We start from the raw sequence: 56,638 nt of genomic DNA on the forward strand, positions 1-56,638 counted from the left end.
CGGCCTCGAACGCGAGCTCACCGGCCCGGTCGGCGAGCGCAATCTCTATGCACTCCACCCGCGCGGACGTATTCTTGTCGTGCCGCAGACGGAAAGCGGCCTTCATCGCCAGATCGCCGCTGCCCTTTCGACCGGCAACCACATCGTCGTGGATGCTGGCTCGATATCGAAATCGGTGCTGGCGGATCTTCCCGCGACCGTTGCGAGCCGCGTCTCCTGGACCTCGGATTGGGAAAAAGACGGACCCTTCTCGGGTGCGCTCATCGAAGGAGACCGCGACAGGGTTCTTTCGGTCAACCGTAAGATCGCCGCGTTGCCTGGTCCGCTTCTGCTGGTCCAGGCTGCGACCAGCGAGGAACTGGTGAGCGATCCCGAGGCCTATTGTCTGAACTGGCTGCTGGAAGAGGTCTCGACCTCGATCAACACCGCCGCTGCCGGCGGCAATGCGAGCCTTATGGCGATTGGCTGAGCAACAAGTTTGCACACCCGAGAAATGGCGGTCTTGCATCGGCAGCACGACCGTCGATATTCCTCGGGCAGCTCGGCCGCGTTTGCGGCATCCCGTGCGGTGCAGCGCGGTCTGGATCGAAACTAGGCAGGTTGCTTGGTGGCCGCGGCTTGCCATCCGTCGCGGATATGGCGGTAGCCTTCGCGATAGACTGATTCCGGTGTCTCGAAAAAGTCGCGCCAGACCTTTGTCGCGGCGGCGAGCTCCTTGAGCGCCCGACCAAACGCTTCGATTGTCAGCCACCCGTCGTAGCCACTCGCGCGCAGTGCCCTGAACGTCTCCGCCCAGGGAATGTTGCCGCGCCCCGGTACGCCGCGATCGTTCTCCGAAATGTGGACATGCACGATGCGGTCACGATTGCGCGTGAAAGCGCCGATAGGATCGGTTTCTTCGATATTGCTGTGGAAGGTGTCGTACATGGCGCGGATATTCGGATGTCCGACCGCGTCGATATGGGCAGCAAGGTCGTCCATCGTGTTGAACAGGTAACATTCGAAACGGTTGAGCGCCTCAAGTCCGATCGTGACGCCGTGCTTTGCTGCATGATCGCCGATCGCCAACTGCGAGGAAATCGAGCGCTTGAGTTCCGCCGCGCTCGGCCCGCTTCCAGAAAATTTGCCGAGCGTCGAATGCAGCGGCCCGCTCAGCATTGTCGCGCCGAGCGCATCGCTGCAGTCGATTGCCCATTTCATGAAGTCAATGCCGCGTCTGCGGGTCGCCGCGTCGGAAGCGATCAGGTTCATCTGGGGGTCGCCCATGGCGGAAACGGCGGTCCGTTCCAGGCCGATCCGGTCAAGCAAGGCCCCCAGCCGCCGGTAGTCGTCGGGTGTGCCCGAAAAGATCGGGATCTCGACGCCGTCAAAACCTGTGTCCTTGATATCGCGTAACAATCCCTCGTGTTTCCGGCCGACAGCTGTCGTCCAGAGGAACATGCACATGCCGATCTTCATCTCTCCCCCCTTGATACTTCGCCACAGCGCTGCGGCTCCAGGGTCCATGATTTCCCAAATCTGGTCATACCAAAATGCCGGCTGTGGTCAAGCTGCTTCGCTTGCGATTGGGAGCGGACATTCCCCACATGAGCGATGGAAAACGGCGACAAACAGCCGATTACAGCGGCTGTGAGGACCTTTCGAAGTCGTCTTGCAGAGGCTCTGGATTTGGGTTAGACCTTTTCGATAATAAGAATTGGCCAAACCAGATTGCCGCAAAAGCGAAATTGGCCAGCGACAAGGTGACGTTTCGATGCCAAGCGGCTGTCGAGCGTGGCCGCAACAATCTAGGAGGAACCTCATGCATCTTTCGACACACAACTGGATGCGGGCCGAACCGCTCGCCGTCACGCTGAAACGCATCAAGAAATATGGCTACGAGAGCATCGAGATATCCGGCGAGCCGGCACAGTACGACGTGAAGGAGACGCGTGCGCTGCTGAGGGAGCATGGCATCCGCTGCTGGGGCGCTGTTACGCTGACGCTCGGGGAGCGAAATCTCGCCGCCAGGGATGAAGGCCAGCGGGCCAGGTCGGTGGATTATGTCAAGAGCGTCATCACCATGGTCAGCGAACTTGAGGGCGAGATCCTCACGCTCGTACCGGCGACGGTCGGCAAGGTGGTGCCGGATGGGACTGAGGAGGAAGAGTGGACATGGGTGGTGGACGCCACCAGGGAGTGTTTTGCCTACGCTCAGAAGAGGGGCGTACGCATTGCCGTCGAGCCGCTCAACCGTTTCGAGACCTATTTCTTCAACCGTGCCGCCCAGGCATTGGCGCTCGCCGATGCTGTCAGCCCCGAGTGCGGGGTCTGCCTCGATGCCTTCCACCTGAACATTGAGGAGGAAGACATATATGAGGCGATCCGGCTCGCTGGAAAGCGCCTGTTCGATTTCCACATCGCCGATAACAATCGTTTTGCCGCCGGTCTCGGCCACCTCGACTGGCCGAAGATCATCGGTACGCTGAAGGAGATCGGTTACGACGGGGCCGTCACCAACGAATTCGTCGCTCCGGTCGACCGGACGCCCGCCACCAAATATCCGGACATGGTCGAGCGCAATCCTGTCGACATTCCCCCGGAGCAGCTGAAATTTATCCAGGACCACGGCTCGAGCCTTCTCACCGAGAAATTCTACGACGATCAGATGCGGATCACCGCCGAGACAATCCTGCCGCTGATCAAGCAATGAACGGAAAGACATATGCCGCGCGGCCCGCGGGCGGCCGGGAGGAGCGGGGATCCGAGACATGCGTATCAAGACCGTAGAAGCCTGGTGGGTTAAGATTCCCATCGAGGCGAGCCGTCAGCACCGCAGCGACTTCGGCCGGCTGACGACCTTCGATGCTGCGATCCTGCGCATCGAAACCAACGATGGCATCGTGGGCTGGGGAGAGGGCAAGAATGCCGCAGGCAGTGCCGGCACCTATGGTACGCTGGTACACATGATCAATCACGAATTGGGGCCGAAACTCATCGGCCGCGATCCTGCCGACATCTCCACCATATGGGAAATGCTCTACAACGGCGTACGCCACCAGACGGCGGCGAGTTCCGGTCACGCGATGCCCGAGATCGCGCGGCGCGGCCTTTCCGTCGCGGCGATCAGCGCAGTCGATATCGCACTCTGGGACATTCTCGGCAAATCGCTCGGCGTCCCGGTCTGGAAGCTGCTGGGTGGCCGCAAGGCGGACCGGTTGCCCGCCTATGCCTCGGGCGGCTGGGAGAGCACGGAGCGGATCGGCGATCAGCTCCGGTCCTATATCGCGGCCGGCGGTTTCAAGTCAGTCAAGATGCGCGTCGGCGCGATGGATGGTGCGCCGCATGTCTCCGCATCGCGGGTGCGGGCGGCTCGCAAAGCGGTCGGCCCCAACGTCGACTTGATGGTCGATGCGCACGGCACCTATACTGTTGCCGACGCGAAGCGCTTCATCCAGATGGTTGCCGATTGCGACCTCGCCTGGTTCGAGGAGCCGGTGATAGCCGATGACAAGCCTGGCATGGCGGAGGTGCGTGCGGCTGGGAACGTGCCGATCGCTGCCGGCGAGAGCGAGGCGACGCGTTTTGCCTTCCGAGATCTTGCGATGCTTCGGGCCGCCGACATATTCCAGCCGGATCCGGCCTTCTGCGGCGGCATTACCGAGGCGATGCGCATCAGTTCACTCGCCAGCGCCTTCAACCTGCGTTTCGCACCGCATCTTTGGGCCGGTGCGCCCTGCTTCTTCTCCGGCCTGCACTTGTGCGCGGCTTCCCCGGCGAGCTTCGTCATCGAATATTCCCTCGGCGCAAATCCGATGATTCATGATCTTGTCGAGGACACTGTGTCGGTGAAGGACGGTATGATAGAGATCCCGGACAGGCCTGGCCTGGGCTTCACGATCAATCAGCGGGTCCTGGAGACTCATGCGCAAAGACAGTGACGATGAAAGAAAATTCCCTCCTCTCGGATCTCGCCGCACACCTTTTTTCGAACTCGAGCGGCAATGGCCGTACGCCATCGGAGCGCGAACTTGCGGAACATTTCACCGTCAGCAGGGGCCAGATCCGCGAGGCACTGGCGATCCTGGAGGCAATGCGCATCGTCGAGCGTCGAGCCAAGTCGGGCATCTACCTGACGACGACGGAGGCGAGCGTGGAGGCAATGGCGCTTTTTGCCCGCGCCGGCGTTCCGCTTGATCCCATCCTGATCTACGAGACGGTGGAGCTTCGCAAGATCCACGAGATCAAGGCCGCCGAACTCGCCTGCGACCGGGCGACGGAGGAGAATTACCAGCGCCTGCGCGATATCCTTGCCGCGTCCGAGGGGAAGCTAGCCGCGGGCGAGGGGCTGGCGCGCGAGGATCGGGATTTCCATCTGGAGATCGTGCGAGCCACCAAGAATAGCGTCTTCTATCGGGTTTGCAGCGTCTATTACGTCATGGGCGAGCACCGCCTGCCGATCTATTTTGCCGATGCCGCCCGCAGCCGGCGCTCGCATGAGGAGCATATCCGCATCTACGAGGCGCTGCTTGCCCGGGACGGTAATCTCGCCCAGGCGCTGATGAGCGCGCATCTTCAGGGTGCAGAAAGCTATTGGAAGGGTCTCATCGGCGGTCCAGCGACGGCGGCCGGATAGGCGTAACCAGCGGGAGGGCCGATGAGCTTCATCTTTTCGACACATCCATTGCACCCCGCGGCCACGGCCATGCTTGAGGCTGCAGGTGATCTGCGCGTGGCTTCCGCACCCGATCCCGAAACGCTGCTGCGAGAAGGCCGCGGCGCGGGCATTATTGTCGTGCGCGCGCCGATCCCCCCGGCCTTCTTCGAGGATGCGCCGGCGCTTCGCGCGGCGATCCGCCATGGTGCCGGCCTCGACATGGTGCCGATGGAGGCGGCGACCCGAGCCGGCGTGCTGGTCGCCAACGTGCCGGCTGTCAATGCGTCGACCGTCGCCGAGCACGTCTTGCTGGTGACATTGGCTCTGCTGAGGCGTTTCCGCCAAATGGACCGGGACCTGCGTCAGAACGGCTGGGCAGCAGGCCGCGCCCAGTCGGATGCGGCCGTCGACCTCGGCGGCCGCACTATGGGCATCGTCGGTATGGGCAATGTCGGCAAGGCGATCTTCAAGATCGCGAAGTTCGGTTTCGGCCTGGAGGTGGTCGCCACGAGCCGGTCGCCGGAAAACATGCCGGAGGGCGCGCGTTTCCTGGCAATCGATGAGCTTGTCGCGAGTGCCGACGTCCTCGTGCTCTGCTGCCCACTGACGCCGGAGACGACTGGCTTGCTCAATGCCAGGCGCATCGGCCGCATGAAGCCCGGTGCCATTCTGGTCAACGTCTCGCGCGGACCGGTGGTCGATGACGCCGCGCTGATCGAGGCGCTGCGGGACGGCCGCATCGGCGGGGCGGCGCTCGATGTCTTTGCAACGCAACCGTTGCCGCTCGATCATCCCTATTTCGGCTTTGCCAACGTCATCGTCACCCCGCATCTGGCTGGTCTGACGGAAGAGAGCATGATGCGTATGGGAACAGGCGCGGCCGCCGAAGCGCTGCGGGTCATCAAGGGCGACTTGCCGGTGAATTTACGCAATCCCGAAGTGACAGACCACTACCGTCGGCGCTTTCCGGCACAACGCGGCATCCGAGTGGGAAGGCCGGCTGTCCTGCCGCGGCCAGAGCCGTAGGCATCTTTTGCACCGATCAGGTCAGCCCGCATGCCGCAGGCTTACGCCGCTTCCCGCATCAAACAGCACGACCTTTTCCGGATTCCACGAAAAACGAACCGTATCCTCGATGCGAAGCGCCGTCTGCGTCGGCACGGTCGCGTGGATGAACCTCTCTCCGGTGCGTAGCGTCACGATCTTTTCGACACCATGGTTTTCCACGTCGTGCACCCGTGCTTCCCCCGGCGCACCGCTGTCGAGGAAGATGTCCTCTGGGCGGATGCCGAAGGTGAGCGGGCGACCGTCTGTCGCGAACCCGTGGCCGTTGCCAAGCGGCAGCCGGTACCCCTCGTTGGCTACTGCCTCGCCGCCGGCAAGCGTGCCGGCGATCAGGTTCATGGGCGGTGAACCGACGGCGCGCGCTACGAACGTGTTGACCGGGTTCCGGTAGATCTCCTGCGGTGTCCCTGTCTGCACCAACTGGCCGTTGTTCAGAACGCCGATCTTGTCGCCCATCGACATGGCTTCTATCTGGTCGTGGGTGACGAAGAGAAAGGTCGCGCCGAGGTTCATCTGCAGGTTCTTCAACTCCGTGCGGAGTGCTTCGCGAAGTTTTGCGTCGAGAGCCGAAAGCGGTTCGTCCATCAGGAAGACCCGGGGCTTGCGCACGATGGCACGGCCGATCGATACGCGCTGCATCTCGCCTCCCGACAGCCGGTCAGTCTTGCGGTCGAGGAGATGCTCGATGCGCAGGGTCTTCGCAACCCGAGCGACGCGCTCCTTGATTTCCTGGGGCTCAATGCGGCGGATACGGGATTTTAATGGAAACTCCAGGTTCTCCCGCACCGTATAGCGCGGGTAGAGCGAGTACTGCTGGAGCACCAGGGCTACGTCTCGCTCGGCGGCGCCCCAGTCGGCGACGTCGTGCCCGTCGATATAGATCTGGCCTGCCGTCGGCTTTTCGAGGCCGGCGATCAGGCGAAGCGTCGTTGTCTTGCCGGCCCCGGTCTGCCCGAGCAACACGAAAAACTCGCCGTCAGCGATATCGATGTTCAGGTTTTTCAGTGCCGTGTGGTTGCCGAAAGTCTTGGTAATGCCCTTGAGTTCGATATGCGCCATCAGAGTCTGATCCCAAGCGATGAACCGGTTGCCGTGTTGAAGAAATGCGCCTGGGCGGGGTCAATGCGTGCCCAGACGGCTTGGCCCGGTCCGGGCACGAAACCGCTTTTGGTTCGTGCCCTGATCATCTGCTGGCCGACCTTCAGGTCTACGATGTCGTGCGAGCCGAGCGGCTCGATAATATGCGCCTCGACCGGCACGAAGCCCTCACGTGCCTCTCGTGAAACGATCACCCCCTCCGGCCGAACTCCGAGTGTCAGCTGGCCGTTCTCGGCCCTCGCGTCAGAGAGGCGATTGGTCAGTACGGCGGGGAACTCGAAGCCCGTTGTCCCGGCGCTGACCTGCACGCTCGTGCGGTCGCCCGTTTGGCTGACGGTCGCCGGCGCCATGTTCATGACCGGGCTTCCGACAAACTGTGCGACGAACATGTTGGCGGGTTGCCCGTAAACCTCTTCCGGCGTGCCGACCTGCTGGAGGATGCCCTCGTGCATGATGACGATGCGGTCTGCCAGCGACATGGCCTCCACCTGGTCATGCGTCACGTAGATGGTGGTTGAACCCTGCTTGATATGCAGACGCTTGATTTCTGCCCGCATCTCCTCTCGCAGCTTCGCGTCCAGCGCACCAATCGGCTCGTCCATCAGCATGGCCTTTGGGCGTCGCACCAGCGCGCGGCCGATTGCCACGCGCTGCATGTCGCCCCCTGACAGCGCTGAAGGCTTGCGGGCCAGCAGACCGGTGATGCGCAGCACCGCGGCGATCTCGCGGACCGCCTTATCAACATCCGCGCGGCTCATCCGGGTGGCGCGGAGCGGGAAGGCGATGTTTTCGTAGACCGTCATGTGCGGGTAGAGCGAGAAGGATTGGAACACCATGGCGATGTCCCGGCCGGATGCCTTGATATGCTGCACCGGCTGCCCGTCGATCAGGATGTCGCCTTCGTCGATCGTCTCCAGGCCCGCGACGGCGCGCAGCGTCGTCGTCTTGCCGCAGCCCGATTGTCCGAGCAGCACGATGAATTCGTTGTCGGCGATGGCGAGATTAAGGTCTTTGATGACCTGGACGGCACCGAAATATTTCTGGATGGCGCGTAATTCAATCTGAGTCATGATTGGCCCCCTTCGTCTGGTTGCGCGTCCCGGGGGATTTTGGTCGTCACCATGAAGGCGATCAGTCCTACGAGCGTCATCGTCATGCCGTAGCGGTGCAGGAACAGGTTCCAGGGCTGGCAGAGCGCGATAATGCCCAGGATCATCAGATACTGCGAACCGGGTTCGAGGTATTTCTGGTTGAAGGCGCGCAAGGTCATTTGCGGATCGCTCCGAAGCTCATACCGCGCAGGAGATGGTTCCTGAGCAGGAAGGTGAATATGGCAACCGGCAGCAGGAACAGGAACGTACCGGCCGCAATGACCGTCCAATCCGGCAGGCCGGAGCCGACCTGGCTCGGAATGAAGGGTGGGGCGGTTTGCGCGCGCCGGTTCGTCATGATCAACGCAAACGCATATTCGTTCCAGGCCGTGATGAAGCAGAAGACCGCGGTCGCGGCGATGCCGGTCGCCGCTTCCGGGATGACGATCTTGAAAAAGGCCTCCATCCGCGTGTAGCCGTCGACGAGCGCGGCCTCCTCATATTCCTTCGGAATTTCGTCGATGAAACCCTTCATCAGCCAAACTGAGAAGGAAAGGTTGAAGGCGGTGTAGAGGATGATGAGTCCCCAATGCGTGTCGTTGAGGCCGACGGCGCGGTACATGAGGAACATCGGGATCGCCACGACGACGGGCGGCAGCATGCGCGTCGACAGGATGAAGAAGAGCAGGTCCGCCTCCCCCTTCACTCTGAAGCGAGAGAAACCGTAGGCTGTGAAAGTTCCCATGCCGACCGCCAGCACCGTGGACGTGATGGCAACGAACAGCGAGTTCATGAAGCGGTTCGGATAGCCGGATGGCTGGACCTCGCCGCGGCCGGAGCGGACGATCTTCTCGCCGCCATCAAACACCATCCGCTCCCACCAGGGGGCGGCGGCATATTCTTCGGGCGTCGGGACCCCGCGCAACTGCGAACGCTTGGTGAAAAGCTTCACGAAGGGCGAGAGTTCCGGCTCGAAGAGCACCGTCGGCGGGATCGTGGTAGCGAGGTTGCGAGGCTTGAAGGCCGTCGAGGTGATCCAGTAGATCGGCGCCAGGAAGATCAGCGTAATGATCAGCACTGCGGCGATCGCGACCCGGTTCAGCGCGCGTTCGGAGCGGGTTTGAACGGCCGCCATCTCAGCGCTCCTTCACTTTGTTGAGGTACTTCACGTAAATGTTGGTGATGGCGAGGATCATGATGAGCACGATGTAGGCCAGTGCGCAGGAGCGCCCCGTCTGCCATTCCTGGAAGGCCATCTTGTAGAGCCGGATGGAGATCACCTCGGTCGTCGGCTGGCTGGTCAGGATGTAGGCCAGGTCGAACGTCTTGAAGGCTTCCATCGTACGGAAGATGATTGCGATCATCAGGATCGGCGCCACAAGCGGCAGCGTGATGCGGAAGAAAGTATAGAATGGTCCTGCCCGATCGATCGCCGCTGCCTCGTAGAGGTGTTTTGGCACGGCAGAAAGACCGGCAAGAGACAGCAGCATCACGAAGGGCGACCACATCCAGATATCGGTGATTGCGACCGCATAGAGCGCCACATCCGGATTCGACAGCCACTCGAAGGAGCCGAGGCCGAGTGTGTAGTTGATGATGCCAAAGGAGGGATCGTAGAGCAGCTTCCAGAAGAGGCCGACCACTGCCATCGAGAGCATCATCGGCAGCAGCAGCAGCGTCGTCAGAAGGCCCTTCAGCGGAATGTCGCGATTGAGCAGCATCGCCGTGCCGAAGCCGACGATCACCTGCCCCGTCACAGAGACGATCACATATTTGGCGGTGATGGCGAAATTCGACCAGATGAAGGGATCGTTCAGCAACTCGCGGTAGTTCTGCAGTCCGACGAACCTGGCCGCCGCGTTCGACGAGGCACGAAAGTCCGTGAAGGAATAGCCGAGCGAATAGATCAGCGGAAAGATGTTGAAGACGATCAAGAACAGGATCGTTGGAATAATAAACAGATTGCGAATGCGGATATCGCTCATGCCGCGGGATGCGGCACGCGATTTCGTGTCGAGTGATGTCATGACTGCGGTGGCCAATCCTCTCCTCCTCCGAGAGTTCGGCGCCGGATGCCGGAAAGGCATCACGATGCGCGAAGTGAATGCCGGGCGCCGCGCCCTCTCGAGCCGCGCCTTTCGGCGCGGGATGCAGAATGAAATGGGAGGGGCGGCACGGCCCCTCCGCTGCTCGCGTTTGCTATTTGTTGCGTCCGTATTTCTTGAACGTGGCGTTCCAGTCCGCTGCCAGAGCGTCGAGCGCTTCCTTCGCCGTGCCCTGGCCGGCGGTGACGAAGGGATAAATGCGCTGGTTCATCTGGATCAGCAGTTCGGCATATTCCGGAGTTGCCCAGAAGTCCTTCACCTTGAACATGGTCTCGTAGAAGGCTTTGTTGTAGGGCGTGGCGTTCTGAAATTCCGGAGATTCAAGCACTTTGGCGCTTGCCGTGTAGCCGCCGAGCTCGGCCCAGCGCTTCTGGGTCTCATCCTTGATGAACCATTCGAGGAATTTCATCGCCTCTTCCTGGTTCTTTGAATAGGAGATGATCGATATCCCTTGCCCACCGAGCGCTGCGAACTGCTCGCCGTTCGGGCCTGCCGGATTGGCAAAGAAGCCGGTAACCTTGGCGTTAGGGTTCGACGCCTCGTTCACCAGAGCCGGGAAGAAGGCGAAATAGTTCATGCTCATCGCCGCCAGGTTCTCGGTGATCGCCTGGTTATTCTCGACGAAGAAGGACTTTGCCCAACCGGGAGGCGTAAAGCCGTAGAGCTCGCGATACAATTCGAGCGCCTTGACGTTCTTCTCCGAGTTGATGATGCCATCAACCTTGTAGTTCTGGTAATCGCCGAGTTCGCCTCCAAACGAGAAGATCGCGTTTTCGACCCCCATGACGAGGCCGTCGTAAGAATTGTCGGTATAGATGGCGATGCCGTAGCGCTTCTGGTCTGGACGGTGGAAGAACTCGGCGATGTCGCGCATTTCCGCCCATGTCTTCGGCGGGGCGAGGTCGTAACCGTATTTGGCCTTGAACGCCTCCATCTCCTTGGGGTCCTCGAACCAGTCCTTGCGGTAGGACCAGCCGACGGCGTCACCTTCTGCGGGGATTGACCAGTACTTCTTCGAGTTCGCCGGATACTCGGAGTAGTACTTCACTGTTGCCGGCGCCATCACCTGAGTCAAATTATGTTTCGTGAAGAATTCGGTCAGATCTACGTAATGTCCTGCTTCTGACGCCGCCCCGATCCATTGGCTGTCGCCGACGACCAGGTCATAGGCTGAACCTTTTGCGTTGAATTCGGTGAAGGCCTTGGTCTGGAAGTCGGCCCATGGTGTGGTCTCGACAGTGACCTTGACGCCGGTTTCAGCCTCGTATTCGTTTGCGAGCTCCTGAAGATAATTTGCCGGGTCCCACTCGGCCCAGAAAATCGTCAGTTCCTGGGCCTGTGCGGACGTTCCGCAGGCCCACATCAATCCGACACCGGCAACGAGACCGGTCATAGTTTTGCGCATAACGTTTCCTCCCATTTATGCACCTTCCCGCGTCGTCGCGGGCCTCCCGATCCGGCTTCTTGATCCTTCTGGGTGGATTTCGTACTGGAGTCCTCCCCGACCCCAGCGCGTTCAGATCTCAAGCCTGAATATTATTCCCTGATCTGGTAGTACCAAACTCCATTACCGTCAAGAGCGACCCTGGAGAGAGCTTTCAACTTCGGCTCTTCTTCCAGACTTCTGGATATATTCCCGCAGCTGCGGCTTACCTGATGCAGTTATGTCGGGCGGCCTCAAATTCCTTGTCGCCAATCCCGGCCATAATGCAGAACAATTACTTCATCTGGTCGAACCAGTTGGCGGCCCGCGATCTCATGCTCTACCCTCCGCCTGCCGTAGCGCGCTGTCGACGAGCGCCTTGGCGGCCCACTCGGCAACAGATTGCGCGCCTTCGGAGGTCAGACCCCAGATATCCTTCAACACGATCAGCACCTCGACGCCGAATACGAGCGAAAGTGCCTGAGCGAGGCGTTCCCGGGCTTCGGGCGGTACGGTGCCCTGCAAGGGCGCCGTAACGCACCTCAGCAGGTCGACCCGGTGGCCGCGCGTGAACAGCGGCTCGTTACCGAGCGTGCCCGCCTGGCGCTGCGCCCACTGGTCCAGCGAGAGTTTCAGCGCCGCCTTAAAGGTGGCCTCAAACTCGTCGATGCGCGGCATCGCTGTCGCCAAAAGGTCGGCGACGCGGGCGCGTGCATCCGGACTGTCGGACGACCAGCCGAGTATCGGCCCCAGAGCCTCATCTACCACGGCATGGACCAGCGCGGCCTGGCTCGGAAAGTAACGGTAGGCGGTCGCCCGCGAGACTTCGGCAGCCTCGGCCACTTCGCTGACCGAGGGAGTAATGCCGGACTGCATGAGCCGCGTTGCCGTTTCGAGCATCAGTTTTCGCGTGCGGGCTCGCGGGCCTCGCTCGGTCCTGGCTGTTTCGTTCTGTTGACGTGAGACATCCATATCATTATGATACGCACGTCTCACAAATTTGCAAGGGCCCATCGCTTTGCTCCAGACGTGGGATATGCTGGGAGGGACCCACCCGGTCGCGGAGGGGAAATGAAGCAGATCTACGTGGTCGGTACGGCCGACACGAAGGGCGAGGAGCTTGCTTATCTCGCCGCTTGCATCGAGGCGGCGGGCGGGGTTGTCGTACGCGTCGACGTCGGCATCCGTGAGGCCCGGACCGCTGTCGATGTGAAGGCCGATACGGTAGCCGCATATCATCCCGACGGTGCTGAAGCCGTCCTTGCCTGTGGGGACCGCGGAAGGGCAGTCGAGGCGATGGGCATTGCCTTCGCGCGCTTTCTCGCGGACTGCCAGGACATTGCCGGCATTATCGGCATCGGCGGAGGCGGGGGCACCTCGATCATTACCGCAGGCATGCGCCAATTGCGGCTCGGCCTGCCAAAGATCATGGTCTCGACGCTCGCCTCCGGCAATGTCGCTCCTTATGTCGATGTTTCCGACATCGTAATGATGCCGTCGGTCACGGACATGGCGGGGCTGAACCGGCTGAGCCGGGTCATCCTTCACAACGCGGCCCAGGCGATTACGGCGATGTCACGCCGTCCGGCTGAGGTGGCGGCATCGAAACCGGCGCTCGGGCTTACCATGTTCGGCGTTACCACAGCTGCCGTATCCGCCATAGTCGAGCGCCTCCGGGCGGACTATGACTGCCTGGTCTTCCATGCTACCGGCACGGGCGGACGCGCGATGGAGAAGCTTGCCGACAGCGGCGTGATCTCAGGCGTGCTCGACATCACGACCACCGAGGTCTGCGACCTGCTTTTCGGAGGCGTCTTGCCTGCCACCCCGGACCGCTTCGACGCGATTGCCCGCACGGGCCTGCCTTATGTCGGTTCGGTCGGTGCGCTCGATATGGTGAACTTCTGGGCTCCGGATACCGTCCCCGAACGCTATGCCGGGCGGCTGTTTTACCGCCACAATCCGAACGTCACCTTGATGCGCACGACGTCGGCCGAATGCGCGCAGATTGGCCGCTGGATCGGCGACAAGCTCAACCTCTGCCACGGCCCCGTCCGCTTCCTCATTCCCGAGAAGGGCGTCTCGGCCCTCGATATCGAAGGCGGTGCGTTCTTCGATCCGCAAGCCGACGCCGCGCTCTTTGCCGCGCTCGAGGCGACGGTGAAGCCGACGGCGTCGCGACGTATTGTTCGACTGCCGCTCCATATCAACGATCCGGATTTCGCAGAAGCCGCCGTCGCGGCCTACCGTGACATCGCCAACCCCTGAGAGACAAAATCGATGCCAGCCATACCGCGCAAAACCATCCTCGAAAAATTTCACGGCATGATCGCAGCCGGCGTGCCGATCGTCGGCGGCGGTGCCGGCACCGGCATCTCCGCCAAGGCCGAGGAGGCAGGCGGCATCGACCTTATCATTATCTACAATTCTGGGCGCTACCGCATGGCGGGACGCGGTTCGGCGGCCGGACTGCTGGCCTACGGCAACGCCAACGAGATCGTGAAGGATATGGCGCTCGAAGTGTTGCCGGTCGTGAAAAAGACGCCGGTGCTCGCCGGCGTCAATGGCACGGATCCGTTCGTGCTGATGCCGCGGTTCCTGGCTGAGCTGAAGGCCATGGGCTTTTCGGGTGTCCAGAACTTCCCCACGATCGGCCTCTTCGATGGCCGGATGCGGCAGAGTTTCGAGGAGACAGGCATGAGCTACAATCTGGAGGTCGAGATGATTGCGACCGCCCACGGGCTCGATCTGCTGACGACGCCCTATATCTTCGACGAGAGCGAGGCTATCGCGATGACCCTTGCCGGCGCCGACATCGTCGTGGCGCATATGGGGGTGACGACCGGCGGCACGATTGGCGCCACATCCGGCAAGTCGCTCGATGACTGCGTCGACGAGATCACCGCGATCGCAAACGCGGCGCGGTCCGTGCGCGACGACGTCATTGTGCTCTGCCACGGCGGTCCCATCTCCATGCCGGAGGACGCGCGCTACATCCTCGAGCGTTGTGCCGGCTGCCATGGCTTCTATGGTGCAAGCTCGATGGAGCGATTGCCGGCAGAGGCGGCAATCCGCAAGCAAACGGAAGATTTCAAGGCGCTCGCCATCGGTGCGGTCGTCTGAGGAAGATCTTGGAGGAGGGGTTCATGGTGAAGGACAATTACTTTATCTATCCGGAGGATGTCAGCGCCTTCGGTTTCGACTGGGGCAAGCTGTCGCTGACCGTGGCGCCCGAAGTCAACGGCGCCAGCCGCTTTTCCGGCGGGGTCGTCGAACTGCCAAGTGGCGAAGGCCATTCCCGTCACAATCATCCGGGCGCGGAGGAAATCATCTTCGTCATTTCCGGCGAGGGCGAGCAGATGGTCGAGGACGAGAGCGGTAATCCGGTGACGCGGAAGGTCACCAGCGGCTGCACGATCTATATTCCTGAAAGTCGCTTTCATTCGACGAAGAACACCGGTGGCGGGCCGATGCTCCTCTTCGTGGTCTACTCACCGGCCGGGCCGGAGCTTGCTCTGCGCGATTTGCCGGACTTCCGTCTGCTGCCGCAGCGCCGGTGAGGCGGGCATCCATTTTGTGGGAGGAAAGCAATGAACGACAATGCAGGGCAGACAAGGCAGGCCGCCGTGGCACCGTTCGATACGGCCAAGCTCGACCGTCTCATGGAGCAAGCCGGTTTCGACGTCATCGTCGCCACCTCCAAACACAACACGCAATATCTCATGGGTGGCTACAAGTTCATCTTCTTTGCCGCCATGGACGCGATCGGGCACAGCCGTTACCTGCCCATAGTCATTTATGAGAAAGGCGCGCCTCATCACTCCGCCTATGTGGGGAACCGCATGGAAGGCTCAGAGCACCAGAACAATCCATTCTGGACGCCCGCGGTGCATACGGCAGCCTGGGGCACGCAGGATGCAGCCGGACTTGCCGTCGAGCACCTGAAGAAAATCGGCAAGGCCGGCGGGCGCATCGGCATCGAGCCGGCCTTCCTTCCATCCGATGCCCGCGATGTCCTTGCCTCTCGGCTGGATGGCGCGCAGTTTGTCGATGCCACACATGTGTTGGAGCGGTTGAGGGCCGTCAAGACGCCGGATGAACTGGCAAAGCTCAGACGCGCCTCCGAGCTGATCACCGACTCGATGCTGGCGACGATCGCTGGCGCCCGCGCTGGTTCGACGAAACTGGAGATCATCGAGCAACTGCGACGGGAGGAAACGAACCGGGGGCTGCACTTCGAATATTGCCTGCTCACGCTCGGCGCCAGTCACAACCGGGCGGGCTCGCCGCAGGCCTGGGTCGAGGGCGAGATCCTGTCGATCGATTCCGGCGGCAACTATCACGGATATATCGGCGACCTCTGCCGTATGGGTATGCTCGGCGAGCCGGATGCGGAGCTGGAGGATCTTCTGGCCGAAATCGAGAGCATCCAGCAAGCGGCCTTTGCCAAGGTCAGGGCAGGGGCTGCGGGCAGTGAAATGATCGTGGCAGCGGAAGCCGAACTCAAGGCCTCGCCGTCGGCGGCCTTCACCGATTTCTTCTGCCATGGCATGGGCCTTATCAGCCACGAAGCGCCTTTCCTCATGACGAACCACCCCGTCGCCTATGAGGGAATCGATGCCGACAAGCCGCTGGAAGCCGGCAGTGTGATCTCGGTCGAGACGACGATGCTTCACCCCAAGCGCGGGTTCATCAAGCTGGAGGATACGCTCGCGATCACTAATGGCGGCTATGAAATGTTCGGCGACCGTGGCCGCGGCTGGAACCGCGGTGGCGTGTGATTGCAAGGCCAGAGGTAATGAAAGGCCCGGCAGATGTCACTGCCGGAGCGTTTCGCGTCTTGGCGCCGTCGTCTCAGGTGTGGCGGATCTCCGTTCCCAGCACCTTCAGGCATTCGCGCATGAAGGCGGCGAGCGCCGTCCAACCCTTGGCCGAGACCATCGTCCCATCGACGTAGGCTTCAGTGGGCGAGAGGTCGATGTAGGTTCCGCCCGCCAGCGTGACCTCGGGTTCGCAGGCCCCAAGCGCACCCACCTTCTTGCCGCGAACGACACCGTCGACCGCTATCAGGATCTGGACCCCGTGGCAGATGGTGAAAATTGGCTTCCTGTACTCATGGAAGTGGCGCACCATCGCCTGCACCCGCTTGTCAGTGCGGATATATTCAGGTCCGCGCCCGCCAGCGCAGTAGACGGCATGATACTGGTCGAGCTGGTCCTCTGCTTCTGAAAACGTCTTGTTGATGGTGACGTTGTGCCCGAGCTTTTCTGTGTAGGTCTGATCCCCTTCGAAATCGTGCAGCGACGTCCGGAGAATGTCGCCGGCCTTCTTGTCCGGGCAAACGACGTGCACCGTGTGCCCGACCGCTTCCATCGCTTGCTGAAAGACGAAGATTTCGTACTCCTCGGTGAAATCGCCGGTGAGCATCAGGATTTTCTTGCCTGCCATGGGTTCTCCTCCTCGTTGTCAGATCGACAGGCACGTCCTTGCCTGCCGTGTGGATCAAATGTCGTCGAACGCCGGCAATAGCCGGTCGCGCGAATGTTCGATATGGATGCGCATTGCATCCGCAGCCGCGCCGGGGTCGCGCGCCGCAAAGGCGTCGAGCAGCGTTTGATGCTCGCCGAGTGCCTCCTCGGTGACACGGCGATGAAACATCAGGCGGAAGATGTGGAAATGCGTGTGCTGGAATGCCAGCATCTCTCGGATCAACTCGTTGCCGGCAAATTCCATGATGCGGTCGTGGAAAATAGCGTCGTTGCGGGCGAAGGTCGAATAGTTCGCCCGCTCGTCCCTGTTGTCGCTACGGGTCATCACCCCTGCTGCCTCCGTCAAGATGGCCAGTTTTTCCTCGTCCATCGCCTGGGCCGCCTTCGCGGCGCCGGCAGGTTCCAGCAGCAGACGAAGTTCATAGAGCTCGTCGAAGCGGTGGCGCGTGATCTGGGGCGCAGCGCGGTAGCCGACGAGATGCTGCTTGACAACCAGACCTTCGCCTTCAAGTCGGCCGAGAGCTTCGCGGATCGGAGTGTGGGAGACGTTGAACTCCCTGACCAGGTTGTCGACGGTGATGCGCGCGCCCGGCGCAATTTTCAACGACATGAGTTGGTTGAAGATCGCCTCGTAGACGTCAACGGCCAGGCTGTTGGCGCGCGGTATCTGTGTCGTTCCCGTTGAAGGTTCTCTGAGTCTCGTCGAAATCATCTGCTGCCTTGCCTCTTGACAGGTTCAATCGCTAGCACGATGCTGCGTTCAAGACAATCCTATATCCTATACGATTTAATATAGGGAGGAAAAATGATGCGAGTTTCCGAAGCGGCAGCCCTCGCGCTTGCCACCCGCCTGCTGGAAGAGCACGGCGCACCGCGTGACCATGCGGCGCTGCAGGCTGGCGTCCTGGTAACGGCCGAAATGAAGGGACACGCCTCGCATGGCCTGTACCGGCTCCCGCGCCTGGTCGAAAGGATCGCGCGCGGTGTCGTCGACCCGCAAACGAAGGGAACGCAGCGCTGGCGGGCGGATGCGGTGCTGGAGGTCGAAGGTTCGGCGGGATTGGGCCCCGTCGTCGCCATGGCCGCGATCGAGCGGCTGGCGCCTCATATTCCTGATCTTGGTATCGGCCTGGTAGCCGTTCGCAATGCGAACCATCTCGGCATGCTCGCGCATTACGTCGAGGCCATCGCTGCGATGGGGTTGGTCGGCATCGCGCTCTCGTCGAGCGAGGCGCTGGTCCATCCCTTCGGCGGTACACGGGCTATGCTCGGCACCAACCCCATCGCCATTGGCGTTCCGACTGCCGAGGACCCTCTCGTACTCGACCTTGCCACCAGCATCGTGCCGATGGGCAGGATCCATCATCACGCGGCGACCGGCAGGCCTATTCCCGAGGGATGGGCGCGCGATGCGGCCGGCAAGCCGACGACCGATCCGAGGCGTGCCAAGGCCGGCGCGATTGCGCCGTTCGGCGGTGCGAAGGGCTATGGCCTCGGCATTGCCATCGAGCTGCTGGTGGCGGCTCTTGCAGGCTCGGCGCTTGCACCTGAAGTGCACGGCACGCTCGATAGCCAGTCGCCATGCAACAAGGGCGACGTTTTCATCTTGATCGAGCCCAGCCTGGCGCCCGGGCTTCCGGCGCAGCTGTCAGCCTATCTCGATGCCGTGCGCGCCTCACCATCCGAGGTGGCTGGCGAACCGATTCGCGTCCCCGGCGATCGCGCCCGCCAGCGGCGTGCGGCCGCCAGCCGCAACGGTTTTGAGATCGACCAGCGCCTCTGGGATGACCTCAACGCGCTTTCCCCCTCCCGCGTTCTGGCCTTCGAGGGACAAAGATCATGAGCCTGTTTGCCGCCTTGAGGCTGCCGCGGGAGATCCTGTTTGGCATCGGCCAGCGCCATGCGCTCGCGAGCGTCGCCAGCAGGACCGGCCGGCGCGCTCTCGTCTGCACGGACGCGCGTTTTGCCGCAACGCCCGTCTTCGCGGAAATGATCGCCGCCGTCGAAGCCGCCGGCATCGCTGTACTGGTCCGTGATCAGACGCTGCCGGACGTGCCGCGCGATACGGTCGCAGTTTGCGTCGAGGCCGCGCGCGCCTTTGAGCCCGATATGGTGATCGGCATCGGCGGTGGCAGCTGCCTCGACATGGCGAAATGCGCCTCGCTGCTTCTTGCTCATGGCGGTGCGCTGGCCGACTACTATGGTGAGTTCAAGGTGCCTGCCCCCGTCCTGCCGGTCATCGCCGTGCCGACGACGGCAGGCACCGGTTCCGAGGTGACGCCGGTTGCGGTCGTTTCCGATCCCGATCGTATCCTGAAGGTTGGCATTTCGAGCCCGTATCTCATCGCCACCGCGGCGATCTGTGATCCGGAACTCACCTTATCCTGCCCGCCCGGGCTTACGGCGGTTGCCGGTGCGGATGCGCTGACGCATGCCATCGAAGCGTTCACGGCGATGCGCCGCCCCGGCGATCCGGAGCTTGCGCAGCAGCATGTCTTTGTCGGCAAGAGCGACCTCTCCGACCAGTTCGCGCTGTATGCTATCCGGCTCCTGAGCCGGAGCTTGGAAAGGGCCTTCAACGACGGTTCGGACATCGACGCGCGCGCCGATGTGATGATGGGCGCGCTCGCAGCCGGCTGCGCCTTCGGGACTGCGGGCACCGCTGCGGCCCATGCGGTGCAATATCCGGTCGGCGCCCTGACCCATACGCCGCATGGGCTCGGGGTGGCGACCATGCTTCCCTATGTGATGACATTTAATCGGCGGGTCGCTGCCGCGGAAATTGCCGCTGTCGGTAGGGCGCTCGGCCTCGATCCCGCCGGAGTGGAGAACGACTTCACACTGGCCGATGCCGCGATCGACGAGGTGAGCCGCCTTTTTGCGGCGATCGGCATTGCGCCGACGCTCGCCAGGCTCGGCCTGCCGGAAGACCGGATTGACTGGGCGGCCGAGCAGGCGCTCGGCATCGGCCGGCTGATCAAGAATAATCCACGTCCCCTCGATCCGGACGCCATGCGCGGCCTGGTTCGGGCCGCTTATGACGGCGACCTGGCCGCTTCCGCACTCTGACCTGGGAAATCATCATGAACGTGAACCAGCATTCGCCGCATCCAGACCACGATCCCTTCGGGCTGAGCGCGTTTTCCCGCGGCCTCTATATTGGCGGCGAGTGGCGGCCTGCAGCGGGCGAGGGACGGATCCAGGTGATCGATCCCTCGACAGAAGCGGTCATTGCCGCCGTGCCGGATGGGACCCTTGCGGATGCGGCAGCGGCCGTCGAGACTGCGGCGAGCGCCGCGGAAAGCTGGCGCGAGACCCCGCCGCGGAAGCGGTCCGAGATCCTGCGCCGCTGCTTCGAACTTATGGTGGAGCGCTCCGAAGCGCTTGCGAGGCTCATTTCGCTCGAGAACGGAAAGGCGTTGCGCGACGCGCGCGGCGAGGTGGCCTATGCAGCGGAGTTCTTTCGGTGGAACGCCGAGGAGGCGGTGCGCATCTCTGGTGAGTTCGGTATCGCCCCGGCCGGTGGAAACCGGATCGTCGTCGATTACCAGCCTATCGGCGTCTGCGTTCTCATCACACCGTGGAATTTCCCCGCCGCGATGGCGACCCGCAAGATCGCGCCAGCCCTTGCCGCAGGCTGCACCGTCATCCTGAAGCCGGCGAGCGAGACGCCGTTGACGGCCTATGCGCTTGCGGCTCTCTACGAGGAGGCTGGCGTGCCGCCGGGCGTGGTGAACGTGATGACAACATCGACGCCTGGTCCCGTCATAGCCGCCATGCTGGCCGACCCGCGGGTGCGAAAACTCTCCTTTACAGGCTCGACGGGGGTCGGCCGCACGCTTCTGGCGGAAGCGGCAAAAAATGTCATCTCCTGCTCCATGGAACTCGGCGGCAACGCGCCATTCATCGTTTTCGAGGACGCGGACATTGACGCAGCGATCGAAGGGCTGATGGTTGCGAAAATGCGCAATGCCGGTGAGGCCTGCACGGCTGCGAACCGCATTTATGTGCAGTCCGGTATCCACGATGCCTTCGCGGAAAAATTTACTCGACGCATGGCCGCCCTCAGCGTCGGTCCGGGCGTAGATCCGGATACCGAGTGCGGTCCGATGATCACACGCAAGGCGGTGGAGAAGATCGACCGCCTTGTTGCGGACGCCACTTCCCGCGGTGCTCGCGCTCTCTGCGGCGGACGAACATTGGCAGGACGGGGCTTTTTCTATCCGCCGACGGTGCTTGTCGATGTTTCCCCGGCCTCTGACATGGGCTGTGAGGAGATTTTCGGCCCCGTCGCGCCGCTCTACCGTTTCGAGAGCGAGGCAGAGGTCATCGCTGCCGCCAACAATACGGAGTATGGTCTCGCCGCCTACATCTATACCCGCGACATTGGTCGTGGAATGCGCGTCGCCTCCAAGGTCGAGGCGGGCATGATCGCGCTCAATCGTGGACTGGTCTCCGATCCCGCTGCCCCCTTTGGCGGCGTGAAGCAGAGCGGCCTCGGACGTGAAGGAGGGCAGCACCACGGTATCACGGAGTTCATGGAAGCCAAGTACATTGCGACAAGTTTCTGAAGGAGGAACCTGTGGCCGCCGATCCGTTTCGCATCCGTGACCATGTCTCAGATTTCGACGAGATTGTCGGCGATATCCGTGCCCGCAGCCTTGCGACGCGGCGCACTGTTACAATGGAAGCCAACATTGCCTATGGGGCTGGACCGGGCGAGACGCTCGACATCTTCCTGCCGAGCGATGCCGGCTCGGACATGCCGATCCACATGTTCATCCATGGTGGCTATTGGCGGATGTTTTCCAAGGAAGACTATTCCTGCGTCGCTGAGACTATCACCGGGGCTGGCGCGGTCGCGGCCATCGTCGATTATTCCTTGATGCCCGGCGTGAGAATGGACGTCCTGGTTGGTCAGGTCCTGAAAGCCAAGGCTTTCCTGCTGGGGCATGCGGATCGTTTTGGCGCCACGCCGAAGCAGTTCTCCGTCAGCGGTCACTCCGCCGGCGCACATCTTGCAACCTTTCTCTTCCATCGCTCGCCAGCGCCTTCGGGCGTGGATGCTGCTTTCCTGCTCGGCGGCCTATATGACCTCGAACCGCTTCAGACCTCCTTCCTCAGTGAGGAGATCGCCTTGAGCGACGAGGAGGTGCGACGGTTTACGCCGATGCGCCGCGAGCACGATCCTGCAACGCGCGTCGCTATCATGACCGGCGACCTGGAAACTGATCCATTCAAAATTCAGGCAAATGCGTTCAGGAAGGTTCTCGCCGCCCAAGGGCTTGAAGTGCGGGAATCGCATGTCGCAGACGGGAACCACATGAGCACGGTGCGTGACCTCGCCGTCGCTGGCACAGCTGTGGCGGGAGTATTGCGCGCCACAATTGCCAATGATGCCGGTGAGGGATCGAAGAGACAACCTAGCCCTGACCGCCGCTTTTCGTGATCGTGGCAGTCGAAGAGTGATGCATCGGCTGCTATGGCAGGTACAAGGTCGTGCCGATCCGCGTCGTCGAACGTCGCGAAGGCTGACCGGGTCCTAGAAATCAGCTACTTTGCCCCAGGCGGACGCTGCGAAGCGGCTGGGATGGTAGGGCCGGGGATCGACAATTGGCTCATCACCCGTGACGATGTCGGCAATCAGATGGCCGGCGCCGGGTCCGATGCCGAAACCGTGGCCGCTGAAACCGGCAGCGAGGATGAATCCGGGAAGGGTGGCGATCTCGCCGATCCCCGGTACACCGTCTGGCGTGCTGTCGATATAGCCCGCCCAGGCCGCCTTGATTTCGGTATTCTTCAAGGCGGGCAGAAGCTTGAGTGCCCGCGAATGCGTGAGGGCAATGGTCGGCTCATCGACGGCCGGGTCGAGAATGCGCATGCGCTCCATTGGCGTCGGCCTGTCGAGCCGCCACCCTGCCAGCGATTCATGGCCCGAGCGAACTCCCTCCAATCCGCCGGGCGCCAGACTCCGCCAGCGCCGGGCAAACATCGGCAGGAACTGCGGCGCGAAACGAAACTGCTGGGCGGTGGGGTCGACGCGGCCGCGGCCGCTGATCGCGAGCGTGTAACCGCAGTCGCCGCGGCGTGTCACGGAAACTGCCGATGTGTGCAGGGCATCGGGCAACCCGTTCGCACCTGGTGAAACCGCGAGGATCGACGAGCGGATGGAGGCTTGCGGAAATCGGATGCCGAGCTGGCGGCAGAAGGAGGAGGCCCAGGCGCCGCCGGCCAGGATCGCCACTTTTGTTCGGATGGTGCCATGCTCGGTGACGACACCTGAAACTCTGCCGCCTTCAACGTCGACGCCGCGGGCCGCACAGGACTGATGCACCGTACCGCCGAGCTTCAGGATCGCACGCGCGGCGGCAGGCGCGGCGTTTGCAGGATCGGCCGTGCCGTCCGTCGGCGAAAAGACTCCGCCTTTCCACGGGGCGCCGGTGGCCCGCCCGCGTTCCGTTGCCTCTGCGCCGCTCAGCATATGGGTGGTAACGCCGACCGATCGGGCGAAATCGCGCCAGCGAGCCCAGCCGGAAAGTTCCTCCTCGCTATTACTGAGATAGAGGAGACCGCAGCGGCGGAAGCCGGTGTCCTCGCCGGTCTCAGTGGCGAAGCGCTCCCACAGATCGAGGCTCTTCGTCGACATCGGCAATTCCCGGGCGTCGCGGTTTTGCTGGCGGCACCAGCCCCAGTTGCGGCTCGATTGCTCCGCACCGACAAGGCCTTTCTCGACGAGGGCGACCTTCAACCCGCGCCTGGCCAGATAATAGGCCGCGAAAACGCCGACGATGCCGCCGCCGATCACGACCGCATCGGCGGTAGCGGGCAGTTGCAGTGTCGTGTCGACGCGAGTGAGCGGTGCGGGCATGGCATGGTCTCCGTGTCAGGCCAGTCTAGCGGATCCGCCGCCGCGACTTTGCCGGAGTTCATGCAGCGACAGCAGAAGATTCCGTCTTGGCGGCAGGCCGGCAGCCATTTGTGCTTCTGCATATCCTCCAACCCGGTCGACACCCCCCTTTGATGTGTTAAGCTCGACGTTGAAAGGAAGCAGCATAATATGCTGCGTCATTGGCGATCTCGAGCAAGCGAAGGCGCGCGTGATGATGAAACTCGACCGGATCGACATAAAAATTCTCTACGAACTGCAGAAGAATGGCCGCGTCACGAATGTGGAACTCGCCGAGCTGGTCAATCTGTCGCCGAGCCCGTGTCTGATGCGGGTGAAGAAGCTGCAGTCGGAAGGTTATATCGAAGGCTATTCTGCTCAGATCAATGTCAGTAAACTCGGCCAGACACTGACCGTGTTCACCGAGATCACGTTGAAGAACCATCGGCAGATCGACTTCGCCCGCTTCCTGGCGGCGATCGAGAAGGTCGACCAAGTGATCGAATGCCATCTGGTTTCTGGCGGCTACGATTATCTGCTGAAATTTGTCACGGCCGGCATCGACGAGTATCAGACGATCATGGAGCGGCTGACCGACCTGGACGTCGGCATCGACAAATATTTCAGCTTCGTCGTCCTGAAATCGCCGATCATCAAAGCCCACATGCCGCTGACCACATTGTTCCCGCATTAGAGCTGTTCCAGCAAAATGGCATAGCGGTTGTGCATCTTTCATCGGTGCTGCGCGGATAGCGGTTCTCTCTGTCGCAGGTTGTTCCACCTATAACTGTAAGCTTCCTACTGGTTGGAACGACTTGCGACAATTCTCATCCTTGCCTTCCAGAGCCCTGTTGGCTGCCACTTGCCGGGGTTCTGCCGTGGAGTCGAGGCTTTCCAGCGCGACCCGACCCGGTGCGCGCTCGATCTGACAAACCCTTGCTCGGGTTTCAAGGAACGCAGGTCAGTAAGCACAGAACGACTGCGTGATCCCTGAGGCAAATCCGTGCCAAGAATTTTCGCAGTGGAACCGGCACTCAGTGCCGGCAATAGGTCCGCACCAGTTCCGGATCCTGCTGGAGCCCGTCGAGCCAAGCCGGATCGAGCGTTGGCACCGATGAAAAGAGCAGTTGAGAATAGGGGTGTTGCGGCGTCTTCACCGTCGAGGAGGTGATTTCCTCGACCTTGCGGCCTCCGTACATCACAACGATTTCGTCGCAGATCGCCTCCACCACCGAGAGGTCGTGGCTGATGAAGATGTAGGAGAGGCCGAGTTCGCGTTGCAACTCCTTGAGCAGATCGATGACTGCGGCGGCGACCACCGTGTCGAGCGCCGAGGTAATCTCGTCGCAGAGGATCAGCTTCGGATCGGCGGCAAGGGCGCGGGCGAAGTTGACACGCTGCTTCTGCCCGCCCGAGAGTTCGCCAGGCCGGCGATGGCGCAGGTTGCGGGGCAGGTGCACCATGTCGAGCAATTGATCGATCCGGGCGCTCCGTGCCTTTCGATCCATGCCGTGGTAAAAGACCAGCGGCCTGGCCAGGATGTCCTCGACAGATTTCGCCGGGTTGAGCGCGGTATCGGCATATTGGAAAACGATCTGCATTTCGCGCAACTGCTCACGTGAGCGCTCACGCGCGCTGCTGCGCAATTCCGTGCCGTCGAAGACGATCTTGCCGACTGCGGCCGGCAGTATCCCGGCGATGGTGCGAGCAAGCGTCGACTTGCCGCAACCGGATTCCCCGATGATGCCGAGATTGCGCCCTCTTTCCACTATCAGGCTTACGTGTTCGACCGCACGAACGAGGGGAAGTCCGTCAGCCTGGCGCTGCCCATAGCCAGCGACGACGTCCTCGATCTTCAGGAGCGGCGCCGTCGCGTTCTCTGCAGGACTTGCCGCGCCTCGCGGTTTCGGTTCGAAGGCTGCGAGCAATTGCCGGGTATAGGGGTGCTTCGCATCGTTGAGGATTTCTTCGGTTGTGCCGGTTTCCTGGGTCTCCCCGTCTTTCAACACCACGATGCGGTCGGCGATTTGTGCGACGACGGCGAGGTCGTGCGAGACATAGACGCCTGATATGCCGCCTTTCTTCATGACCGATTTGAAAGCACGCAGGACTTCGATCTGGGTCGTCACGTCAAGCGCGGTCGTCGGCTCGTCGAAGATGACAAGCGTCGGGTCGCCGATGAGCGCCATGGCGGCAGCCAGACGCTGCAGCTGTCCGCCGGAAACCTGGTGCGGATAACGGCTGCCGATCGTTTCCGGTTCGGGCAGGGACAGCGCCCGGAAGAGTTCGATCGCCCGGATTCGGGCATCTTCCGGCGACATCAGCTGATGAATACGCGTGACCTCGATCACCTGATCCATGATCGATGTGGCAGGGTTGAAGGCGGCTGCGGCCGATTGCGGCACGTAAGCGACCTGGGTGCCGCGTAGTTTGGCGCGCTGCTTTTCGCTGAGCGCAACCATATCCTTGCCGCTGACCGAAACACTGCCCGCGGAAATGCGACAGCCCGGGCGGGTATGGCCCATGAGGGTCAGGGCGATCGTGGTTTTGCCCGAGCCGCTCTCGCCGATCAACGCGACGATCTCGCCCTCGGCAATATCGAGACTGACGCCTTTGATGATCTCGACACGTCGGCCGGAATCGGTGGTTGCTTCGACCTTGAGGTCACGGATTTCTATGAAGTTGCTCATGACTCGCTCCGGTCGCGGATCTTCTGCGGCAGGTTGTCGATCAGCAAGTTGACGCTGATCGTGAGGCTGGCGATGGCAAATGAGGGAAACATCACCGCCGGCGCGCCGAATGGCAGGCCGCCGACGTTCTCGCGCACGAGTGCCCCCCAATCGGCATAGGGCGGCTGGACGCCGAGGCCAAGGAAGGACAATCCAGACAGCAGCAGAACGATGAAGACAAAACGAATGCCGAGGTCGGCAAGCACCGGCCCGACGATGTTGGGGAGGATCTCCGAGCGAATGAGATAGAGGGTACTTTCACCGCGGATGCGCGCAACCGTGATGAAATCCATTGCATTGATGTTGACGGCAAGCGCCCGGGCGAAACGGTAGGCGCCGGGGATGTAGATCACCGACAGCGTCATGATCAGCACCGGGACGGAGGAGCCGACGGCAGCCACGACCACTAGTCCGAACAGCTTGCTCGGGATGGAGTTGAGTGCGTCGAGGAACCGGCTGAGGATTGTATCGAGCCAACCGCCGGCGACCGCTGCGATCATGCCGAGCACCACGCCGCTGAAGCAGGCGATCGTGACCGCCGCCAGCGAGATGCCGACCGTATAGCGCGCACCCATCAGAATCCGCGAGAGCATGTCGCGGCCGAGATAATCGGAGCCGAGCCAGAGTTCACGGCTCATCGGGCCGAAATAGTCGAGATCGACAATCTCGCCGACCGGATAGGGGATGATCAACGGTGCAAAGATTGCCACGAGCGCCCACGAGAGGATGATGGCAAGGCCGATCGCGCCGACGATGTTGAAGCGATAGCCAAACCGGGTTCCGGACAGCCGGCCGGAGGCGGTTTCGGAATGGGACATGGTCATCGTAGCCTCGGGTTTGAAAGGATGGCGATGATATCGGCGATGGTGATCAGGAGCAGGTAGCCAAGGCAGAAGATCATCGCGCAGCTCTGGATCAGCGGCAGATCACGCGTGGCGACGCCATCCAGCATCAGCTTGGCGATACCGGGATAGTTGAAAATGGTCTCGACGATGATGACGCCTCCGAGCAGATAGGAAAGCGACAGCGCAACCGCATTGACGATGGGGCCGAGCGCATTCGGCAGCGCATGGCGAAAGACGATGCGCGGCCGGGAGGCACCCTTGAGCAATGCCATCTCAACATAGGGCGTGTTGAGCGTCTCGATAACAGCCGCGCGCGTCATCCGGATCATCTGGGCGGAGACGACGAAGGTGAGGGTGATCACGGGCATGGCATAGACACGCAACAGGTCGGCCAGACTGTGAACTTCATTTGCGAATGATAGGGCCGGCAGCCATTTCAGATAGACGGCGAAGATGAGCGCGGCAGAGGTCGCGACCATGAATTCCGGTACGGAAATGACGCCGATGGTGATCACGGTGACGATCCGATCATAAAGGGTGCCGCGCAGCATTGCCGCAGTGATCCCGAGCGTGAGCGCGATCGGCACGGAGAAAAGCGCGGTGACGCCGGCAAGTTTCAGCGTGTTGACGAAGCGGCCGGCTATGAGAGCAGCGATCGGCATTTCATTGGCATAGGACGTGCCGAGGTCGCCTTGCAGCAGCCCGACGGACCAGCGAAGGAAACGAAAAAGCGCCGGTTCGTCGAGATGCATGGCTTTGCGCAAGCCTTCCACGGCTTCCGGCGTGGCGGCCTGTCCGAGCAGGATCGTCGCCGTATCTCCGGGCAACAGCGTTGTCGCGAAGAAGACGGCGAAGGAGACGATCACCAGGGTGACCATGGCGACGAACAATCTGCCCACTACAAGGGATAAGACCTGGCGGTTCACGGGCGTCTTCCCTCTGCGTTCGAGTTGAGTTGCATCAATGCAGATGGAGGAGCTGGGGCGCGGCTGCTGCCCCAGTCTCCTTTGCTCTATCAGGCTTCAAGCCAGACATATTCGGCAAAAGCATATCCCATCTGGCCACCGAGCGGGTTTGCTTCCAGGCCCTTCAGCTTGGCCGTTGTGGCATCGACGTTCGAGATATAGGCCGGAATGATAGTACCGGCTTCTTGAGCGACCATGCCCTGCATCTCGTTGTAAATCAGCTTGCGCTTGTCTTGATCGAGAGAGCCGCGCGCCTCGATGAGCATCTTGTCGAACTTCTCCGACTTGTATTGGCTTTCGTTCCACGGAGCGTCCGAGGTGTAGAGGAGGGAGAAGAGGATATCAGGGGTCGGCCGCGGGTTGATATTGCCGAAGTGGATCGGCGCCTTGAGCCAGTAATTGTCCCAGTAGCCATCGGATGGCACTCGCTCGACATCGAGCTTCATGCCGATTTCGGCACCGGCGGCCTGGATGATCATGGCCATGTCGATCGACGAGTTCGCCGCATCGGAGGCGACGATCGGAATGGCTTGCCCGAGGACGCCAGCCTTTTCGAAGTGGAACTTGGCCTTTTCCGGATCAAAAGCCCGCGGCTTCAGCTCTGCATTGTGATAGAAGTTTGCGGGGGAAACTGGTTGATCATTGCCGACCTCGCCGAGACCACGCAGCGCCGATTTGACGATCTGCTCGCGGTTGACGAGATATTTCATGCCTTCGATGAAATCCCGCTTGTTGCCAGGCTCCATGTCCAATCGCATGTTCAGATTGGTGTAATTTCCTGATGTTGACTTCGATAATGTAAATCCGTCGCCCTGGGCCTCGACGAGGCGCATGGAGCGGGGATTGATCGTTGCCGCGAGATGGATATCGCCGGCAAGCAGCGCGTTGACGCGGGCGTTGTCGTCGCTGATCGCGAAATATTCGAAGGAATCGACGTTCGGGCCGGATTTCCAGTAGTTCTTGTTCTTGACCCCGACCGAGCGCACGCCCGGTTCGAAGACCTCCTTGACGAAAGCGCCGGTGCCATTGGCCTTGGTGAAATCGGTCGTGCCATCGGCGACGATCATGAAGTGATGCATCGCAAGAATGGTCGGCAGGTCGGCATTCGGATTGGCGAGCGTAATCTCGACGGTCTGCTTGTCGACCGCCTTGAAGCCTGTCATCTGTGCGGCGATTTTAGCGACTTTCGAGCCGACCGAAGGGTCGAGATGACGTTTCAGCGAAAACACCACGTCCTCGGCGGTTAGAGGCTTGCCGTCATGGAAGGTGACGCCGCTCTTCAGCTTGACCGTCCAGGTCTTCGCATCCTTGCTCTCGATCGCTTCGGCAAGCTCCATCTGCGGTGTGCCGCTCTTGTCGAGGAAGGTTAGGCGGTTATAGAAGGAGCAGCAACGGACATAGTCAGTGGAAAGCGACGCCTTGGCGGGGTCGAGCGTATCGGCGGTCGAGGATGACCAGCCGGCCGCCTTGAGCGCCCCGCCGGAAACCGGCGCAGCGGCGAGCGCCTTGCCGGCACGGCCGAGCACAAGCCCGCCGGCGGACATGGCCACGCCGCCCGCGAGCATCATATGCAGCAACTCGCGGCGGGTGGCGCCACGACGGATGGCGCTTTCGACCATGGCGTCGTCGGACCTGGTCCAATTGGTGATCTTGTCGTTCATTTCATTCCCCTTTTCTTCTGTGGCGGGCGGCCGCGCTGGCGAGCCCGATCCGGTTTTAAGTCAGGCTCGCGCGGCGGCTACGGCCTCGGCGAGGGCTGCCATCGACGTGAAATGATAGTCGGGTGCGGTGAATTCCGCCGGCTCGATCGTGCCGCCGTAGCCCTTCTCGGCATGCCGCCGCTCGATCCAGCAATTGGTCAGCCCAAGTTTCCTGGAGATCCCGATATCGTGGTACTGGCTCTGGGCGACGTGCAGGATGTCGTCTTTTGAATGTCCTTCAGAGGCAACGTGGTCAAACACCTTCTCGAAGAAGGCGGGATCGGGCTTCTCGGTCTTCGTGTCATCCGCGGTGAAGGCGGCATAAAAGGGATTGCCCAGTTCCTTTTCGAAGAAGTCGAATGCCCAGCGGCGCGCGTTGGTCATCGCCACAAGGCGGTAATCTTTGGCAAGACTTGCCAGCGCTGCGGCGCTGTCTGCAAACCCCCTCCAGCTCTTGGCCGAGTCCCGCAGCCGCTCGCCGTATTTTTGATCGACGGGCAGGCCCAGGTCGGGCGCGATCGCGAGATAGACGCGAACGAGGTCGTCCGGAAAGAGCTCGGCGTCTTCGGAGTAGCGGGCCGCGCGGTAAAGAGTGAGAGCCTGCTCGCCGTCGATTTTGCAGCCCACCTCGCCAGCGATCTCGGCAAGGCAGGCCTTGAGGCCGCACTCGAAATCGATGAGTGTGCCGACGACGTCGAAGGTCAGGTATTTGAATTCCGAAAGGCTCTTGCTCACGTGAATTCCCCAGTGTTCGGCTCCAATCGGAGCGCGGCTTCTCGAAGAAGAATTTTCTGTTCCGCCGGCGGGCGCATTGTCCCGCTCTTGTCTGGAAGACCCGCATCCGTCGGGTTCCAGGTCTTTTCTTGATTTCAGTTTGTCACCTGTACCGCGCCGGATTCGCCGAAATGGCGGCATGGAGCGGCAGAAAATACCGAATCTGACCGTTTAGCGGTATTCTCGGGCCTGCAGCGCCCGACGCACATCCGGGTCCTCCAGCGTCTCGTCCAGTGTCATGCGCGTGCGGTCGACGATCGCATCAATCTCCGTTTCAGTGCAGCAGAGCGGCGGGGCATAGCCAAGCACACCATTGCCGAACGCGCGGATAATCAGGCCGTTTTCCCAGGCACGATCTAAGATCCGGCGGGCGGGTTCGGCGGATGCCGGCAGCGGCGTTTTGTTCACCTTGTCGACTACAAGCTCGACGGCGGCAAGCATGCCGCGGCCGCGGACATCCCCGACAAGCGGATGATCCCTCAGCCCCTCCAGACCCTCCATCAGCCGCGCACCCGCCCTGACGCCATTGTCCAGAAGGCCGCTTTCATAAAGCTTCAGGACTTCGAGGCCGACCGCGGCGCTGACGGGATGGGCCGAATAGGTGTAACCATGGCCGACTGCGGCAGCACCAGCGCCTTCGGCGATCGTTTCATAGACGTGATCGGACATCAGAACGGCGCCCATGGGGACGTAGCCGGAGGTGAGGCCCTTGGCTGTCGTCAAAAGATCCGGCACAATCCCTTCCTCGCTGCAGGCAAAAAGCGGCCCGGTGCGGCCAAAGCCGGTGATCACCTCATCCGCCACGAAAAGGATATCGTGCTCGCGGCAGAATTCGCGCATCGCCTTAACCCAGCCTTTCGGCGGCACGAGCACGCCGCCCGAACCCTGAATCGGTTCGGCGTAGAAGGCCGCGACGCGCTCCGGCCCGATCGTCTCGACCTTGCTTTTCAGCGCCGCGAGCGATGCATCGATGATCGCCTGCGGATCGTCGCCGACCGGGTTGCGGTAAGCATAATGAGACGGGATCTTATGCTGCCAGTCGAAGGGCAGGCCGAAGCCGGCATGGAAGGCGGGCAAGGCGGTCAAGCCGGCACCCACCGTCGAGGAGCCGTGATAGCCCTGTTCGACCGAGATGAACTGATCGCGCTCCGGTCGTCCTCGGGCATTCCAGTAGTAGCGGATGAACCGGATCGTGGTGTCTATGGCGTCGGAGCCCCCGAGTGTGAAGTAGACATGGTTCAAATCACCAGGCGCCCTATCGGCAAGTTCCCCAGCGAGCCGGATCGCAGGCTCGGAGCCGAGGCCGAAATAGGCCGTTGCGTAGGGAAGCTCACGCATTTGCCGGGCCGCCGCCTCGACGATGCTCTCATGGCCATAACCGGCATTGACGCACCAGAGACCGGCGAAACCGTCGATGAGCTGTTTGCCCGAGGCGTCGGTGACCGTTGCTCCCTTGGCCGAGGCCAGCACGCGCACGCCATGCTTTTCATGACTGCGATAGGATGCGACGGGATGAATGAGGTGGGCGCGATCGAGTTCGATGAGCGAGTTGCTGTACATGGGGATCTCCGGGTCAGCCGAGCGCCTGGCTGGCAAGGGCAAAGGTGGTGGCGGTCCGGGCGGCGACGTCGCCGGCCGATGATGTTCTCATAGCGATGCCACCGCCGACATGGGCGAGCCCCTGTGTGGCCAGCCATGGGGACAGTCCGGTTTCGGCAGTCGTATCCACCCTGAGGAACCTTCCTGGCCGAACGGCGATGTGATGCTCGATGAGTTTCCTGGCGTCCTCGATGTCCGCGGCGACCACCGGTCCGATCACCTCGCCGCGACCGAAGGAACGCAGGCATGCGAATCCCGAAACGCCGCCGTCGCGGCGAATAACGGCGAATTCGCCGACCCTTGCAAGATAGGAGAGCAGCCCTTCGCGGTCGGCACCGAAGGCAAGGCGGTCGAGCGCCATGATGGCGTTGAGATCACCCACGGTGGCGGTTTGCGTGCCAGTCGGCGCGCCGATGCCTCCGGCAAAGCCTTGGTGCTGCAGCACGGTCCCGCATTCGTGGAAGCCGAGCTTTTGGTAGAGCGGCAGGCCTGCGGTTGTCGCGACCAGCCGCAGCGGCCGGTCGCCCGCGATCCGCAAAGCCGCATCCATCAGGCTGCGGCCGAGGCCGCGGCCGCGCATCGTTTCGTCGACGATGACCATGTTGATGGTCGCACAATCGTCTTTGTAAGGTGTGACGAGGACGGTGCCGACGACCCTGTCGTCCTCGATCGCGACCATACCTTCGCTCAAGGCCAGGGCCATCTGCCAGTCCTCCGGCCGATGCGGCCAGCCCGCCTGTCTGGAGAGCGCAACGGCGGCTTCCAGATGGTCGGGGCTGAACGGGGCGATTTCGATCTGACGTGTTTGCATCGGGCCGTCCTTCATATCGTGCCCACAAGTCTGCCGGAGCCCCGGCGGGCGGATCGTCTGAAGGCCGCGGTTAAGGCAGTATCTTATAGCTTTGCGCTGACGTGCCGCCGCATCTTATGCTGGAGCGGATCGATAATTTCCATCGGGGATGTTGACTGAACGCTTGGCGCCAAATCGCTCTGGTTCGCTGGGACAGTTCAGTGCATCATCGCGAGAGCTGCCGCGAAGAAGTCGTCGCCGCCGAAGTTCCCTGATTTCAACGCCAGAAGCATGTCGCCCTGCCGATTGCCGACCGAGCGCAGCACCGGCACGCCGGGGGCAATCTCTGGGCCGATCAGGAATGCCGGGATGGCGAGCTTGTCAACTGCGGCCCCGGACGTTTCGCCGCCTGCGACGACGAGGCGCCGCACGCCCCTCTCAACCAGTTCGGCGGCGATGATCGACGTCGCGGTCTCGATCGCGTGGCCGGAGGCCTCCCGACCATATTGCGATTGCAGCCGGGATACGGTTTCCGGCGCCGCGCTCGCAGCGACTATCACGGGGCCGGCGGAGATGCGGTCTCCGGCCCAGGAAATCGCTGCGGCAATCTCATCCGGGCCTGATATCAAACGCTCCGGATCAAGCCGCAGCACAGGCATCGACCGTTCGGCGACGTCGAGCTGGTGTAGCGTCGCCTTCGAACAGCTTCCGGCAATGATCGCCGAAAGCCCGCCCACAGGGCGAATGACGTCTTCAGTCGTGGCGCTGCCGGCTATGCGACCGGAACGAACGAGTGCGCGGGCAAGGCCGAGGCCGAGGCCTGACGCACCGGTGGATACCGGAGCCTCCAATGCTATTTCGCCAAGCGTTTCCAGATCCCTTTCGAAAATCGCGTCGGCGATAGCCATGGTCACGCCTGTCATGCGCAGGGCATTGAGCTTTGCCTTGGCGGCGGCCGGTCCGGCCGCGACAGCTGCCAGATCGATTAGTCCGACGGCGCGGCGCGATTGCCGAGCGAGAACCCGCACGAGATTGGCGTCGTGCATCGGGTTGAGGGGGTGGTCCTTGAGGGGACTTTCGTTCAATGGCAGGTGGCCGACGAAGAGATGGCCGAAATAGACGGTACGTCCGGTTTCCGGGAAGGCTGGTGTAACCAGGACGCTGCCACCGCCAGCAGCGTCGCTCAGGGCCTCCGTGACCGGGCCGATATTACCGGCATCGGTGGAATCGAATGTCGAGCAGATCTTGTAAAGCACGTGGCCCACGCCCCTATGGCGCAGCCATCGCTCAGCTTCGGTGGCAGCCGTCACCGCCTCCGAGGCCGGGACTGAGCGGATTTTTAGGGAAATAACTATGGCATCGACATCCGGCAGCGCCAGCGAGGTATCGGGAATACCGACCGTCTGGACCGTGCGTAGGCCGTTCTTCGTCAGCGTGTTGGCGAGATCGGACGCGCCCGTATAGTCGTCAGCGATCGACCCGAGTGAAATAGCCATCGTCTAGCTCCGTGCAAAAGGGGCGAACCAGCCCAGACCGTCCAGCGTGTGGCCGCGCGGGATATATTCGCAGCCAATGAACCCGTCATAGCCCAGGCGGTCGATTTCGCTGAACAGGTAGGGATAGTTCAGTTCCTCCCCGTCCGGCTCGTTGCGGGACGGCACGCTGGCGATCTGGATATGTCCGGTGACCGGCAGCAGGCGCCGCAATGCCATGGCGACGTCGCCATGCAAGATCTGGCGGTGATAGATGTCGAATTGAAGCTTCAGGTTCGGCAGGCCGCATTCGGCGACCAACCGCTCGGCCATGGCGAAGTCGTTGAGGAAGTATCCCGGCATGTTGCGCCCGTTGATCGGCTCAAGCAGAAGGTCGATGCCCTCTTCCCCGAGCCGGCCGGCGGTGTAGGCGACGGATCGGCGGTAGGAGGAAGAAGCGTCCTGATCTTGAGGATTGGCGATGCCTGCCATCAGGTGCAATCGTTTGACGCCTGTAGCCGCCGCATAATCCAGTGCGCGCCCGACATCCGCTTTGAGCTGATCGAACCGCCCGGGAAGGGCGGCGATGCCACGCTCGCCTGCTGCCCAGTCGCCTGGCGGCAGGTTAAACAAGGCCTGCTGCAGATTGTTGCGGGCGAGCCGTTCGGCGATGGCCTCCGGCACTGCTTCGTAGGGAAAAAGATATTCGACGGCGGAAAACCCAGCATCGGCTGCAGCATCGAAGCGGTCGAGGAAGGCCCATTCATTGAACATCATCGTCAAGTTGGCGGCGAAAACTGGCATGATGGGCTTCCTTTACAGGCTCTGAGGCTCCTTGGCGGAGCCGGGCAATTCTGCGCCAGAGAGTTTGGCGTAGAGGCGCGCCAGCGAGGAATCGTCGTCACGGCCCATGCCGGCTCCGGCGGCCGCCAGGTACATTTGCAGAGCGGCTGCCGCGAGCGGTGTGGGATATCGTTCGGAGCGGGCCATATCCTGGACGATTCCGAGATCCTTAACGAAGATCTCAATGCTGCTGAGCGGAGCATAGTCCCCGGCCAGTATATGCGGCACGCGGTTTTCAAACATCCAGGAATTGCCGGCCGAGGCGGTGATGACCTCATAGACCTTGTCGAGGTCCAGACCCTGCTTGGCCGCAAATGTTATCGCCTCGCATGCGGCTGCGATATGCACGCCGGCGAGAAGCTGGTTGATCATCTTGAAGGCGGCGCCGGTTCCGGCCGCGTTGCCGAGCTCGTAGACTTTGCCGGCCATGGCATCGAGGGCCGGACGCGCGGTCTTGAAGGCCTTTCGGGAACCGGAAGCCATAATCGTCAGCTCGCCTCGGGCGGCCTTGGCGGCGCCGCCTGAAATCGGCGCATCGAGATAGTGCAGACCCAAAGCCTCCGCCCGCTCCGCAAGATTGCGCGCGACGGCGGGGTCCATCGTTGCCGATGAGATGAAGACAGCGTCGGCCTTCATCGTCGCCGCAATGCCCTGGGGTCCGAACAGCACGGACTCGGTCTGCGCTCCGTTGACCACAACGGAGACGACGATGTCGGCATCCGCAGCGGCGTCAGCCGGGGATGCAGCGCCGCGTCCGCCTTCGGCGACGAAGCGGTCCACCGCGCCGGGCGTTATGTCATATCCAACGACGTCGAGACCTTTGCGCTTCATGGACAGGGCCATTCCCATGCCCATGGAACCAAGGCCGATGACGGCTGCAATAACGGCAGGGCCCGAGTTTTCAGAAAGCGGCATCATGAGAACGTCCTCCGGTCAGGCCTATTTTGGCAGCGCTGCCATTCTTTCTAGATCATGCCGGGGGCCTTGCCAATGGTAAAATGGCAGCGCTGCCAAAAATATCTTGCTTCTTGTCCGAAGTGGTGAAAAATGGGAGCGGCAGCCACAGCGCACCAACAACTGGTGCACGCCTGAAAGTCCTCCTAGCGCCAGGTATGAAATTGACGATGGAATTCAAGCATCAGGCGACGGTTACCCTTGCAGAAGTCGCGGAAGCGGCGGGCGTCGGGGAGAGCACGGTGTCGCGGGTTCTGCGCAACCACGGTTCGTTTTCGGGAAAGACGCGCGACCGGGTGATGGCCGCCGTGGAACGGCTAGGCTATGTGCCGAACCGGATCGCCGGAACGCTCGCTTCCACCACTTCACGCCTTGTAGCCTTCGTCATTCCCTCGCTGTCCAACATCGTCTTTGCCGACGTGCTGCGCGGTGCCGGCGCCGTCCTGGAGGAAAACCGATATCAGGCGGTTTTCTCGGTGACCGACTATGATCCGGGCAAAGAGGAAGCGCTCGCGGCCGCGATGCTTGCCTGGCGACCGGCGGCAGTGATGCTGGCGGGGTACGAGCATACCGACGCCACGGCGAAGATGTTGCGTGCCAGCGGATGCCGGGTTGTGGAACTGCTCGATCTGGATGGCGATGCTCTCGATATCGCCGTCGGCTTCTCGAACCGTGCGGCCGGGCGCGAGAGCGCTGCGTTTCTGCTCAGGCGAGGCTACCGCCGGATCGGCTATGTCGGTCACGACCTGAGCCGCGACACCCGCGCGGGCAAGCGCTTTTTGAGCTTTTGCGAAACTCTGGACGCCAACGGAACTCCCCTCATCGCCCGCGAGATTCTGTCGGGCGCTTCTTCGGTGGAAAACGGCAGACAGGGGCTGGAGCAGCTCCTTGCAAGGGCGACTGATCTCGATGCGGTCTACTTTTCCAACGACGACATGGCGCTCGGCGGTTACTTTCATTGTCTTGCCCGGGGAATCGCCATCCCCTCGCGGCTCGCCATTTTCGGCTACAACGGTCTCGATATCGGCCGGGCAATACCGCAACCCCTATCGACCATCCGGACGCCGCGCGTGGCGACGGGACAAACAGCCGCGCAGTTGGTCGTCGCCAACGCGCCGCCGCAGGCCATCGATCTCGGTTTTGAACTGATCGAAGGGGCAACTGCGTAACATTGGAGGAACCGCCATGTCCGACGCGCGCCTGCGTGAGGAAATCTGCCGATACGGTCGCTCGCTGTTCGAGCGCGGGCTGACGCCCGGTTCGTCCGGCAACATATCGTTGCGGCTGGAAGACGGCGGCTGGCTGGTAACGCCGACCAACGCCTCGCTCGGTTTTCTCGACCCGGCGCGTATCTCGAGGCTCGACGCGGAAGGCCGATTGCTGTCCGGCGACAAGCCGACCAAGGAAATCCCGCTTCACACGGCGCTCTACGATACGCGCGGCAGCGCCCGCGCCATCGTCCATCTCCACTCCACCCATGCCGTGGCGCTGACCATGCTGCCGGAGATCGATCCGCGTGCTGCCCTGCCGCCGATGACGCCATATTATTTGATGAGGGCCGGCGAAACCGCTTTGGTGCCCTATTATCGTCCCGGCGATCCGGCGGTCGCCGACGCTATCCGCGGGCTGGCAGGCCGATATTCGTCGGTGCTTCTGGCCAATCATGGACCTGTTGTCGCCGGCGACAGCCTGGAGGCGGCGGTCTTCGCAACCGAGGAACTGGAGGAAACGGCGAAGCTCTATCTGCTGTTGCGCAACCTCAATCCCCGGTTCCTCAGCCCGGCTCAGGTGGCTGATCTCGTCAATACCTTCGGCCTCGATCTTCCCTCGCATCACGACCACAACCACGATTGAACCCGTCTCCGCTTCAGGAGCATGGGAGCTTGAAGGTATGATCCGTTTGCGTGAGCGCGCAACCTTCTGCCAAACGCCGCTTTCGATACGATAGATTCTGCTTCAGACGCCGCCAATTCAGGTAAGCCACGGACAAAGCGGTGCATATGATTGTGAAACATCCCGGTTCCAATCATTCAAGGATACGCAGATGACGACGTTCCGTCCGAAATACATCACCTTCGATTGCTACGGCACGCTGACCAATTTTCAGATGGCGGAAGCGGCACGCGATCTCTACGGCGACCAGCTCGACGAGCCGCGGATGGTGGAGTTCGTCAGGAATTTCGCCGCCTATCGTCTCGACGAGATCATGGGAGCCTGGAAGCCCTACGCCGAGGTGGTGCACAACTCGCTCGAGCGGACATGCAAGCGCAACGGCGTGACATTTCGCGACGAAGCAGCGCAAATCGTTTATGAGCGTGTTCCCACCTGGGGGCCGCACCGGGACGTACCGGGGGGCCTCGCCAGGGTCGCCCGGGAAATTCCGCTGGTGATCCTGTCGAATGCCATGGATGCGCAGATCATGTCGAATGTCGAAAAGCTCGGCGCGCCCTTCCACGCGGTGTATACCGCTCAGCAGGCCAATGCTTACAAGCCGCGTTTCCAGGCTTTTGAATACATGTTCGACATGCTGGGCTGCGGGCCGGAGGACGTGCTGCACTGCTCGTCTTCCTTCCGCTACGATCTGATGTCGGCGCACGATCTCGGCATCAAGAACAAGGTGTGGGTCAATCGCGGCCACGAGCCGGCTAACCCCTATTACGGCTATGTCGAAATTCCCGATATCTCCGGCTTGCCTGGCGTGGTCGGCCTCTGACGGAGACGAGTGGATGCAGTTCCAATCCTACTGGCACGACACGGCCCGCCCTTTTGCCCATGCAGTTCAAGGTCCGGTCGAAGGACATTATGATGTCGCCGTCATCGGCGCCGGCTTTACCGGGCTTGCGGCAGCGCGCCAGCTTGCGAAAGCCGGTGTCAAGGTCGTCGTGCTGGAGGCCGAACGTGTGGGCTGGGGGGCGTCGGGACGCAATGGCGGCCATCTCAACAACGGGCTTGCCCACAGTTTCCTGTCCGCAAAGTCAGCGCTTGGCCCGGAACGGGCCATCGCACTTTATCGGGCGTTCGATGACTCGATCGACACGATCGAGACGATCATCGCCGAGGAGGGGATCGACTGCAATTTCCGTCGTGCCGGAAAGTTGAAGCTTGCCTCCAAGCCGCAGCATTTCAATGCCATTGCCCGCAATTTCGAGGCTGTGCATAAAGAGGTCGATCCGGAGACGGCGCTTCTTTCGGCGGGTGACTTGAAGAGTGAGGTCGGCTCGCCCTTCCATGGCGCCATGCTCTCGAAGAAGAGCGCAATGATGCATATGGGTTGCTATGTCGTCGGGCTCGCCGCAGCAGCCGTCCGCCACGGCGCCGTCATTTTCGAAAAGGCTGCCGTGACCGGCCACAGGCAAGGCAACGGCCGCCACAGCCTCGAGACGGGGCGAGGCACCGTCACCGCCGACCACGTGCTGGTCGCGACAGGCGCCTATACGCCGTCGACCTTCGGCTATTTCCGCCGCCGGATTATTTCCGTCGGCAGCTTTCTGCTCGCCACCCGACCGCTGAGCGACGCCGAAGTCGCAGCGACCATGCCGGGAAACCGGACCTGTGTCACCTCGATGAACATCGGCAACTATTTCCGGCTATCACCGGACAAACGGCTGATCTTCGGTGGTCGCGCCCGCTTTTCCGCGACGTCGGATCAGCGGTCGGATGCAAAGAGCGGCGATATCCTGCGCGCCGGTCTGGCTGAAATCTTCCCGCAACTTGCCGGCATTGAGATCGATTATTGCTGGGGCGGGCTCGTCGATATGACGAAAGACCGCTATCCCCGCGCGGGCTATGCCGACGGCGTTTGGTATGCCATGGGCTATTCCGGCCACGGCGCCCAGCTCTCCACCCACCTCGGCATGATCATCGCTGATGCGATAATGGGCAAGGCGGATCGCAATCCGGTAAAAGGCCTTGGATGGCCTGCCGTCCCCGGCCATTTCGGCAAGCCGTGGTTCCTGCCGGTCGTCGGGCTCTATTACAAGACACTTGATCGCTTTATGTAAGCGCGGCGTGAGGAGTGCGGTTGAGCCGTGCGCGGGCCTGTGTCGCAAAAGGTTGCGGCAGCATGAGACAGGCAGAAATTGATCCAAAGTTTGCGACATCGTTTAGAAAGGGCGCCGGAATGATCTTCCGAGCGCCCTTTCTTTCTTGCCGGTCAGGAAAGCCCGCCGATGTGGAAGCTCTTCATTTCAAGATATTCCTCAATGCCGCATTGTGCGCCCTCACGCCCGAGGCCGGATTGCTTGACGCCGCCAAACGGAGCGACCTCGGTGGAGATGGCGCCCGTGTTCAGGCCGATCATGCCGAATTCGAGCGCCTCGCCGACCCGCCAGGACCGTTTGAGGCTTTCCGTGTAGAAATAGGCCGCCAGGCCGAAGGGGGTGGAATTTGCGATGCGGATCGCCTCTTCCTCGGTGTCGAACCGGAACAGCGGGGCAACCGGCCCGAATGTCTCTTCGCTGGCAAGCTGCATGTCCACAGTCGCGTCGCCAAGCACCATTGGAGCGGCATATTGATCGCCTGCGGGCATGGAATCCGCGGCGGCGAGGATCTTCGCTCCCTTTTCTACTGCATCCCCCACGTGACGCTTGATCTTCTCGATCGCAGCCTTGTTGATCATCGGTCCGATATCCGTGCCTGCCTCCGTGCCTGCCCCGACCTTCATGGACGAAACCCGCGCGCCGAGTTTGGCGGCAAAGGCATCGTAGACGCCGGACTGAACAAGAAGACGGTTGGCGCACACGCAGGTCTGCCCGCCATTGCGGAATTTCGACGCGATGGCGCCTTCCACGGCAAGATCGAGATCGGCATCGTCGAAAACGATGAAAGGCGCGTTGCCGCCGAGTTCGAGGCTGAGCCGCTTGACGCTGTCGGCCGCCCCGCGCATCAGCAGCGACCCAACTCGAGTCGAGCCGGTGAAAGAGATCTTGCGGACGGTCTGGTTCGTCATCAGTTCGTCGCCGATTGCGGCCGGCATGCCGGTGACGATGTTGATCACACCCTTGGGGATGCCGGCCCGTTCTGCCAGTACGGCAAGCGCCAGCGTCGAAAAGGGCGTCAGCTCCGATGGTTTGATGACGACCGTGCAACCTGCCGCAAGCGCCGGCCCCACCTTGCGCGTAATCATCGCATTGGGAAAATTCCACGGCGTGATGACCGCCGACACGCCGACGGGCTCCTTCAGGACAACGATCCGCCGGTCCGCGGTGGGCGAGGGGATGGTCGTTCCGCCGATGCGGCGTGCTTCCTCGGAAAACCATTTGAGGAACGAGGCGCCGTATCGAATTTCGCCCCGCGCTTCCGTCAGCGGCTTGCCCTGTTCCGTGGTCAGGATCAGCGCCAGGTCCTCGATATTGTCGAGCATCAGATCGTGCCAGGCCTCGAGCAGGGCGGCGCGCTCGGCATGGGTCTTTGCCCGCCAGGGGCCAAAGGCTTTTTCCGCCGCCGCTATTGCCGCCCGCGTATCGGCCCCGTCCATGTCGGGGACGCTGCCCAGCACATTCTGCGTCGCCGGATCGATCACCTCGATCGTGCGCCCGGCTGCGGCCCCGCACCATTCTCCGCCGATGAGCCCTTGCTGGCGCAGCAGGCTGCGATCCCTTAAACCGTTCATTTTCTCCCCTTTCATCAGAGCATTTCTAAACCACTGCCAGGTTTGCGCGACGCGCTAATCGAGTGCTGAAAGCACTGATGCCGTGATCGCGTCGGTTTTGTCCTTGCCGGGTATGGCGCCGATGCCGCGCGCCGTCGTCGCCTCGATTGCGGCCATTATCCTTCCGGCGGCAGCCGCTTCTCCGAGATGCTCCAGCATCATTGCGCCGGACCAGATGGCGGCTATCGGATTGGCGATGCCGAGATGAGCGATGTCGGGCGCGGAACCGTGTACGGGTTCGAACATGGATGGCGCCGAGCGATCAGGATTGACGTTGGCGGATGCCGCGAAGCCGAGCCCGCCCTGGATGGCGGCGCCAAGGTCGGTCAGAATGTCGCCGAACAGATTGGATGCGACCACGACATCGAGGCTCTCAGGCGCCATGACCATGCGGGCAGCCATGGCGTCGATATGGTAGCTCGTCACTTCGACATCGGGATATTCGGCCGAGAGCCGGTGGGTGATCTCGTCCCAGAAGACCATCGAATATTTCTGCGCGTTGGACTTGGTCACCGACGCGAGTTTGCCGCGCCGCGCACGCGCTTGCTCGAAGCCGAAACGCAGGATGCGTTCGACCCCCTTTCGGGTGAAGATGGAGGTTTCGACCGCCACCTCGCTGTCGGTGCCCTGGTGCACGCGGCCGCCGGCGCCGGAATACTCGCCTTCGGTATTTTCGCGGACGCAGAGGATGTCGAAGCCGTTGGACCGCAGCGGTCCCTCTACGCCCGGCAGCAGCCGGTGTGGGCGGATGTTGGCATATTGCACGAAAGCCTTGCGGATGGGCAGCAGCAGCCCATGCAGCGACACGGAATCCGGCACCTTGCGAGGCCATCCGACGGCGCCGAGCAGAATGGCGTCGAAGGACCTCAGCGTATCGATCCCGTCAGCGGGCATCATGCTGCCGTTTTCGAGATAGTAGTCGCAGGACCAGGGGTAGCGGGTCGCTCCAAGACAAAACCCGCTCGATCCGGCTGTCTTTTCGAGCACGGCCCAGGCTGCATCTGTCACGTCGCGGCCGATGCCGTCTCCGGGCAGAAGGGCGATCTTGTAGGACTTCATCGCAGCTCCTTAAAGGCTGATGAGCACACTCTTGCTCTTGCGGTTGGCGAGATAGGCTTCGCGGCCGAGATCCTTACCGATGCCGGACTGCTTGTAGCCGCCGGTCGGCAGGATATGGTCGCGCGAGCGGCCGTAACGGTTGACCCAGACGGTGCCGGCCTGCAGGCGGCGGGTGAGGCGGATCGCACGGGAGAGATCGCGGGTGAAGAGGCCGGCTGCCAGCCCATAGGATGGATGGTCGGCGAGCCTCAGCGCCTCCTCCTCATCCTCGAAGGTCTGGATGGTCAGGACCGGTCCGAAGATTTCCTCGAGAACCGCCGGCGATGTTGCCGTCACGCCCGAAATCAGCGTCGGTGCGTAGAAATAACCCTCGCGGTCGAGCCGGCGGCCACCCGTAAGGCATTCGGCCCCGTCGTCGATGGCAGCGCGGATGATGCCATCCATGCGGGCGATCTGGCGTTCGGAGATGACGGGCGAATAATCGGTCGTTTCCTCCCAGGTCGGCCCCGGCCGGATTGCCGCCAGTCTGGAAAGCAGTGCTGCTGCGAGCGCGTCCGCAACCTTGGCCTCGACGATGAGGCGCGATCCGCATATGCAGGCCTGGCCGGCATTGGACAAAATGCTGGCGGCGATGGCGCCTGCCGCGTGATCGAGATCGGCATCCGCGAAGACCAACTGAGGACTCTTGCCGCCGAGCTCCAGCGTCATCGGCTTCACCCCCGTACGGGCAATGTTGGCCATGATCGCCGCACCGGCCGCGGTTGAGCCGGTGAAGCTGACTTTGGAAATTCCCGGATGCCCGGTGATGGCGGTTCCGGTGGTGGGACCGTCACCAAGGACGACGTTGACGAGACCGGCCGGCAGGCCGGCCCGCACCGAGAGCTCGGCAAGATAGAGTGTCGAAAACGGCGTCATCTCCGATGGCTTCAACACCACCGCATTGCCCGCTGCCAGCGCCGGGCCAAGCTTCCAACCTGCCATCGACAAGGGAAAATTCCAGGGGGTGATGGCACCGACGACGCCATAGGGCTCGGTCATGATCATGCCGAAATTCGCGTCGTCGGTTGGGGCGAGATCGCCGCCTTCCTTATCGGCGAATTCGGCAAAGAAGCGGATCTGCTCGGCGGTAACGGTGATATCGCCGGCGACGAGATGGCCGACGGGTCGGGTTGAGGAGAGCGACTCAAGCCTGGCGAGAGTCTCCGCCTCGGCTTCGATGAGGTCCGCCCAGCGCTGCAGCGCCGTGGTGCGTTCACGCGGCCGCACGCCGCCCCAATTGCTCCTGTCTAACGCCTCCCTTGCCGTTTCAACGGCCTGATCGACAAGGGCAGCGTCGGCAAGCGGACAGCCGGCATAGGGCTTGCCGTCGGACGGCCGATACATGTCGATGACGGCTTCGGCCGGCATCAGCCGGCCGCCGATGAAATGTCCCACCGGCAGGGAAATCGTGTTCGGATCGAAGCTGAGTGTCATTGCGTGTCCTCGGCATGAGCTGACGTAAGCCTAGCTTGGGAACACGAGCAGCATGCTTCGACCGGGAATGCTGCGGCGGATAAAAATTGCGTTTTCCGCGCCGACGCCAGTCAAATCTACGGCTGGCGCCGGGCCGCCGCACCGTCACGTCACGGTCACGTAGATCTTGCGAACCGTCTCGATCGTCTTCCAGACGCCGGAAAAGCCAGGCTTCATGACGAAACTGTCGCCGGCCTTGTAGATCACCGGTTCTCCTCCGTCCGGCGTGAGTTCGACCAGGCCGGAAAGAATGTGGCAGAACTCGAATGTCTCGCCCTTGATCGAACGCGTCTCACCGGGCGTTGCTTCCCATACGCCGGTATGAACCGTCTCGGCGCAAGCGACGTCCTGCGCCCAGGTCTTGAAGGTGGGATTGCCCGCGATCAGGCGCTCGGGAAGGGGGCCGGATTCGCGCGGCGTCTGCGATGGGTTGGCGTCGATTGTCTTGAGCAGGGACATGGATTTCCTTTCCGAGGTGCAGATGGTGGGTGAGATGATCAGTAGCCGCGGCTGCGATCGACCAGTCCGATCGGGTCGAGGCCCGCCTGGTGCCGTTTGATGTTCCCGATCACCGCCACCGCCGCGGTTTCGGCTTGGGTGACGCTGGCAATGTGCGGCGTCAGCAGTATTTTGGGATGGTTCCAGAAGGCGTGGCCCGATGGCAGCGGCTCCGGTTCGGTGACATCGACGACGGCGCCGGAGAGATGCCCGGTGTCGAGCGCGCCGACGAGGGCTTCATGATCCAGCTGCGCGCCGCGACCGGCGTGAACGAGCGCAGCCCCGACGGGAAGCCTCGAGAAAAGCTCGACATTCAGGAAGCCGCGCGTTTCCTCCGTCAGCGGCAGCATGCAGACGAGAATGTCGCTGGTTTCAAGCAGGGCCTGCAGTCCTTCCCCTCCGCTGAGGCATCGAACACGGTCGATCGCGCGCGGAGTGCGGCTCCAACCGGACAGCGGAAAGCCGAAGGGACGCAAACTCTCAAGCACTGCACTTCCCAGCATGCCGAGCCCCAGCACGCCGATGCGGCGCTCTGCGGCCTGAACGGCTGGGATCGGCTGCCAGATCCCGCGCCGCTGCTGGTCGAGATAGGCCGGCAGGTGACGATGGAGTGCGAGGACGGCCAGCGTCGCATATTCCTGCATCATTCTAACAATGCCGTCCTCGACCATGCGCACCACTTTGACCTCGGCGGGCACGGCATCGATGCGGAACTGATCGATGCCGGCGCCGATCGAAAACAGGATTTCGAGATTGCGGTAGCGCGCGAGATCATCCGGCACGGTCCAGGTGATCAGGTAGCGCACGGCCTCCGGTTCAACTGAGGCCGGATCCATGGCGAAGGCTATGCCGGGCAGTTCGCGCGCGAAGGCTTCGGCGAATATGGCGCCGCGCTTCGCATCGGAATTGAAGAGAAAGGTCATTGCATCGGCTCCTTGATCGAACTGTCAGACGGTGCAATGTCGGGCGAGTGCCTCGATCATCGACTGGCATGCCTGGATTTCGCTCGCGAGGATGAATTCGTCCGGCCTATGAGCACGGGCGATATCGCCCGGCCCGCAGATGATCGCCTCAATGCCAGCGCGCTGGAAAAGGCCGGCCTCGGTGCCATAGCTGACGGCGGCCAGCGGCTCGATACCTGTGAGTTCGCCAAGCAAGCGCGTAAGCGGCGCATCGGCGGCAAGCGACAGCGCCGGATAGGCGCTGAGTTCGCGCCATTCCACCTGGAAACCGCGTTGCGGCAGCGCCTCGGCCGCGACCCGCAGCGGCTCCAGCAGCGTGGCCGGATCGATGCCGGAAATGGCTCTGGCTTCGAACTCGGCCTCGCAGCTATCGGGAATGATGTTGACGGCCTGCCCGCCCTTCAACGTGCCGACCTGGAGCGAGGAATAGGACGGTTCGAACACATGCTCGAACGGGCCCTGCGTCAGCCGCTCGGCTTCGGCGCTGGCGCAGGCCAAGACCTCGGTCATCGCATGGATTGCATTCAGCCCCCGGTCCGGGCGCGAGGAGTGGCCGGACCGGCCCCTGACCGTCAGCCGGGCGGCCGCCTTGCCCTTGTGGGCGCGGACCGCCCGCATGCCGCTCGGTTCGCCGATGATCGCGCCGAGCGGATGTGCGCAGAGTTCAGGCAGGCGCGCGATCATGTGCGGGACGCCGCGGCAGCCTGCCTCCTCATCATAGGAAAAGGCGAGATGGATGGGCCGGCGGAGCCGTATCGCCGCGAGCGCCGGGACGGCGGCAAGCACGACGGCGAGAAAGCCCTTCATGTCGGTGGTTCCGCGACCGTAGAGACGGTCCGTTTCGGCGCGTAGGCGGAACGGATCGCTGCTCCACCCGCCTTCGGCGGCGGGGACGACGTCCATATGGCCGGAGAGGATATAGCCCGGTGTCTCCCTTGGGCCGATCGTGGCGAAGAGGTTCGACCGGTCGCCCTCGGGGCCGGGAAGCTCGGTGGCGGCAATGCCGCAATTTTGCAGGTATTGCCGGATCCATCCAACGATCCCGCCGTTTGGCGTGCCGACGACGGAGGGAAAGCCAACAAGCCTCTCGAGGATTTCAATTGTCTGCATGAGCGTCCTCACGGCGCGTAATATCGAATTGCGACCGGGCTCTTGCGGTCAACGGCGCCACGGGGGCGGGGTCTGGTCAATGACTATAGAGACCGGCCCAGGCTTTATTTGCCGAAAGTGGAGCGGATTTGGACGATTGTTGTGTTTGCGCGGGCTTCGCCAGTGAATTGTATCGTGCGATCCGTCCTAATCTCGATATGGGAATATCCTGGGCAGCTTTCCCCGGGGGTTGGCCGGACATGCGCCAGGAGGGCGGGAGTGAGTGCACTGACATCCGAATCCAGATTGGTCGATAGTTTCGAAACGCGCATGATCGGGATCGACAGTGTCGACCTCGACAAGCTGCATGCGCTTTCGATGTCCGTCGCTTGGCCGCATCGCCGTGAAGACTGGCAGTTCCTGCGCGAATTCGGGCAGGGCGTCGCGGCCATCGATGAAATCGGCCGCATCCTCGGCTCTGCGATGTGGTTTCCCTATGACGACCGGTTCGCCACGATCGGTATGGTCATCACCTCGCCGCGCCTGCAGGCGAATGGCGCTGGGCAGTGGCTGATGGGCCACGCGCTCAACCAGGTGGCCGACAGAAATCTCGGGCTGAACGCGACGCGGGCGGCGCGGCGGCTTTATCTATCCTTGGATTTTGTCCTTGAGGCGCCCGTCTTTCAATGCCAGGGCGAAGCGATATTGCCGCCGGATGTGGGATTGCCGGCCGGAGCCGTGGTGCGGCCCGTGGACGCGGGAGATATGGAGGAGATCGCGGAACTCGATAGCCTGGCCTTCGGCACTGATCGGAGGGCGCTTTTGGCTCGGCTCATGGCTCATTCCAAGGGCGTCGTGCTTGTCCGCGCCGGCCGGATCGAGGCCTTCTCCCTTTGCCGAAGGTTCGGGCGCGGCCATGTCGTCGGCCCGGTGGTGGCCCGCAGTGATACTGATGCGATTGCCGTCGTCCATCCGCATGCGCTTGAGCATGCGGGGTCATTCCTGCGCCTCGACACACGCGAGAAAGCCGGGATATTTGCCGATTTTCTCTCCCGCTGCGGCCTTGCTGTCTACGACTTCGTGACAACCATGTCGCTGGGCGACCCCTGGCTCCCGGTTCCGGGCCGCCACGCTGGGCATCAGCCGAAAACCTATGCGCTCGTGAGCCAGGCGCTCGGCTGACGCGGGCTCAAACGCCGGGGCAGATGGGCATGGCGGCCAAAGACTGGACACGTTCGGCTTCGGGTCGGAACGAACGATATTGCCATAGGCCTTCCGCAGTTTCTCGGCGGTATACGGTCTCGAGCCAGAACACGGTATCGTCGATCGGCAGAACGGGATGCCAAGCATACCACTCCGACCAGATCCTTCCTGGCTGCTCGTTATCCATCATCGCCCCTCTCCCCATTCTTCAAGCGGTCAGCTCGAAAGATATTCAGCGAAAGAGAATTATATTACGAAGCTATTCTTTTGCGAAGATCGTTTTACCGCCGCCCGACATTGTCCCGGGCGCCGCGGCTCCCTTGCTGGGAATGGCTGAGGGTTGGCGCGGTCACTACGGATCGCGGTGAAAACAACGAACCTTGCTGAGCAGCGATCGTCGCAGGAGATCGGCGTCCCCGATCAGGCTTCGATAAATGAAGTCGAACGATCTCATTGCCGCTAGTGTGCCCGCACAAGAGGGCCGGATGCTCAGCCGAACGAGCGCAGCCCGAGATAAGCGCCCAGGCTGACGGCAGCAATGGCGATTGTCAGCCTGGGTCTGGCGTCGTCCAACATTGCCGCCAGTAACAGGCAGAGCATCAGGACGACGGATTTGGCCCATAGATTCTGATCGGAGATGGTGAAGGCGACTGCCGCCAGAAAGACGGCGCTTGCGACGATCGTCACGGGAGCGGATTCCTCGGCGAGATCGCCGCCGGAAAAATACGGGAGAAGAAAACGCCGCATGCTCAGGCCTGAAGCGACGCTCAGAAGAAGGCAGGTCAAGACAAGATGCAGCATGTGATCGGCCGTCGCTCTACAGATAGCCATCTAGAAGCAATCTCCGTGCCAGCCGCAAAAACGCGTCGTCGTGGAGACGATGTAGCGGTTAGGTGGCTATTTCAGCGGCGTCTCGACCCTTTTTTCGGCAATCACCTGGCTGTCCAGCCTGCAGAACGCGTGGATATTTTAACGAGCAGGGTCAGGGCGTGGGAGCCTTCACGCACCGCTTCATTCCGGCGTTTCCGCCGACGCTGAAACCCGCTTGAGCTCGACTGATGATTTTTATATAGAGAACAATGATCCGCTTTAATTCCGGAAAAGAGATTATTCATTGGACCTTTCGTCGATCGAGATATTCCTCGCCGTTGCCAGCGACCGCAGCGTTACGAAGGCCGCGAAGGCCGTCGGGCGGGTGCCGTCGAATGTGACGACGCGCATCCAGCAATTGGAGGAGGATCTTGGCGCTTGCCTGTTCAGCCGTGATGGCAGAAAGATGACGCTGACACGGGAGGGGGAAACCTTTCTCGCCTATGCCAACCGGCTTATGGCGCTTGCGCTCGAAGCGCGCCAGGCCGTGAGGCCTCTCGCTCCATCGGGAACATTGCGGGTGGGCACGATGGAAAGTACGGCGGCAAGCAGGCTGCCAGCGGCGCTGACGCAATTCAATCAGATGTGGCCCGATGTGTCGCTGCATCTGACGATGGGCGCATCTCGCGAACTCGCCCGCGACGTTCTGGCCGACGCGCTGGATTGCGCACTGATTGCCCGCCCGCCGAAGACAATGTGCGAGGAGGATTCGGATTTCGATGCCGAACTCAAGGCGCTGGAGATGGAGACGGTCTTCGTCGAAGATCTGTTGATCGTGCTCCCATCCGGACATCCCGCCATCAAATCCGCTGCCGACCTGCGTGTAGCATCGCTCGCGGCTTTGGAGCCCGGCTGCACCTATCGCCGCATTGCCGAAAACTGGGCGCGCAAATCGAGCTCCCTGCCGACGAGCGAACTCGGCTCCTACCACGCGATCCTGGCGAGCGTTGCGACCGGAAATGCGGCTGGTGTGATGCCGAGGTCCGTTCTCGATCTCATGCACTGGCCGACTGCCGTTCAGACTCATCAACTCGGGCCTGTCGAGACGCTGCTGGTGTACCGGAAGGACGACCGTCCCACCGCGTTCAGTGCCTTCCATGAGGTGCTCAGCGCCAGGAAAGGCAGAGATATCAGGCTGGTGACGAACTAGCTCCTCCGTCTTCTCCTCCGCCCCAAGATAATCCTCATTTACAATTGGTCTTAGCATGCAGTACCCCGTTTCGCCGAAGGTGGGACCGAGCCGTTTTCGCCGTTTGCGCCTGTTTTCGCCCATCCTTGCCGGCGCGACGTTAAGAGAACGATTGATCGCCTGTTTCGGCGCCTTGCTGGGCATCGGTCTCACCGGCGTCATCAGCGGTTATCTGTTCGGCCAGGGGCCGCATCTTCCGCTGATTGTTGCCCCGATGGGGGCGTCGGCGGTGTTGCTTTTCGCGGTGCCGGCAAGCCCGTTGGCGCAGCCATGGGCGATCATCGGCGGCAACACAATTTCCGCCCTGATGGGCATTATTGCAGCATATTTCATCCGTGATCCGATCATCGCCACGGGCATCGGCGTTTCCCTGGCCATCGGGGCGATGTCGTTCACGCGATGCCTTCACCCGCCGGGAGGGGCTGCGGCACTGACCGCGGTGCTCGGCGGTCCTGTCGTCGCCGGCTGGGGATTCCTCTTTCCCTTCGTGCCGGTCGCTCTGAACTCCTGCATTCTCGTCGGGCTTGGGCTGCTGTTCCACAAGCTTTCAAGGCGGAATTATCCGCACGTCGTTCGCAAGCCGGCGGAGAACACCCACCAGACGATCGATCCGCCATCTGCCGCACGAGTCGGTTTTCGTGAGGAGGATGTCGATGCCGCCCTCGAAGCGCTCGACGAAACCTTCGATATCGATCGCGCGGACCTCGGGAGACTGCTGCAGCAGGTGGAACTGCAGGCGACTATTCGATCAAACGGCAAGATAAGCTGCGCCGATATCATGTCGCGTGACGTGATCGCCATCGGCGAGACGTCTGGGCCAGACGCGGCGCGGCATCTTCTTTTGAAGCATAATATCCGCACCCTGCCGGTGAGGGATCCGGAAGGCCGTCTGATCGGTACTGTCGGCTTGCGTGAATTGTTTGCCTGCGGCGATACGATTGCCCACGCGATCTCCAAACCGGCGGTGGCGAGAGCTTCGGATGCTGCCCTGTCGCTGTTGCCCGTTCTGACGGATGGGCGCACCCATGCCGTCATCATTGTCGACGACGACCACCGGATTCTCGGCCTGATATCGCAGACGGACCTCTTGAGCGCCGTGGCGCGGCTGCTGCCGAACGACGGCGGCAAGATTGCCGCCGTGGCGTGAACTAGCGGGCGGCTCGGACTGCCTCGGACGATCTTGCCGTCCCCGTCTGCATGCTTGGTCGTGCGCGCGGAATTGCCACCTCAGACCGCGCTTCCCGGCTTTTCCGCTACGATTCCGGCGACGATCTGAAGTGGATGCGGGATGCGCTTCCCGTCGATTTCCTTGACCTGGGAGCGGCAGGAATATCCTGTCGCCATAAGGATATCGGTGTCGCCGGCCGCGTCGACTTCCGGTTTCCAACTCATCGCGTAGAGGCGTTCGGAGATCGGGCGGTTGCGAGCTTCGTGCCCGAAGGTGCCGGCCATGCCGCAACAGCCGGTTTGCGCAACCTGAAGATCAACACCAAGGCTTTCGAATATTTTCTGCCATTGTGCGACGGAAGCCGGCGCATTGGTGCGTTCGGTGCAATGAGCCATCAATCGTAAGCTTTTGCCTTCAACGACAGAAGGCGCAGCGGCGAGCCGGTCGAGACTGGCGGCGAGCCATTCCTGGGGAAGAAGGACTGTCGCCTTCAGTGTTCCCCTATATTCGCTGCGGAAGGCGAGCGTCATCGACGGATCGAGCCCAACGAGTGCCACGCCGGCATCATCGAGCCGCTGGAGATAGCGTGCGGTTCGCTGGGCCGCATCCGCGAAGCGCCCGAGGTAGCCATGCACATGCAGGGCTTTGCCATTGATATGGGAGGCTGCGAGGAGCGGCGAAAATCCCATTTTCCTAGCGAGAGCGATCGCGGCGAGAGCGACGTCAGGATCGAAATAGGCGGTAAAGCTGTCGGCGACGAAGACGACGCTCCGCTGCCTTTCACCCGGCGACAGCGCTTCGATCGTCTGAGCGGTCGCAAGCGGCACGCCGAGGCGGGCGGCTTCCTTTGCCAGTGAGATTTGCGGCAGACGCGGCAGCGAGGTCAGCCCCACCATGCGCATCATCCTTCTGCCGGCGCGCGTGCCGACGACCAGATTATAGGCAGGCCGGATGCGTCGGACGAGTGGTAGGGTCGTCTCGATCGCCGCGATCAGCGGGTCTTTCAGCGGACGGAGATAGCGTCCGTAGTAGAGTTCCAGGAACTTCGAGCGGAAAGCCGGCACGCTAACCTTCACCGGACATTGCCCGGCGCAGGCCTTGCAGGCGAGACAGGTGTCCATCGCCGCGTGAACCTCGTGGGAGAAATCGCTGCGATTTGCCGGGTTCAGCGAATTGAAGGCGCGTCGCGCGAGGCTGGCGAGCGGAACGGTTCGCCGCAGGCGCGTCGCCTCATCGCGGGGATCGATGCCGTTTTCGGCAAGCAGCCGCAACCATTCCCGCATCAGCGAGGCACGCCCCTTCGGCGAAAAGCGCCGGTCGCGCGTCGCCTTATAAGAGGGGCACATCGGGCTCATTTCGTCAAAATCGAAACAGGCGCCGTTACCGTTGCAGTAGGCGGCATTGTCGAAGGCGGAGCGGATCTCGTTGCCGATGATGCGGTCGATATCTCCCCGCAGCGGCACATCGTCGATCTTTGTAAGCGCCTCAGCCGAAGGCGTGGCAATCTTGCCCGGATTGAGCCGGTTATCGGGATCGAAAGCCCGCTTGATTTCCTGCAGGCTGGGATAAAGATCGCCGAAGAATTCAGGCACATATTCCGAACGCACCCCCTTGCCGTGCTCTCCCCAGAGCACGCCGCCATATTTGCGGGTGAGCGCGACGACGGCGTCGCTGATCTCCCGAACCAGCCGGACATGAGCATCGCAGGTGAGGTCAAGGGCAGGCCGCACGTGCAGCACGCCGGCATCGACATGGCCGAACATGCCGTAGGAAAGGCCCGCGCCATCGAGAAGTGCGCGGAATTCGCGAATATAGGCCGCCAGATTTTCCGGCGGCACCGCGGTATCTTCGACGAAGGCGACGGGCCTGACCGGCCCCTCCACATTTCCGAGCAGGCCAACGGCACGCTTGCGCATGGACCAGATCGCGTCGACCTCGTTATGGCCTCGGGCAATCGTGTAACCGGCATGGCGGGCATTTGCGTCCGTGTCGAGAGCAGCTGTCACCGCCGAAAGCTTGCGTTCGAGTTCCTCCTCTTCGTCAGCGAGGACTTCGACGATATTGATGCCATTGGTCACCGTGCCCGGTTGATCCGGAAAAAAGCGGGAGATGCCGGTCCAGACGATGTCGCGTCTCGCAAGACCGAGTACTTTCTCATCGATGGTTTCCACCGAGGCGACTTTCAGCGCCACAAGATTGCGGGCGTCCTCCAGGGCGGTATTGAAATCGCCGTAGCGAATATTGATCAGCGCCGCATGAGCGGGGATCGGAAGAAGGTTGAGTTCGGCTTCGGCGATCAAAGCCAGCGTTCCTTCCGATCCGCAGAGAACGGCGTTGAGGTCGAAGCGTCCGTCGTCGCGCCTGACATGGGCGAGGTCGTAGCCGGTCATATAGCGGTTGAGTTTCGGGAAGACCTCAGCGATCCGGTCCCGCTTTTCGCGTGTGATTCGCTCTACCGTCCTGTGGATCTCTCCGAGGCGGTCCTTACCTGCGACGATCTCATCGAACGCGTCCGCATCGAGCGGGCGCGACCAAAAATCGGAGCCGTCCGCAAGCACGATGCGCAATCCGAGAACATGGTTGCTGGTCTTGCCGTAGAGGCAGGAACCCTGGCCACAGGCGTCGGTGGAGATCATGCCGCCGATTGTGGCGCGGTTGGAGGTGGACAGTTCGGGCGCGAAAAAGAGACCGTAAGGTTTCAGCGCCTGGTTCAACTGATCCTTGACGACACCCGCCTGGACGCGCGCGACCCTGCGGACAGGATCGACTTCGAGAATGGACCTCATGTGCCGCGAACAGTCCACCACGACGCCAGAGGTCAGGGATTGCCCGTTCGTACCGGTCCCGCCGCCGCGCGGCGCAATGCTTATCCCGCGGAAGGCGGGTTCTGCCAGCACAGCCGAAACGACCTGCAGATCTTCCACGCCTCGCGGAAAAAGGATGCCCGTTGGCTCGAGCTGGTAAATGGAATTGTCCGTCGAAAACACGGTTCGGCTTGCCGGGCCGGTCTCGATGTCGCCGCCGAAGCCCGCCTCGACGAGCCGCTCGAAAAACCCCGCGGCGGGAAGCGAGATGCAAGCCGTCGGCTGGAGGCGTGGAATCATTTCGATACCTTCAATGCGCTTGAGCTTTGTCCCTAGCGCATCGGCCGGAAAATCGGAATCGATTTTCGGAATCGCGTGAGCGGCAGGCCTCTGCCGCTCACGCAAACCTCGTCGTCAGCGAAGGCCGCATCATATGGCAAGCTGCCGACCTACCCGACTGGCGCAGTCATCGAGCGGTCGCTGGGGTTCCGTTCGTTTCGAAGAGGCCGCGAGCCGCCTCGACCATCGACTGCAGATGATTGGGATCTCGCACGCCCTGCCGGTAGAGCTCGATAATGATGCTCGCCATTCGTCCGGCCTCGTCGCTGTCCCTTGCAACGGCGTAGCCGGCGCTGAGCTTGTCGAAGACGCGCTGGCAGGTTTCGAGATCGCGGGAGTCCAGCGGCACCTGCGATCGGTTTAGGATCGTTTGAACCATCTTCATTCCCTCGGAAAGCGCCCGCCCGGCATGTCCGGACGAGCCTTCGACCCTGGCTTAAAAGTCCATTCCCGCGCCGGCGGGCATAGCCGGGGGAGCATCCTTCTTCGGCTTCTCGGCGATCATGGCCTCTGTCGTCACCAGCAGGCCGGCGATGGAGGATGCGTCCTGAAGCGCGGTGCGCACCACCTTGGCCGGATCGATGACGCCCTGCGCATAGAGATCGCCAAATTCGCCGGTCTGAGCGTTCCAGCCATAGGAGAATTCGCTCTTCTCCCGCAGTTTGCCGACGACCACCGAGCCTTCCGCGCCGGCGTTTTCGGCGATCTGGCGAGCCGGGGCCTCGATCGCGCGGCGGACGATTTCGACGCCGACGCGCTGGTCGTCATTGGCGGTCTTGACAGCGTCGAGCGCCTTGACCGCGCGCAGAAGGGCGACGCCGCCGCCCGGCAGGATGCCTTCCTCGACCGCTGCACGGGTGGCATGCAGCGCGTCGTCGACGCGATCCTTCTTTTCCTTCACCTCGACCTCTGTCGAGCCGCCGACGCGGATGACGGCAACACCACCGGCGAGCTTGGCGAGGCGTTCCTGCAGCTTCTCGCGGTCGTAGTCGGAGGTGGTTTCCTCGATCTGCGCCTTAATCTGGGCGATGCGACCCGAAATCTCCTCTTTCGAACCGACGCCATCGATGATGGTCGTGTTTTCCTTCTCGACGGTGACCTTCTTTGCCCGACCGAGCATATTGAGCGTGACGTTTTCGAGCTTGATACCGAGATCTTCGGAGATGACGGTGCCGGCGGTCAGGATGGCGATGTCTTCGAGCATGGCCTTGCGGCGGTCGCCGAAGCCAGGCGCCTTGACGGCAGCGATCTTCAGGCCGCCACGCAGCTTGTTGACGACAAGCGTTGCGAGGGCCTCGCCTTCGACGTCTTCAGCGATGATGAGGAGCGGTTTGCCGGATTGAACGACGGCCTCGAGGATCGGCAGCATCGACTGCAGGTTCGAGAGCTTTTTCTCGTGAATGAGGATATAGGGATCCTCGAACTCGACCCGCATCTTGTCGGAGTTGGTGACGAAATAGGGGCTCAGATAACCGCGGTCGAACTGCATGCCTTCGACGACTTCGAGTTCGGTTTCGGCGGTCTTGGCTTCCTCGACGGTGATGACGCCGTCATTTCCGACCTTTTCCATGGCTTCCGCCAGAAAACGGCCGATTTCGGGGTCGCCATTAGCGGAGATCGTGCCGACCTGGGCGATTTCGGAATTGTTGGAGATCTTGCGGGCGTTGGTTTTCAGTTCTTCGACTATGGCGGTGACGGCTAGATCGATGCCGCGCTTCAGGTCCATCGGGTTCATGCCTGAGGTCACCGCCTTGGCGCCCTCCTTGACGATCGCCTGGGCGAGCACCGTGGCAGTCGTGGTGCCGTCGCCGGCGACGTCGCTGGTCTTCGA

53 protein-coding genes (2 of these 53 cut by a window edge) are annotated in these 56,638 nt (G+C 62.0%); 21 read left to right on the forward strand and 32 right to left on the reverse strand.

Features of this window, described 5'->3' with window-relative positions:
* On the forward strand, positions 1–469 hold the final stretch of the coding sequence (gene putA, locus J2J98_RS23060; RefSeq protein WP_138396525.1) for a trifunctional transcriptional regulator/proline dehydrogenase/L-glutamate gamma-semialdehyde dehydrogenase. The gene continues 3,230 nt to the left of window position 1, outside the view; 469 of the gene's 3,699 nt are visible here — the last part of the coding sequence; its start codon lies beyond the left edge, outside the window; its stop codon occupies positions 467–469.
* A 122-nt stretch (positions 470–591) separates the two neighbouring features.
* On the opposite strand, the gene J2J98_RS23065 is transcribed toward putA, so the two are convergent.
* A complete protein-coding gene (locus J2J98_RS23065) occupies positions 592–1,458 on the reverse strand; it encodes a sugar phosphate isomerase/epimerase family protein (protein ID WP_064709708.1) in 867 nt (288 codons plus the stop codon).
* A gap of 343 nt (positions 1,459–1,801) precedes the next feature.
* On the opposite strand from J2J98_RS23065, the gene J2J98_RS23070 reads away from it, so the two are divergent.
* Genes J2J98_RS23070 through J2J98_RS23085 form a run of 4 tightly spaced genes read left to right on the forward strand, consistent with a single transcriptional unit; the run spans position 1,802 to position 5,662 of the window.
* The gene (locus J2J98_RS23070) at positions 1,802–2,692 is read left to right on the forward strand and encodes a sugar phosphate isomerase/epimerase family protein (protein WP_138396526.1); all 891 of its coding nucleotides are present in this window, start codon (positions 1,802–1,804) and stop codon (positions 2,690–2,692) included.
* A 58-nt stretch (positions 2,693–2,750) separates the two neighbouring features.
* On the forward strand, positions 2,751–3,920 hold the full coding sequence (locus J2J98_RS23075; RefSeq protein ID WP_064709706.1) for a mandelate racemase/muconate lactonizing enzyme family protein: 1,170 nt from the start codon (positions 2,751–2,753) through the stop codon (positions 3,918–3,920).
* Between the two features lie 2 nt (positions 3,921–3,922).
* Entirely contained in the window at positions 3,923–4,615 is a 693-nt protein-coding gene (locus J2J98_RS23080; RefSeq protein WP_138396527.1) for a FadR/GntR family transcriptional regulator, read from the forward strand.
* 21 nt (positions 4,616–4,636) lie between these two features.
* Positions 4,637–5,662, forward strand: a complete 1,026-nt coding sequence (locus tag J2J98_RS23085) for an NAD(P)-dependent oxidoreductase (protein ID WP_207603242.1) — start codon at positions 4,637–4,639, stop codon at positions 5,660–5,662.
* A 21-nt stretch (positions 5,663–5,683) separates the two neighbouring features.
* On the opposite strand, the gene J2J98_RS23090 is transcribed toward J2J98_RS23085, so the two are convergent.
* The 7 genes from J2J98_RS23090 to J2J98_RS23120 all read right to left on the reverse strand — a co-directional run bounded on the left by J2J98_RS23090 (position 5,684) and on the right by J2J98_RS23120 (position 12,390).
* The gene (locus J2J98_RS23090) at positions 5,684–6,760 is read right to left on the reverse strand and encodes an ABC transporter ATP-binding protein (RefSeq protein WP_207603243.1); all 1,077 of its coding nucleotides are present in this window, start codon (positions 6,758–6,760) and stop codon (positions 5,684–5,686) included.
* Entirely contained in the window at positions 6,760–7,869 is a 1,110-nt protein-coding gene (locus J2J98_RS23095) for an ABC transporter ATP-binding protein (protein WP_207603244.1), read from the reverse strand. Before J2J98_RS23095 ends, J2J98_RS23090 begins: the two co-directional genes overlap by 1 nt.
* Positions 7,866–8,069: a hypothetical protein gene (locus J2J98_RS23100; RefSeq protein WP_183747519.1), complete on the reverse strand. Its 204-nt coding sequence runs from the start codon at positions 8,067–8,069 to the stop codon at positions 7,866–7,868. The genes J2J98_RS23095 and J2J98_RS23100 overlap by 4 nt, the downstream gene beginning before the upstream one ends.
* A complete protein-coding gene (locus J2J98_RS23105) occupies positions 8,066–9,025 on the reverse strand; it encodes a carbohydrate ABC transporter permease (protein WP_064709700.1) in 960 nt (319 codons plus the stop codon). The genes J2J98_RS23100 and J2J98_RS23105 overlap by 4 nt, the downstream gene beginning before the upstream one ends.
* Position 9,026: 1 nt before the next feature.
* Positions 9,027–9,932, reverse strand: coding sequence for a carbohydrate ABC transporter permease (locus J2J98_RS23110; RefSeq protein WP_064713089.1), 906 nt, complete (start codon positions 9,930–9,932; stop codon positions 9,027–9,029).
* 157 nt (positions 9,933–10,089) lie between these two features.
* On the reverse strand, positions 10,090–11,400 hold the full coding sequence (locus J2J98_RS23115) for an ABC transporter substrate-binding protein (protein ID WP_064709698.1): 1,311 nt from the start codon (positions 11,398–11,400) through the stop codon (positions 10,090–10,092).
* 351 nt (positions 11,401–11,751) lie between these two features.
* Positions 11,752–12,390, reverse strand: coding sequence for a TetR/AcrR family transcriptional regulator (locus J2J98_RS23120; protein ID WP_171049310.1), 639 nt, complete (start codon positions 12,388–12,390; stop codon positions 11,752–11,754).
* Positions 12,391–12,489: 99 nt separating this feature from the next.
* On the opposite strand from J2J98_RS23120, the gene J2J98_RS23125 reads away from it, so the two are divergent.
* Genes J2J98_RS23125 through J2J98_RS23140 form a run of 4 tightly spaced genes read left to right on the forward strand, consistent with a single transcriptional unit; the run spans position 12,490 to position 16,199 of the window.
* Positions 12,490–13,686, forward strand: a complete 1,197-nt coding sequence (locus tag J2J98_RS23125) for a Tm-1-like ATP-binding domain-containing protein (protein WP_064709696.1) — start codon at positions 12,490–12,492, stop codon at positions 13,684–13,686.
* A 12-nt stretch (positions 13,687–13,698) separates the two neighbouring features.
* Entirely contained in the window at positions 13,699–14,541 is an 843-nt protein-coding gene (locus tag J2J98_RS23130; protein WP_207603245.1) for a phosphoenolpyruvate hydrolase family protein, read from the forward strand.
* A gap of 23 nt (positions 14,542–14,564) precedes the next feature.
* Positions 14,565–14,978 carry a cupin domain-containing protein gene (locus J2J98_RS23135; protein WP_138396535.1) on the forward strand — a complete coding sequence of 138 codons (414 nt, stop codon included), beginning with the start codon at positions 14,565–14,567 and terminating at the stop codon, positions 14,976–14,978.
* Positions 14,979–15,008: 30 nt separating this feature from the next.
* A complete protein-coding gene (locus tag J2J98_RS23140) occupies positions 15,009–16,199 on the forward strand; it encodes a M24 family metallopeptidase (protein WP_207603246.1) in 1,191 nt (396 codons plus the stop codon).
* A 73-nt stretch (positions 16,200–16,272) separates the two neighbouring features.
* Here the strand turns inward: J2J98_RS23140 and J2J98_RS23145 are convergent, their stop codons facing one another.
* Positions 16,273–16,866, reverse strand: a complete 594-nt coding sequence (locus tag J2J98_RS23145; RefSeq protein WP_064693160.1) for a DJ-1/PfpI family protein — start codon at positions 16,864–16,866, stop codon at positions 16,273–16,275.
* 54 nt (positions 16,867–16,920) lie between these two features.
* Positions 16,921–17,619: a GntR family transcriptional regulator gene (locus J2J98_RS23150; RefSeq protein ID WP_207603247.1), complete on the reverse strand. Its 699-nt coding sequence runs from the start codon at positions 17,617–17,619 to the stop codon at positions 16,921–16,923.
* Positions 17,620–17,715: 96 nt separating this feature from the next.
* Here J2J98_RS23150 and J2J98_RS23155 point away from each other — a divergent pair, with 96 nt between their 5' ends.
* Genes J2J98_RS23155 through J2J98_RS23170 form a run of 4 tightly spaced genes read left to right on the forward strand, consistent with a single transcriptional unit; the run spans position 17,716 to position 22,356 of the window.
* The gene (locus J2J98_RS23155; protein WP_207603526.1) at positions 17,716–18,750 is read left to right on the forward strand and encodes an Ldh family oxidoreductase; all 1,035 of its coding nucleotides are present in this window, start codon (positions 17,716–17,718) and stop codon (positions 18,748–18,750) included.
* Complete coding sequence (locus tag J2J98_RS23160; protein WP_207603248.1) at positions 18,747–19,976, forward strand: iron-containing alcohol dehydrogenase; 1,230 nt, start codon at positions 18,747–18,749, stop codon at positions 19,974–19,976. The genes J2J98_RS23155 and J2J98_RS23160 overlap by 4 nt, the downstream gene beginning before the upstream one ends.
* Before the next feature lie 14 nt (positions 19,977–19,990).
* Positions 19,991–21,478 carry an NAD-dependent succinate-semialdehyde dehydrogenase gene (locus J2J98_RS23165; RefSeq protein WP_207603249.1) on the forward strand — a complete coding sequence of 496 codons (1,488 nt, stop codon included), beginning with the start codon at positions 19,991–19,993 and terminating at the stop codon, positions 21,476–21,478.
* Positions 21,479–21,489: 11 nt separating this feature from the next.
* Positions 21,490–22,356 (forward strand): alpha/beta hydrolase, encoded by an 867-nt coding sequence (locus J2J98_RS23170; protein ID WP_207603250.1) that lies wholly within the window; start codon positions 21,490–21,492, stop codon positions 22,354–22,356.
* Between the two features lie 93 nt (positions 22,357–22,449).
* Here J2J98_RS23170 and J2J98_RS23175 read toward each other — a convergent pair whose 3' ends face one another.
* Positions 22,450–23,775, reverse strand: a complete 1,326-nt coding sequence (locus tag J2J98_RS23175; RefSeq protein WP_207603251.1) for an NAD(P)/FAD-dependent oxidoreductase — start codon at positions 23,773–23,775, stop codon at positions 22,450–22,452.
* 235 nt (positions 23,776–24,010) lie between these two features.
* On the opposite strand from J2J98_RS23175, the gene J2J98_RS23180 reads away from it, so the two are divergent.
* Positions 24,011–24,487, forward strand: coding sequence for an Lrp/AsnC family transcriptional regulator (locus J2J98_RS23180; protein WP_064709736.1), 477 nt, complete (start codon positions 24,011–24,013; stop codon positions 24,485–24,487).
* A 340-nt stretch (positions 24,488–24,827) separates the two neighbouring features.
* Here the strand turns inward: J2J98_RS23180 and J2J98_RS23185 are convergent, their stop codons facing one another.
* The 10 genes from J2J98_RS23185 to ltnD all read right to left on the reverse strand — a co-directional run bounded on the left by J2J98_RS23185 (position 24,828) and on the right by ltnD (position 36,428).
* On the reverse strand, positions 24,828–26,483 hold the full coding sequence (locus J2J98_RS23185) for an ABC transporter ATP-binding protein (RefSeq protein WP_207603252.1): 1,656 nt from the start codon (positions 26,481–26,483) through the stop codon (positions 24,828–24,830).
* The gene (locus J2J98_RS23190) at positions 26,480–27,346 is read right to left on the reverse strand and encodes an ABC transporter permease (protein WP_064709681.1); all 867 of its coding nucleotides are present in this window, start codon (positions 27,344–27,346) and stop codon (positions 26,480–26,482) included. The genes J2J98_RS23185 and J2J98_RS23190 overlap by 4 nt, the downstream gene beginning before the upstream one ends.
* On the reverse strand, positions 27,343–28,293 hold the full coding sequence (locus tag J2J98_RS23195; protein WP_207603253.1) for an ABC transporter permease: 951 nt from the start codon (positions 28,291–28,293) through the stop codon (positions 27,343–27,345). Before J2J98_RS23195 ends, J2J98_RS23190 begins: the two co-directional genes overlap by 4 nt.
* Positions 28,294–28,382: 89 nt before the next feature.
* A complete protein-coding gene (locus tag J2J98_RS23200) occupies positions 28,383–29,993 on the reverse strand; it encodes an ABC transporter substrate-binding protein (RefSeq protein WP_207603254.1) in 1,611 nt (536 codons plus the stop codon).
* A 60-nt stretch (positions 29,994–30,053) separates the two neighbouring features.
* Positions 30,054–30,767: an HAD-IA family hydrolase gene (locus tag J2J98_RS23205; protein ID WP_207603255.1), complete on the reverse strand. Its 714-nt coding sequence runs from the start codon at positions 30,765–30,767 to the stop codon at positions 30,054–30,056.
* Positions 30,768–30,977: 210 nt separating this feature from the next.
* The gene (locus tag J2J98_RS23210) at positions 30,978–32,366 is read right to left on the reverse strand and encodes an aspartate aminotransferase family protein (protein ID WP_207603256.1); all 1,389 of its coding nucleotides are present in this window, start codon (positions 32,364–32,366) and stop codon (positions 30,978–30,980) included.
* A 13-nt stretch (positions 32,367–32,379) separates the two neighbouring features.
* Positions 32,380–33,216 carry a GNAT family N-acetyltransferase gene (locus J2J98_RS23215; protein ID WP_207603257.1) on the reverse strand — a complete coding sequence of 279 codons (837 nt, stop codon included), beginning with the start codon at positions 33,214–33,216 and terminating at the stop codon, positions 32,380–32,382.
* 197 nt (positions 33,217–33,413) lie between these two features.
* Positions 33,414–34,691, reverse strand: coding sequence for a 3-oxo-tetronate kinase (gene otnK, locus J2J98_RS23220; protein ID WP_207603258.1), 1,278 nt, complete (start codon positions 34,689–34,691; stop codon positions 33,414–33,416).
* Between the two features lie 3 nt (positions 34,692–34,694).
* Positions 34,695–35,471, reverse strand: coding sequence for a 2-oxo-tetronate isomerase (otnI, locus tag J2J98_RS23225; RefSeq protein WP_064709675.1), 777 nt, complete (start codon positions 35,469–35,471; stop codon positions 34,695–34,697).
* A gap of 12 nt (positions 35,472–35,483) precedes the next feature.
* Positions 35,484–36,428, reverse strand: a complete 945-nt coding sequence (gene ltnD / locus J2J98_RS23230; RefSeq protein ID WP_207603259.1) for an L-threonate dehydrogenase — start codon at positions 36,426–36,428, stop codon at positions 35,484–35,486.
* A 206-nt stretch (positions 36,429–36,634) separates the two neighbouring features.
* Here ltnD and J2J98_RS23235 point away from each other — a divergent pair, with 206 nt between their 5' ends.
* The 4 genes from J2J98_RS23235 to J2J98_RS23250 all read left to right on the forward strand — a co-directional run bounded on the left by J2J98_RS23235 (position 36,635) and on the right by J2J98_RS23250 (position 40,465).
* Positions 36,635–37,633 carry a LacI family DNA-binding transcriptional regulator gene (locus J2J98_RS23235; RefSeq protein WP_207603527.1) on the forward strand — a complete coding sequence of 333 codons (999 nt, stop codon included), beginning with the start codon at positions 36,635–36,637 and terminating at the stop codon, positions 37,631–37,633.
* A 16-nt stretch (positions 37,634–37,649) separates the two neighbouring features.
* Complete coding sequence (otnC, locus tag J2J98_RS23240) at positions 37,650–38,318, forward strand: 3-oxo-tetronate 4-phosphate decarboxylase (protein ID WP_207603260.1); 669 nt, start codon at positions 37,650–37,652, stop codon at positions 38,316–38,318.
* A gap of 190 nt (positions 38,319–38,508) precedes the next feature.
* Entirely contained in the window at positions 38,509–39,177 is a 669-nt protein-coding gene (locus tag J2J98_RS23245; protein ID WP_207603261.1) for a haloacid dehalogenase type II, read from the forward strand.
* 13 nt (positions 39,178–39,190) lie between these two features.
* Complete coding sequence (locus J2J98_RS23250) at positions 39,191–40,465, forward strand: NAD(P)/FAD-dependent oxidoreductase (RefSeq protein ID WP_207603262.1); 1,275 nt, start codon at positions 39,191–39,193, stop codon at positions 40,463–40,465.
* A 152-nt stretch (positions 40,466–40,617) separates the two neighbouring features.
* Here J2J98_RS23250 and J2J98_RS23255 read toward each other — a convergent pair whose 3' ends face one another.
* The 6 genes from J2J98_RS23255 to argE all read right to left on the reverse strand — a co-directional run bounded on the left by J2J98_RS23255 (position 40,618) and on the right by argE (position 47,255).
* Positions 40,618–42,075: an NAD-dependent succinate-semialdehyde dehydrogenase gene (locus J2J98_RS23255; RefSeq protein WP_207603263.1), complete on the reverse strand. Its 1,458-nt coding sequence runs from the start codon at positions 42,073–42,075 to the stop codon at positions 40,618–40,620.
* Between the two features lie 54 nt (positions 42,076–42,129).
* Positions 42,130–43,173, reverse strand: coding sequence for a tartrate dehydrogenase (locus J2J98_RS23260; protein ID WP_207603264.1), 1,044 nt, complete (start codon positions 43,171–43,173; stop codon positions 42,130–42,132).
* A 9-nt stretch (positions 43,174–43,182) separates the two neighbouring features.
* Positions 43,183–44,646 (reverse strand): aldehyde dehydrogenase family protein, encoded by a 1,464-nt coding sequence (locus J2J98_RS23265; protein WP_207603265.1) that lies wholly within the window; start codon positions 44,644–44,646, stop codon positions 43,183–43,185.
* 144 nt (positions 44,647–44,790) lie between these two features.
* Positions 44,791–45,144, reverse strand: coding sequence for a cupin domain-containing protein (locus J2J98_RS23270; protein ID WP_207603266.1), 354 nt, complete (start codon positions 45,142–45,144; stop codon positions 44,791–44,793).
* Between the two features lie 38 nt (positions 45,145–45,182).
* Entirely contained in the window at positions 45,183–46,106 is a 924-nt protein-coding gene (locus J2J98_RS23275; protein WP_207603267.1) for a 2-hydroxyacid dehydrogenase, read from the reverse strand.
* A gap of 24 nt (positions 46,107–46,130) precedes the next feature.
* Positions 46,131–47,255 carry an acetylornithine deacetylase gene (gene argE, locus J2J98_RS23280; protein ID WP_207603268.1) on the reverse strand — a complete coding sequence of 375 codons (1,125 nt, stop codon included), beginning with the start codon at positions 47,253–47,255 and terminating at the stop codon, positions 46,131–46,133.
* 258 nt (positions 47,256–47,513) lie between these two features.
* Between argE and J2J98_RS23285 the strand changes: the two genes are divergently transcribed.
* Complete coding sequence (locus J2J98_RS23285) at positions 47,514–48,416, forward strand: GNAT family N-acetyltransferase (RefSeq protein ID WP_207603269.1); 903 nt, start codon at positions 47,514–47,516, stop codon at positions 48,414–48,416.
* A gap of 7 nt (positions 48,417–48,423) precedes the next feature.
* On the opposite strand, the gene J2J98_RS23290 is transcribed toward J2J98_RS23285, so the two are convergent.
* Together J2J98_RS23290 and J2J98_RS23295 are read right to left on the reverse strand one after the other, a co-directional pair.
* A complete protein-coding gene (locus J2J98_RS23290; RefSeq protein WP_082928148.1) occupies positions 48,424–48,624 on the reverse strand; it encodes a hypothetical protein in 201 nt (66 codons plus the stop codon).
* Between the two features lie 302 nt (positions 48,625–48,926).
* Complete coding sequence (locus J2J98_RS23295) at positions 48,927–49,238, reverse strand: hypothetical protein (RefSeq protein ID WP_064713212.1); 312 nt, start codon at positions 49,236–49,238, stop codon at positions 48,927–48,929.
* A gap of 313 nt (positions 49,239–49,551) precedes the next feature.
* Here J2J98_RS23295 and J2J98_RS23300 point away from each other — a divergent pair, with 313 nt between their 5' ends.
* Both J2J98_RS23300 and J2J98_RS23305 read left to right on the forward strand, forming a co-directional pair.
* Positions 49,552–50,457, forward strand: coding sequence for a LysR substrate-binding domain-containing protein (locus J2J98_RS23300; RefSeq protein ID WP_207603270.1), 906 nt, complete (start codon positions 49,552–49,554; stop codon positions 50,455–50,457).
* Between the two features lie 55 nt (positions 50,458–50,512).
* Positions 50,513–51,643: an HPP family protein gene (locus J2J98_RS23305; protein ID WP_064713111.1), complete on the forward strand. Its 1,131-nt coding sequence runs from the start codon at positions 50,513–50,515 to the stop codon at positions 51,641–51,643.
* Positions 51,644–51,723: 80 nt separating this feature from the next.
* Here the strand turns inward: J2J98_RS23305 and ydiJ are convergent, their stop codons facing one another.
* From ydiJ to groL, 3 genes are all read right to left on the reverse strand, one after another.
* Positions 51,724–54,768, reverse strand: coding sequence for a D-2-hydroxyglutarate dehydrogenase YdiJ (gene ydiJ, locus J2J98_RS23310; RefSeq protein WP_207603271.1), 3,045 nt, complete (start codon positions 54,766–54,768; stop codon positions 51,724–51,726).
* Between the two features lie 166 nt (positions 54,769–54,934).
* Positions 54,935–55,186, reverse strand: coding sequence for a hypothetical protein (locus J2J98_RS23315; protein WP_064709733.1), 252 nt, complete (start codon positions 55,184–55,186; stop codon positions 54,935–54,937).
* 57 nt (positions 55,187–55,243) lie between these two features.
* On the reverse strand, positions 55,244–56,638 hold the 3' portion of the coding sequence (groL, locus tag J2J98_RS23320) for a chaperonin GroEL (protein ID WP_207603272.1). It continues 234 nt past the right edge of the window; the window shows 1,395 of its 1,629 coding nt (coding positions 235–1,629); its start codon lies beyond the right edge, outside the window — the gene reads right to left on this strand; the stop codon is at positions 55,244–55,246.

This window comes from Rhizobium bangladeshense (genome assembly GCF_017357245.1).
Taxonomy (GTDB): domain Bacteria; phylum Pseudomonadota; class Alphaproteobacteria; order Rhizobiales; family Rhizobiaceae; genus Rhizobium; species Rhizobium bangladeshense.

Bases quoted from the DNA above. Each gene is read 5' to 3' on its own strand.
- J2J98_RS23150 (WP_207603247.1), bottom strand. From the start codon at position 17,619: ATGATTTCGACGAGACTCAGAGAACCTTCAACGGGAACGACACAGATA.
- J2J98_RS23075 (WP_064709706.1), top strand. From the start codon at position 2,751: ATGCGTATCAAGACCGTAGAAGCCTGGTGGGTTAAGATTCCCATCGAG.
- J2J98_RS23315 (WP_064709733.1), bottom strand. From the start codon at position 55,186: ATGGTTCAAACGATCCTAAACCGATCGCAGGTGCCGCTGGACTCCCGC.
- ltnD (WP_207603259.1), bottom strand. From the start codon at position 36,428: ATGATGCCGCTTTCTGAAAACTCGGGCCCTGCCGTTATTGCAGCCGTC.
- J2J98_RS23200 (WP_207603254.1), bottom strand. From the start codon at position 29,993: ATGAACGACAAGATCACCAATTGGACCAGGTCCGACGACGCCATGGTC.
- J2J98_RS23235 (WP_207603527.1), top strand. From the start codon at position 36,635: ATGGAATTCAAGCATCAGGCGACGGTTACCCTTGCAGAAGTCGCGGAA.
- J2J98_RS23130 (WP_207603245.1), top strand. From the start codon at position 13,699: ATGCCAGCCATACCGCGCAAAACCATCCTCGAAAAATTTCACGGCATG.
- J2J98_RS23305 (WP_064713111.1), top strand. From the start codon at position 50,513: ATGCAGTACCCCGTTTCGCCGAAGGTGGGACCGAGCCGTTTTCGCCGT.
- J2J98_RS23145 (WP_064693160.1), bottom strand. From the start codon at position 16,866: ATGGCAGGCAAGAAAATCCTGATGCTCACCGGCGATTTCACCGAGGAG.
- J2J98_RS23270 (WP_207603266.1), bottom strand. From the start codon at position 45,144: ATGTCCCTGCTCAAGACAATCGACGCCAACCCATCGCAGACGCCGCGC.
- J2J98_RS23100 (WP_183747519.1), bottom strand. From the start codon at position 8,069: ATGACCTTGCGCGCCTTCAACCAGAAATACCTCGAACCCGGTTCGCAG.
- J2J98_RS23255 (WP_207603263.1), bottom strand. From the start codon at position 42,075: ATGAACGGTTTAAGGGATCGCAGCCTGCTGCGCCAGCAAGGGCTCATC.
- J2J98_RS23125 (WP_064709696.1), top strand. From the start codon at position 12,490: ATGAAGCAGATCTACGTGGTCGGTACGGCCGACACGAAGGGCGAGGAG.
- J2J98_RS23155 (WP_207603526.1), top strand. From the start codon at position 17,716: ATGCGAGTTTCCGAAGCGGCAGCCCTCGCGCTTGCCACCCGCCTGCTG.
- J2J98_RS23115 (WP_064709698.1), bottom strand. From the start codon at position 11,400: ATGCGCAAAACTATGACCGGTCTCGTTGCCGGTGTCGGATTGATGTGG.
- J2J98_RS23085 (WP_207603242.1), top strand. From the start codon at position 4,637: ATGAGCTTCATCTTTTCGACACATCCATTGCACCCCGCGGCCACGGCC.
- J2J98_RS23065 (WP_064709708.1), bottom strand. From the start codon at position 1,458: ATGAAGATCGGCATGTGCATGTTCCTCTGGACGACAGCTGTCGGCCGG.
- otnI (WP_064709675.1), bottom strand. From the start codon at position 35,471: ATGCCAGTTTTCGCCGCCAACTTGACGATGATGTTCAATGAATGGGCC.
- J2J98_RS23070 (WP_138396526.1), top strand. From the start codon at position 1,802: ATGCATCTTTCGACACACAACTGGATGCGGGCCGAACCGCTCGCCGTC.
- J2J98_RS23175 (WP_207603251.1), bottom strand. From the start codon at position 23,775: ATGCCCGCACCGCTCACTCGCGTCGACACGACACTGCAACTGCCCGCT.
- J2J98_RS23250 (WP_207603262.1), top strand. From the start codon at position 39,191: ATGCAGTTCCAATCCTACTGGCACGACACGGCCCGCCCTTTTGCCCAT.
- J2J98_RS23165 (WP_207603249.1), top strand. From the start codon at position 19,991: ATGAACGTGAACCAGCATTCGCCGCATCCAGACCACGATCCCTTCGGG.
- J2J98_RS23180 (WP_064709736.1), top strand. From the start codon at position 24,011: ATGAAACTCGACCGGATCGACATAAAAATTCTCTACGAACTGCAGAAG.
- J2J98_RS23080 (WP_138396527.1), top strand. From the start codon at position 3,923: ATGAAAGAAAATTCCCTCCTCTCGGATCTCGCCGCACACCTTTTTTCG.
- J2J98_RS23120 (WP_171049310.1), bottom strand. From the start codon at position 12,390: ATGGATGTCTCACGTCAACAGAACGAAACAGCCAGGACCGAGCGAGGC.
- argE (WP_207603268.1), bottom strand. From the start codon at position 47,255: ATGCAGACAATTGAAATCCTCGAGAGGCTTGTTGGCTTTCCCTCCGTC.
- J2J98_RS23275 (WP_207603267.1), bottom strand. From the start codon at position 46,106: ATGACCTTTCTCTTCAATTCCGATGCGAAGCGCGGCGCCATATTCGCC.
- ydiJ (WP_207603271.1), bottom strand. From the start codon at position 54,768: ATGATTCCACGCCTCCAGCCGACGGCTTGCATCTCGCTTCCCGCCGCG.
- J2J98_RS23215 (WP_207603257.1), bottom strand. From the start codon at position 33,216: ATGCAAACACGTCAGATCGAAATCGCCCCGTTCAGCCCCGACCATCTG.
- J2J98_RS23190 (WP_064709681.1), bottom strand. From the start codon at position 27,346: ATGACCATGTCCCATTCCGAAACCGCCTCCGGCCGGCTGTCCGGAACC.
- J2J98_RS23090 (WP_207603243.1), bottom strand. From the start codon at position 6,760: ATGGCGCATATCGAACTCAAGGGCATTACCAAGACTTTCGGCAACCAC.
- J2J98_RS23135 (WP_138396535.1), top strand. From the start codon at position 14,565: ATGGTGAAGGACAATTACTTTATCTATCCGGAGGATGTCAGCGCCTTC.
- J2J98_RS23210 (WP_207603256.1), bottom strand. From the start codon at position 32,366: ATGTACAGCAACTCGCTCATCGAACTCGATCGCGCCCACCTCATTCAT.
- otnK (WP_207603258.1), bottom strand. From the start codon at position 34,691: ATGGCTATTTCACTCGGGTCGATCGCTGACGACTATACGGGCGCGTCC.
- J2J98_RS23105 (WP_064709700.1), bottom strand. From the start codon at position 9,025: ATGGCGGCCGTTCAAACCCGCTCCGAACGCGCGCTGAACCGGGTCGCG.
- J2J98_RS23265 (WP_207603265.1), bottom strand. From the start codon at position 44,646: ATGACACTCAGCTTCGATCCGAACACGATTTCCCTGCCGGTGGGACAT.
- J2J98_RS23295 (WP_064713212.1), bottom strand. From the start codon at position 49,238: ATGCTGCATCTTGTCTTGACCTGCCTTCTTCTGAGCGTCGCTTCAGGC.
- J2J98_RS23260 (WP_207603264.1), bottom strand. From the start codon at position 43,173: ATGAAGTCCTACAAGATCGCCCTTCTGCCCGGAGACGGCATCGGCCGC.
- J2J98_RS23245 (WP_207603261.1), top strand. From the start codon at position 38,509: ATGACGACGTTCCGTCCGAAATACATCACCTTCGATTGCTACGGCACG.
- otnC (WP_207603260.1), top strand. From the start codon at position 37,650: ATGTCCGACGCGCGCCTGCGTGAGGAAATCTGCCGATACGGTCGCTCG.
- J2J98_RS23185 (WP_207603252.1), bottom strand. From the start codon at position 26,483: ATGAGCAACTTCATAGAAATCCGTGACCTCAAGGTCGAAGCAACCACC.
- J2J98_RS23140 (WP_207603246.1), top strand. From the start codon at position 15,009: ATGAACGACAATGCAGGGCAGACAAGGCAGGCCGCCGTGGCACCGTTC.
- J2J98_RS23290 (WP_082928148.1), bottom strand. From the start codon at position 48,624: ATGGATAACGAGCAGCCAGGAAGGATCTGGTCGGAGTGGTATGCTTGG.
- J2J98_RS23160 (WP_207603248.1), top strand. From the start codon at position 18,747: ATGAGCCTGTTTGCCGCCTTGAGGCTGCCGCGGGAGATCCTGTTTGGC.
- J2J98_RS23095 (WP_207603244.1), bottom strand. From the start codon at position 7,869: ATGACTCAGATTGAATTACGCGCCATCCAGAAATATTTCGGTGCCGTC.